Source organism: Nocardia sp. NPDC051832 (genome assembly GCF_040681285.1).
Taxonomy (GTDB): domain Bacteria; phylum Actinomycetota; class Actinomycetes; order Mycobacteriales; family Mycobacteriaceae; genus Nocardia.
This window is the reverse complement of the sequence record NZ_JBFAYL010000001.1, coordinates 1,775,359-1,832,215: the sequence shown is the minus strand read 5'-3', so window position 1 is coordinate 1,832,215 and position 56,857 is coordinate 1,775,359. Positions and strand designations below refer to the sequence as shown.

The following is a 56,857-nucleotide window of genomic DNA, read 5'->3' as shown; positions in this document are numbered from 1 at the left end:
GTTCCCCACGGAAGAGGGGAGCGCGACCGGCGGCCTTGGCCTCTTCGCAGTTGCGGAAAGCGCCTCCGGCGGAACCGGTCTGGGACAGGCCCGCCGATCCGGTCGCGGCGGAGCCGGTATCGATCGCGGAGGAACCGGTGCCCGAGGAACCGGTGGGGTTGGCCATGGCGGCGGGCGCCGCGAGGAGCGTCAGGCCCGCGACGGCGACGTTGACGGTGAGCCGGCGAACGTTCATGTATTCCTCTGTGTCTACTGCGGTTGGGGAGTGACGCGCTGCGAAATTTGCATGACGCCGCCCAACACTGTTGTGACGCACCGCGCTCTTGTCAACCGCGGGCGATGTGGACAACTGCGTGTTCAGTCCGCGGTCCACGGTCTGACAGGCGGTTTCACCCACAGTATTTTCTCTTCGGCGCAAGCTCTTCCGGCGGCCGGATGGCCCGGGTTGCGCGCCGCCCAGGCGGCTTTCTCGTCGAGCAGCCGGGCTGCCACGGTCCAGGTTTCGCCGGTACTCGGCGGGTTGGTATCGGCGGCCCGGGCGAGTTTGCGCAGCGTCGCGGCGGGCAGGTCCAGCAACTCCGCGCCGGAGATATCGCGGTCCCACAGGTAGGTGGCCAAGCGCCGCGCCTTCTCGACGCGTCGGCTGACCGACATGTCGGAGTGCGCGTAGTCATCGGCCATCGGCGCAGTCTATGCCGGAAGCCCCGGACCAAACCAGTGGTCGCGGGGCTTCCGGAGAGCTGTGTAATTGTTTGTTCAGTTGTCGATGAATCAGTACGCCGAGTTGACGTTGTCCATCGAGCCGTAGCGGTGCGCGGCGTAGTTGCAGGCCGCGACGATGTTGGCGACCGGGTCCCAGACATCGAACGGGGTGCCGGCGACGTGGTACGCCTGGAAGGTCGGGTCGATCGTCTGCAGCAGGCCCTTGGACGGGATGCCCATGGCGGCATTGGAGTCCCACAGGTTGATCGCGGCCGGGTTGCCGGCCGATTCCCGGATGATGTTCCGGTAGATGCCCTCGTAGCTGCCGGGGATGTTGTTGGCCTTCATGATGTCGAGCGCCTCGCGGATCCAGCCGTCGAGGTTGTCCGGGTAGGAGGGCGCCGGCGCCGGAGCGGCGGCAGCGGCCTTCTCCACGACCGGGGCTTCGGCCTTGGCGGCCGGGGCGGCCACAGCGGCGGCCTGCGCCGGCTTGGCCTCGGAGATCATGGCGACACGCGAGGGAACGCTATCGTCGGCCACCGACACCGCGGACGATGCGGCGACGGCCACGATGCCCGCGGCGGCCACTGCGAAGGTGACGCCTTCGCGGAGGTTCTTACGTCGGATGGAAGAAAGCTTCATTACGTAGTCGGTTCCTTGTTCGGGGACATGGTCGATCCGGCCGCGCGGCAGCGCGGATCCTTGGCGAGCTACCATCGAGGTGGTTCGCCGCAGAGCTGTGCTGTTGTGAGGTTTGGTTGTGGGGGAACCTTGTCCCCGGACACGACGGCGTCGCGCGGATCTCCTCGTCACACCGACGGGGAGGTTGACTCGGAATGGGGATCGCGAGCTGGATGCTCGTTCCGCCAACCGCAGCAGGATCAGTATCTTGTCCTAGCCGAAGCGGTTCATTTCCGAATGGTGTTTGTATAACTCCTCGGGCTTACCAACTTCAGGTCTGTTTGCGACCTCGTTACAGAGTGATCACAGATGTTGAACACAAGGTGAACGAGAGGTGAACAGAAGGTCGTGTCGATCTTGGAACGCACTGGCCAGAGGCTATGAAACCGTAGCTGCGCGGGGAGTTTGCCGAAAATAAACCCGTGCTCTGGGTCACAAAAAAAGTTGGATCGAATGCCTTGCGGAATGGGTATACGGGCGTGTCGATGTCCGAATTGGGGTGATTGAGGCGGTCCGGTAACGAACTGGTCGACCGTCCAATGTCACGATTTTGTCGCGATCGCCCGATTCGCTGTTACCCTCGGGCCTGCTCGATACCCCGGGAACGAGAAAAGCTCATGCTCGCCGTGAGCATGAGCTTGTTCTAGTGGGTGCGCCATCAGGGACTCGAACCCCGAACCCGCTGATTAAGAGTCAGCTGCTCTGCCAATTGAGCTAATGGCGCGTGCTCCTGGCCCGGTGCGCTAGGCGCTCCGTTCCGGTGCGGGACAAACATTAACAGGAGGAAGCGCCAGATGTGAAATCGCCTGGTGAGCGGCATTTTCGGTGGCCCCGAACGAGTGCGGGCAAGTTGCTGCCCAGAGGTGTTAACAACGGACGGGTTTGGACGTATCTATCCGGTGTACCTCCGACGTGTCGGGGCGGTATTCGCGTTGGATCGGGCCGGTCGGGCTGGCAGAATGACGGGCACGTGGTCTCGACCGATCCCGCCGGCGCGGTGGGTTGAGCTGTGCAGTCGGTTTGGATCCGAAGCCATCGGCGCCTTGGCGAACGGCGTCGGGACTTGAAACGGGGTTGGATTATGCGCGTTGGTCGTGGTCGGTCGGTACGGATGCTCAGTGGACCTCTGGTCTTGCTCGCGGTGGCGACGCTGGGTCTTTCGGCATGCTCGTCGTCGGAGAGCACCGGATCGTCGGTGGCGATCGACCGGAACCCGATGGCCGAGCTGATCAAGCCGAAGCTGGTCGCGCCGGTGAAGAACGGTGACGTGGGTGTGTCGCCGGCCATGCCGATGACCTTCAAGGTCGAGGACGGCAAGTTCACCAACGTGCAGCTGGTCAATGCCGAGGGGCGGCCGGTCAGCGGCAAGCTGGGCGGCGACGGCCAGACCTGGGAGACCACCGAGGTGCTCGGCTACGGCAAGACCTACAAGCTCAAAGCCGACGCGATCGGCCTCGGCGGTGCGAACTCGGCGGCGATGAGCTTCACCACCAGCTCGCCCGGCAACCAGACCAAGCCGTACCTGATGCCGGGTGAGGGCGAGGTCGTCGGCATCGGCCAGCCGGTGGCGATCCAGTTCGACGAGAACATCCCGAACCGCAAAGCCGCTCAGGATGCCATCACGATCAAGACCGAGCCGCCGGTCGAAGGCGCGTTCTACTGGGTGAACAACCGCGAGGTGCGCTGGCGGCCCGAGCACTTCTGGGCGCCGGGCACCAAGGTCACCATCGACGTCAATGTCTACGGCAAGGATCTCGGCAACCGGCTGTTCGGCCAGGACAATCTGACCTCGCACTTCATCGTGGGCGACGCGATGGTCTTCACCGCGGACGACACCACCCACATGGTCACGGTCGAGAAGAACGGTCAGGTCATCAAGGAGATGCCGACCTCGATGGGCAAGAACGCCACACCCACCGACAACGGCATCTACATCGTGGCCGACCGGCACGAGAAGATGATCATGGATTCGTCGACCTACGGTGTCGCGGTCGGTTCCCCGGACGGCTACCGGACGCCGGTCGACTACGCCACGCGAATCTCCTACAGCGGCATCTTCTTCCACTCGGCGCCGTGGTCGCTGGGTGCGCAGGGCAGCTACAACGCCAGCCACGGTTGCCTGAACTTGAGCCCGGCGAACGCGCGATGGGTGTTCGACAACGCCAAGCGCGGCGACATCACGATCGTCAAGAACACCGTGGGCGGGACGCTGTCGGGCGTGGACGGCCTCGGTGACTGGAATGTCCCGTGGCAGGAATGGAAGGCGGGCAACGCCGATATCGGCTAGCCCCCACCACGCGCCCCCTGGAGGCGGAGAAAGGCCCTCAGCGTCCGCGCTGGGGGCCTTCTTGTTGGACGCCTAATCCGCTGATTAGGGGTCAGCAGGCATCTGCTGGGGCGCTAGGGGATGTTGGGGCCAGGGGTGCCCGGGCAGGTGAGGTTGGCGTTGAAGGCGCTGCCGACGGCGGCGCAGATCAGCGGACCCCCGAACAGGAGCCGTTCCAGGGCGGCGCCGGAGCCGGATTCGCCGGAGCCGGTGGTGGTGGCCCCGCCCGAGGAGCCGCCGGACGAGCCGGTGGACGCGCTGCCGGTGCCGGCACTGGTATCGGCGACCGCAGACGCGGTCCCGGAGAGCAGTGTGGCGCCGACGAAAGCTGCGATAACCGCGGAACGCATCACGAAACTTGTGTCTCTCTGGTCGTGCGGCAGTGTCTCCGTGACACCACCTCCCCTGAAAATCGGAGTGTACGGAGCCGCGTATCCGTCCGGGCCAGAATCAGGAGAATGCATGTTTCACAAATCTTGACGTGCGGAAGCTTTTGCGGCGCAAAGTGTATGAGCCCGCAGCGCGGGGCTGAGGACGAGAAAACGGCGGACGTCAGCGGCCGTGGTGGGCAATGATGATCTCCGTGCCGTTCGTTCGTAGTCCGCTTCCTTGGCGGCGGATGCGTGCCGCTACTGGCTGGGTTCTGTACGTCGCGGCAGTCATTGGGATCACCACGTGGCTGATTACCGGACCTGACGTTGAACTGTCCAGCTGGCGCGCCGGGATCGTGGGCATGGGAATCGCGATGCTGGGGATTCCGCTGGCGGTGCGGGGCATGCGGAGCCGGCCGGGCCCTGATCAATCAGCGCATCTCGACGAGCTCACCGAAACCCTCGCCGTGGCGGTGGGGGCGCAGTGGCGAGACGAGGAGAAGTTCCGGCGCGTGCACGGGACCCTGGCATTGAAAACCCGCTGGGTCAACGGCCCCGACCGCCTCCAAGATCGATGGGAGCACATTCACGGTTCGGAGAGTCAGAACACGCCGATCGATCTGAGTGGCCAGCTCGAGCAGATCATCGACGTCTTCGAGCGCGTACCGTCCGGTCGGCTCGTCGTGCTCGGGAAGGGTGGGGCGGGCAAGACCATCCTGGCTTCGCAGTTCCTGTTGCAGTCGCTCGAACGCAGGGCTCGAGGTCTTGGTGGGCCGGTGCCGGTCCTATTCGCCTTGTCGTCGTGGGATCCTGAAACAACCTCGCTGCGCACCTGGTTGGAAGGTCAGCTGGGGGAGATCATCTCGCCGTATCTGGCGGCGGACAACGCTCAAGGGAAGTCTCCCGCTGCCCGGCTTCTCGAGAATCAGCGAATCATCCTCGTGCTCGACGGATTCGACGAGATTCTGCCCGCTTCGAGGCAGAGCGCTGTCGAACGCATCAACGAGGCGCTTCATCCGGGAGACCGGCTTCTGCTGACCAGCCGGCCCGAGGAATACGCGGCTGCCGTTGCTCAGGGAGTGCCCGAAGGCGCGGCAGTAGTCGAGATGGTCCAACTCACACCTGCGCAGATCATCACCCACCTGCCACTCAGCGTTCCCAAAAGTGCCAACGTGCCGAACAAATGGGACCCGGTCCTGAACAGCGCCCGGACGCAACCCCGGCACCGGGTGCTACTGGCCGTTCTGGCGACGCCGTTGATGCTTGGGCTGGCGCGGACGATATACAGCAAAACCGACGCCGACCCGGCGGAGTTGCTGACGATCCTCGATCAGCGGGCGGGAGAACCCGTCGACGAACTGAGACGCGCTCTGGAATTGCGGTTGCTGGACGGGTTCATTCCCGCTGTCTACTCGCGCACCTACCGTCGCCTGATGCCGAACCTGCGGCCTTATAGCGTCGAGGACGCGGCGAGGTGGTTCGGATTTCTGGCTCGCCATCTGCAGGCCAGGAATACGAAGGACCTGGCCTGGTGGCAGCTGATTTTCGCGGTGCCCAAGCTGGTGGTCGGTGTGGCCGCGGGCGCTACCATCGCGCTGACGGTATGGCTGGCGGTGGGTTTCGTCGGATGGGCCGGTGCATGGCAAGGCAGCCCTGGCCGAGCGGCCTGGCTGACCGCGACTCTGGTCGGCGGATTGATCTGCGGGATCGTCGGTGGCCTCCTGATGGGGCAGGGACGCGGCATTCGGCGCACCCCTGCGCGGGTGCGTTTGCGGGCGCAGGGGCGTGGCGGTGAGATCGTCCGGGATGTGCTCGGCCAGCTGCGGAGCTGGCGCACCAGAGTATGGGTCCTGGTCTGGACACTAGGTGGCGCGATCTTCGGTATTTTGCCGGCAGGGTCCTACGAGGTCGTGCTGATCGGCTGTGCGGCAGGCATTTTCGCGGGCTCCGGCACCTGGCTGGTCGTCGCGCTGATCCGGGCGATGGCGGTTCCGATCGATCCGAAGGAAGCGATGAGCCCGCGCAACCTGCTCCGCATCGACCGGTCGACTGCGCTACGACAAGGTCTCGGCGTCGGAGCGGGCGGCGCGTGCGCGTTCTGGTGCATGATGTGGTTCGCATTCGAACCAGCGTTCGGGCTCGGCTTCAACGATGTCCTCGGCGACGGCCGATGGGTACTCGGATGGTGGCTGACCCTCTGTGCTGGGCTGCTCAGCTGGGCTCTCTTCTTCCCGGTGTGGGGCCCGTGGTGTATCGCTCGTGTCTACCTGCCGCTGCGCCGCAAGATCCCATGGAAAACGATGACGTTCCTCGATGACGCGCACCAGTCGGGTGTCCTGCGGCGGGTGGGCGGTCTCTATGAATTCCGCCATAGTCAGTTGCGTGACCAGCTCGCCGACCCGTGAAAGCAAAGACCCCGGTCAGAATCGCTTCTGACCGGGGTCTGGCCGGGGTGGCCGACGGGACTCGAACCCGCGACAGCCAGGATCACAACCTGGTGCTCTACCAACTGAACTACGGCCACCATTGCCGGTGAATCACCGGCGCGATAGATATTAGCGTGTGTACCCCGCTAGGCCCTAATCGGCGTCCGTGGCGCCGTTGAGCTGGGCCGATTCGGTCGTGCTCGCGGCCACGCCGCTCACTTCGGCGGCGATGGCGGCGATCTCGGTGGTGGACGGGCCGGGGGGTGCGACGAACGCGGTGCGCCGGTAGTACTCCAGTTCCCGGATGGATTCCTTGATGTCGGCCAGGGCGCGATGGGCCAGGCCCTTCTCCGGCTGGCCGAAGTAGATGCGCGGGTACCAGCGGCGGCACAGTTCCTTGATCGAGCTCACGTCGATCATCCGGTAGTGCAGGTGCTTGTCCAGCGCGGGCATGTCGCGGGCCAGGAAGCCGCGGTCGGTGGCGATCGAATTGCCCGCCAGCGGAGCGGTTCCCGCCAGCGGGATGTACTCGCGGATGTAGTCCAGCACCTGCTGCTCGGCCTCTTCGAGGGTGACGGTCGAGCGGCGCACCTCGTCGGTCAGGCCGGACTTGGCGTGCATGTCGGCGACCACCGGGGGCATCGCCGCGAGCGCCGCGTCATCGGCGTGGATGACGATATCCACGCCCGCACCGAGAATGTTGAGGTCGCTGTCGGTTACGAGCGCGGCTACCTCGATCAGCTTGTCGCCGTCGAGACGCAGGCCGGTCATCTCGCAATCCATCCACACCACTAGTTTGTCGGACACCCCGGCAACACTAGTAGGAACCGCCCCGCTGGTTGCTGCCGACGCCACCGCGCTTTACCGGGTCCGAAGGTGGGCCGCGGGGATAGAGTTGCGGAAATCTGTATGCGGTCCAGCTCCATGTTTCGGTGCAAGCGTTTTCGGTAAGACAGCCAACCCGCGCTAGCGGGGGTCAGACCAGACGGAGGACGTGCGATGACCAGCCCCCAGGAGAAGGCCGCGGCGGCGCGGGCGGCCGCCGAGGAAGCCGCGCGGGTCGCGGCCGAGGCGCAAGCCGCCGCCGAGGCGGCCGAGCGCGAATTGGGCGAGCAGCAGACCGCGGCAACCACGACGGCCCGCGCGGAGGAGACGGCGGCGAAGGCGTCGGCAGTGGCCGAGCAGCAGGCTGTGACGTCGGAGGTGGCTGCCGCCGGAGCGCCGCAAGCACAGGAGATCGCCGCCGGCTACGCCTTCGAGGGGGCAGCGCTCGAGCTGGGCACGGTGGTGATCGATGGCAACGTGGATCCGACCGCGCTGGTACGGATTCCGTTACGCACGCTGAACCGGCACGGTCTGGTCGCGGGCGCCACCGGCACCGGTAAAACGAAGACGTTGCAGGGGATCGCCGAGCAGTTGTCGCGGGCTGGTGTGCCGGTGGTGATGGCCGACATCAAGGGCGACCTGTCCGGGCTGACGGTGCCGGGGGAGCCGAACGAGAAGCTGGCCTCGCGGGCTGCAGAGACCGGCGCCAAGGACTGGTCGCCGGGCGGGTTCCCGACCGAGTTCGTGTCACTGGGCACCGGCGGCGTCGGGGTGCCGATTCGGGCCACCATCACCGCATTCGGGCCGGTGCTGCTCAGTAAGGTGCTGGGGCTCAACGACACTCAGGAGTCCACGCTCGGGCTGATCTTCCACTGGGCCGATCAGCAGGGACTCGCGCTGCTGGATCTGAAGGATCTGCGCGCGGTCATCACGCACCTGACGAGTCCCGAGGGCAAGGAGGATCTGAAGGGCATCGGCGGGGTGTCGGCGCAGACGGCGGGGGTGATCCTGCGGGCGCTGGTGAACCTCGAGAGCGAGGGCGGCGACACCTTCTTCGGTGAGCCGGAGCTGGATCCGGCGGATCTGGTCCGGACCACCGGCGGTCAGGGTGTGATCACCCTGTTCGAACTTGGCGCGCAGGCGGCCCGCCCGGTGATGTTCTCCACGTTCCTGATGTGGGTGCTGGCCGACCTGTTCCAGACGATGCCCGAGGTCGGCGATGTCGACAAGCCGAAGCTCGTCTTCATCTTCGACGAGGCGCACCTGCTCTTCGCCGACGCCTCGAAAGCCTTCCTGGATCAGGTGCAGCAGACGGTGAAGCTGATCCGTTCGAAGGGCGTCGGGGTGTTCTTCTGCACCCAGTTGCCCACGGACATCCCGAATTCGGTGCTCTCGCAGCTGGGCGCGCGTATCCAGCACGCCCTGCGCGCGTTCACCCCGGACGATCAGAAAGCGCTGTCGAAGACTGTCCGCACCTATCCCAAGACCGGCGCGTACGACCTGGAGAAGGCGCTCACCTCCCTGGGCACCGGCGAGGCGATCGTGACGGTCCTGTCGGAGAAGGGCGCGCCGACGCCGGTGGCGTGGACCAGGATTCAGCCGCCGCGCTCGCTGATGGACACCATCGGCGAGGACGGCATCCGCTCCCGCGCCCTGTCCAGCTCGCTGTATGCCAAGTACGGCCAGACCATCGACCGCGAATCCGCCTCGGAGATCCTGGCCCGGAAAATGGAGGCGGCGATTCAGGACGCACCGCAGGCGCCCGCGCCGTCGGGCCGCTCGCGTCAGGCCGAGGACGACAGCGCGGCCGAGCGAATCATGAAGAATCCCGCGGTGAAGAGCTTCCTGCGCTCGGCGGCGACGGCGGCCGGTCGCGAGATCAGCCGCAGTATTTTCGGCACTCGCCGGCGCTAGCGCACACCGATCCACCTCCCGCGTGGGCGATTTGCGGCATTGATCCCGTTATGATGCTGCGCTGGGAGGTGGATCTTGTCTGCAGGTCTATGGATTGCGGTGCTCGCGCTCGCGGTCATCGGGTTCGTCGTCGCGGTGTGGCTGGCGATCCGGAGTAAGCGCCGGGGCCGGCTGGGCGTCATGTGGGGTGGGATCGCCGGTGCGCTCGTGGCGCTGCTGGTGCTGGGCGGCGGGGCGATCGGATTGGTCAACGCGCTCAACCCCACCGAGCCGGGGCCCTATATCGCCAAGCACTATCAGCGTGCGGCCCAGCTCGACGATCGGCTCGGCGGCAAGGTGTACACCACCGGCAAGACGGTGGACCAGGTGGAGCGGGCGGTCTCCAAGGCCGTGAAACCGGTTGCGACGCATCGCGGCCGGGACAACACCGTGTACCTGCGCTACGACCAGTGGCTGGTCGTGGTGAGCGCTGCCGCCGGCAGCACGAAGATCGATCTCGATTCCTACGACAACGGGTATCGGCGTCACCGCAGTGGCCTGGCGGATTCGAACTGGCCCTCATCCTCTACCGCCTCCAGTTCCAACGGCGGCAACAACTCTGGCAAGTAGCAGTACAACAGCTAGGAGAAGTACATGGTCGCCGATCTGGTCCGCGACGGCGGTGCGGCGCTGGCCTACAGTGCCATCGGAATCGCGCTGATAGCACTGGGATTCGTGCTGGTAGACGTGATCACCCCGGGTAATCTGCGGCACCAGATCTGGGTGGATCGCAATCCGAACGCGGCGTTGCTCGCCGCCTCGAATGTGCTCGGCGTGGGAATCATTGTGGCCATGGCGATCTGGACCTCCGACGGCAGCATCGGCCGCGCGCTGGCCGCCAGCGTCGTGTACGGGCTGATCGGCCTGGCCGTGATGGCGATCGCGTTCGTGCTGCTGGATCTGCTGACGCCCGGGAAGCTGGGTGAGTTGCTCGTCGACGACAGCGCGGGGCGGAATCCGGCGGTGTGGGTGTCGGCGGCGCTGCACATCGCGGTGGCGCTGGTCGTCGCCGCGGGCCTGTCCTAGATGTCGCTGACCCGGCGCGCGGCCCGGCTCGGGCTGCTGCTCACGGTATTCATCTGCGCGGCTTGTGGATTGGTCTACGAGCTGGCGCTGGTGACGCTCGGCAGTTTCCTCATCGGCGACACCGCGGTGCAGGCGTCGATCGTGCTCAGCGTGATGATCTTCGCGATGGGCGTGGGTGCGCTGATCGCGAAGCCGTTGCAGCGTTGGGCGGCACCGGCTTTCGCCGCCATCGAACTGGCTTTGGCCGCGGTGGGCGGGTTTTCGGTGATCGTGTTGTACTCGGCCTTCGCCTGGCTGAAGATCTACACCGGTGCGCTGGTGGTGGTGGCCTTCGTGATCGGGCTGCTGGTGGGGGCGGAGATTCCGCTGCTGATGGTGTTGTTGCAGCGGATTCGGCAGCAGGCCGCCGGGTCCGCGGTGGCGGATCTGTTCGCGGCCGACTACATCGGAGCGTTGCTGGGCGGCTTGGCTTTTCCGTTCCTGCTGTTGCCGGCGTTCGGTCAGGTGCGGGGGGCGCTGGTGGTCGGCGCGGTGAACGCCGTGGCCGGACTCGTCTTGGTGTTCACCCTGTTCCGGCGGGAGCTGGGGGCGCTCGCTCGCGGGTTTCTGACCGTGGCGGCGGTGCTGGTCAGCGTCGCGCTGGGCGGGAGTTATCTGTACGCCGACCGTTTCGAGGCCACCGCCGAGCAGGCGCTGTTCGCCAATCCGATTGTGTACAGCGAACAGTCGCGGTATCAGAAGATCGTGGTCACCCAGTCGGCGTCGCCGCTGCGCGAGCTGGACACCCGGTTGTTCCTCAACGGCGATCTGCAGTTCTCCTCGGTCGACGAGTACCGCTATCACGAGGCGCTGGTGCATCCGGCGCTGGCGCAACGGCGCGGGCACGTGCTCGTCCTGGGCGGCGGTGACGGGCTGGCGCTGCGCGAGATCCTCACCTATCCCGATGTCGAGCGGGTGACGCTGGTCGAGCTGGATCCGGCCGTGGTGCGGCTGGCGCGCACCTTCCCGGCGCTCACCGACCTCAACCGCGCCGCCTTCGACGATCCCCGCGTCACCGTGGTCAACGCCGATGCCTTCGGCTGGTTGCGGGACTGCGGTTGCCGTTTCGACGCGATCGTCGTGGACTTTCCAGACCCCGATCAGACCTCGATCGCCAAACTGTATTCGCGTGAGTTCTACGGATTGCTCACTCGGGCACTGGAACCCGGCGGCGCGGCGGTGATCCAATCCGGGTCGCCGTTCTACGCGCCGAACTCCTTCTGGTGTATCGAGGCCACCGTGCGCGCCGCGGGGCTTCAGACCCAGCCGTACCACCTGAACATTCCCAGCTTCGGCGACTGGGGGTTCGTGCTGGCCACCCGCGACGCTCCGCCGCGACTGCACTTGCCGCGCGAGAGTCGCACGCGGTCCCTCGACGACGCGACCCTGGCGGCCGCGACGGTCTTCCCGCCGGACCGGCGCAGCACCGGAGACGCCGTCTCCAGCCTGCTGCATCCGGTCATCTTGGACTACAACCGCCAGGAATGGTCGACCCGCTAGCCGCCGAGCTTCTTGTAGGCCGCGCCGGCGACCACCGAGGTGAGGGCGCGCGGACCGTACTGGCCCGCCAGGCTCATCCCCTTGCTGATCAGGCCGGGGACGACGCGCATCTTGTTCTTGGCGAGCGCGTCGATGGTGATCTTGGCGGTGTGTTCGGCGGTGACCCAGATGAATTCCGGAATCTTGGTGCTTACCTCGTCCTGATCCGGATTGTCGGTGCGCACCGGACCCGGCGCCAGCAGCGTGACGTGCACGCCGTGCTCCTTCATCTCCCCGCGCAGCGACTCCGCCCAGGTGTTGGTGAAGGCCTTGGACGCGGCGTAGGTCGCGTTGTTCGGGATCGGCATATTGCCCGCCGCCGACCCGGTGACCAGGATGCCGCCGCTGCGCCGCGCCACCATGTTCGGCAGCACCGCCAGCGACAGGTCCTGCACCGCCACCGCGTTCAATTCCATGATGGCGCGCTCATAGTCCAGATCCAGCTTCGCCAGCGGCCCGAACGTGGCCACTCCGGCGTTGTTGACCAGAATCGCGATATCCCGCTCGGCCAGTTCCCGCACCAGCGGTTGCCGCGCCTCCCGATCGGACAGATCCACCGCCCGCACCTCGGCGGTGATCCCATGCGCCAGCGTCAGCCGCTCGGCCAACCCGGTCAGCAGCTCACCCCGCCGCGCGACCAGGATCAGCGAATACCCGCGCGCGGCCAGTTCGGCGGCCAGCGCCATGCCGATGCCGGAGGAAGCGCCGGTGACGACGGCGCGATTCTCGGAAGTAGGAGAAGGCAAGCTCACGATGGGGAGCCTAGTGCGGTGTAGCGCGGCCGGTCCGGCCCGCCCATACGCTGGACCGGTGAGCAGCTACTTGCGGAGCTTGTTCAGGGCGGCGCGGGCCTGGCGCTCGAAGGTCGACTGCACGAAGTTGCGGTCGATCGGGGCGTTGGAGGTGAGGTGGGCTCGGAGGGTTAGGCAGACGTTGTCGTCTCGGACGTAGAGGTCGTAGTTCTCGACGTGGGGGGTTTCGAACTGGATTTCATGGATGAAAGAGGCTGCTTCGCCGAGGCCGGGGATCGGTCCCCGCTGGACCTTGGCGGAGGGCGGGGCGAGGTTGCCGGCGATGCTCTTCTCGCAGAGGGTGGTGCTGGTGGTGGTTTCGGTCGCGAAGTCGACGCGGAGTTGCAGGGACGGGCCGCCGAGGACGATCCCGGGGTTGGTGGTCGCGGCGACGTAGTCGGCGTCGCAGCGGAGGTAGCCGCCGCCCAGGTAGGTGGGTTTGTCGGACAGGGCGCGTGGTTGCTTGTCGAGCCGGGGGCTCCACGGGGCCATGGTGGTTGGGTCGAGCAGGGCGCAGGGGTCGTCGACCGCGACGAAGACGTAGGTTCCCCGCGTCGGTTCGGGCGTCGGTTCGGCCGGTGTCGCGGCGGGTGAATTCGCTTGCGGGTCATCCGATCCCGGCCGCAGCAGAATCCACGCGGCGGCGAGAACCAGGGCGAATACCAGGATGACGATCCCGGCGATGAGCAGCGGCCCGTGCTTCGACGGCGGCGGGCCGTACGGCGGCGGGTAACCGCCCTGGGGGTAGGGGGTTTGGGGGCCGTAGCCGCCGGGCGGGGGATAGGGGTTGCCCGGATGGGGCTGCTGCTGATTGCCGTACATGGTGCTCCCCCTCGATACCACGACTACCGCAGTGATCGTAATCGGATGTGCCGCATCGGGATGCGGCACATCCGACTCGGTCAGAGCTTGGCGGCCAGGCGGGTGCCCTGGTCGATGGCGCGCTTGGCGTCCAGTTCGGCGGCGAGTTCGGCGCCGCCGATGAGGTGCAGGTTGACGCCGGCGCCGCGCAGCGGTTCTTCGAGATCGCGGACGGATTCCTGGCCGGCGCAGATGATGACGTTGTCGACCGGGATCAGCTGGGGGCGTTCGCGTTTCTCGCCGAAGCTGACGTGCAGGCCGTGGTCGTCGATGCGCTCGTAGTTGACGCCGCCGACATGGTCGACGCCCTTGGCCTTGAGGGCGGCGCGGTGCACCCAGCCGGAGGTCTTGCCGAGATCCTTGCCGAAGGCGGAGGTCTTGCGTTGCAGCAGCACGACTTCGCGGGCGGCGGGGGAGGGCTTGGGCGTGGCGAGCTGGCCGGGGGCCTGCTCGTCGTCGGCGTCGACGCCCCACTCCTCCTTCCACTCGTCGAGCTTGAGCGTGGGATGGCCTTCGACAGTGAGGAATTCGCTGACGTCGTAGCCGATGCCGCCGGCGCCGATGACCGCGACGCGCTTGCCGACCGGCTTGCCGTCGCGCACCAGTTCGGCGTAGGACAGCACCATCGGGTGATCGATGCCGGGGATGTTGGGGATCCGCGGCTTCACCCCGGTGGCGAGGATGACCTCGTCGTACCGGCCGGCGATCAGTTCCTCGGCGGTGACCCGCTTGTTCAGGTGCACGGTGACGCCGTGCACTTCGAGCATCCGGGTGTAGTACCGGATGGACTCGTTGAACTCTTCCTTGCCGGGGATGCGGCGGGCGATGTCGAACTGGCCGCCGATCTTGTCGTCGGCCTCGAAAAGGTCGACGTGATGGCCTCTTTCGGCGAGCGAGACGGCCGCGGAGAGCCCGGCCGGGCCCGCGCCGACGACGGCCATCCGCTTGGCGCGGCGGGTCGGCAGCAGCTTCAGCTCGGTCTCGTGACCGGCGCGCGGGTTGAGCAGGCAGGAGACCGTCTTGTGCTGGAAGGCGTGATCGAGGCAGGCCTGGTTGCAGGCGATGCAGGTGTTGATCTCGTCGACCCGGTTCTGCTGGGCCTTGTTCACCCATTCCGGATCGGTGAGGAACGGGCGCGCGAGCGAAATCAGCTGGGCGTCACCGCGCGTCAGGATCTCCTCGGCGATCTCGGGCATGTTGATGCGGTTCGACGCGCACACCGGAATGCCGACCTGCTTGGTGATCTTCGCGGTGAACTCGACGAACGCCGCCCGCGGCACCGAGGTGACGATGGTGGGCACCCGGGCCTCGTGCCAGCCGATATCGGTGTTCAGGATGTTCGCCCCGGCGGCTTCGAGTTCCTTTGCCAGCGCGACGATCTCGTCGAAGGTCTGGCCCTTCTCCACCAGCTCGGCCATGGACAGGCGGAACACGATGATGAAGTCCGGCCCGACCGCGGCCCGGGTGCGGCGCACGATCTCCACCGCGAGCCGGCGCCGGTTCTCCGGCGAGCCGCCCCACTTGTCCTTGCGCTTGTTGGTGCGCGGCGCGAGGAACTGGTTGATGAAATAGCCTTCACCGCCCATGATTTCGCAGCCGTCGTACCCGGCGAACTGGGCCAGCTTCGCGCAGCGGGCGTAATCGTCGATGGTCTGCTCGACGCCCTTGGCCGAGAGCGCGCGCGGCCGGAACGGATTGATCGGCGCCTTGATCGAGGAGGCGGAAACACTGCCGGGCATATAGGAATAACGGCCGGCGTGCAGGATCTGGATGGCGATCTTGCCGCCCTCGTCGTGCACCGCCTTGGTGATGGCGCGGTGCCGGTAGGCCTCGGTCTTGTTGGTCAGCTTCGCGCCGAAGGGCAGCAGCCAGCCGGTGCGGTTGGGCGCGTAACCGCCGGTGATGATCAGGCCGACGCCGCCGCGCGCGCGTTCGGCGAAGTAGGCGGCCAGGCGGTTGGTGTCCCAGGCGCGGTCTTCCAGGCCGGTGTGCATCGAGCCCATCACCACGCGGTTGCGCAGTGTGGTGAAGCCGAGATCCAGCGGCTCGAACAGGTGGGGGTATGTGCTCATGGGTGAGCTCCACTTTCTCCATCGTTGGCCACGCGCGGGGCTGACGCGCGCGGACGCAGGGCTTGCAATATCTCGTCGCACCATTCGACGAACCCCGCCTCGACGCGGATGCCGCCGCGCAGGACGAGGTACTGGTGCAGGGGCGTGCCGGACAACAGCTCCGGCGCGGGGAAGTCTTTCTTCTCCAGCAGGCGGTACACCTCGAGCCGCTGCGCGTGCTGGTCGCGCTGGCGAGCGACCTCGGTGCACAGGGCCTCGATATCGCCGTGCGCGGCGGCGCGGATCTTCACGCCGAACTCGCTGCGCGGCAGATCGGTGCTGGAGGGTTCGGCGATCCAGCGCGCCAGTTCGGCACGGCCGGCCTCGTTGACGGAGTAGACCTTCTTGTCGGGCTTGCCGTCCTGGGCCACGGCCTCGCCGTCCACCCAGCCGGACTCCTCCATGCGCTTGAGCACACGGTAGATCTGCTGGTGGGTGGCGCTCCAGAAGTAGCCGATGGACTTGTCGAAGCGGCGCGCCAGCTCATATCCGGAGCCGGCGCGCTCGGTCAGCGATACCAGCAGGGCATGCTCGAGTGCCATGCCGACAGGGTAGCCGTGACACCCGGTACTATGCAACTAGGTGCATACGCGTGCCGGGGGCCGGGTTTCAACCCCCATCCGCTCGGCTCCGCCATTAAGCTCCGGCCCATGACGGAGGTGAACGCCGAGGCGCCTGACCCGTTCGAGCGACCTGGCAAGCAGTCGCCAGCGGTTGGTCAGGCCGCCGGGCGCAAGCAAGTGGTGTCGTGGGCGCTGTGGGATTGGGGGTCCTCCGCATTCCACGCCGTGATTCTGACCTTCGTCTTCTCGGTGTATCTGGTAAAAGAGGTCGGCGAGGATCTGCCGGGCAGTATTTCGCCCGGGGCCTGGCTGGGTTTCGCGCTCGGCATCTCGGGTTTCGTGGTCGCGGTGACCGCGCCGGTGGCCGGCCAGTGGTTCGACGCGTCCGCGAAACGCAAACTCTCCCTTGCCGTGCTGACCGGGATCACCGTCCTGGCCATGGTCGCGCTGTTCTTCGTCCGGGACGACCACCGCTACCTGTGGCTGGGCCTGGCGCTGCTGGCGATCGGTTCGGCCGCCTTCGAGTTGTCCAACGTGCCCTACAACGCCATGCTGCGGCAGGTCTCCACGCCGGAGACGGTCGGCCGGGTCTCCGGATTCGGCTGGGCCATGGGCTATTTCGGCGGCATCTTCCTGCTGCTGGCCTGCTATCTCGGTTTCATCTCCGGAGACGGTGAGCAACGCGGCCTGTTCGGTGTGCCGACCGCGGACGGGTTGAACATTCGCCTGGTAGCCGTGCTCGCGGCGGTCTGGTTCGCGTTGTTCGCGTTGCCGGTGCTGTTCGCCGTGCCCGAATTGCCGCGCACCGCGGCCGATCCCGGGGCCGCGCGCGCCGGATTCTTCGCGTCCTACAAGCTGCTCTGGCGCGATTTGCGCGGGCTCTGGATCGTCGACCGGCGTACGGTCGGCTTCCTCATCGCCAGCGCCATCTTCCGGGACGGCCTGGCCGGTGTCTTCACCTTCGGCGCGGTGCTCGCGGTGCAGGTCTACGGCTTCACCGACGCCCGTGTGCTGCTGTTCGGCATCGCCGCGAATGTGGTCGCGGCGCTTGGCGCGATCGTGGCGGGCAGATTCGACGACCGGCTCGGTCCGAAGCTCGTGATCGTGGTGTCGCTGGCGTCGATGCTGGTGTGGGGCACCGTGCTGCTGTTCGTCTCCGGGCCGTTGATGTTCTGGATCTTCGGGTTGCTGCTCACCATTTCGGTGGGCCCCGCCCAGGCTTCGGCCCGTTCGTTCCTGACCCGGCTGGCGCCGCCGGGACGCGAGGGTCAGTACTTCGGGCTCTATACGACCACCGGGCGGGCCGCTTCCTTCCTCGCTCCCACGCTGTTCGGTGTCTTCGTCGCGGTGTTCGGCGGGGACGGGGACGGTGCGGAACGGGTCGGGATCATCGGGCTGCTGCTGGTGCTCGGCGTAGGACTGGCCGCGTTGCTCGCGGTCCCGCCGCCGGGCCGGGAACCGGTCGACGCGATCGACCTCGGTGCCGCGATGGACGCGAATGACTCGTCCGGCTCGATCGAGTCGCACGGCTCGGCCGACTCGTCCGGCTCGATCGGATCGATCGACTGACGCGCCGAAACCCCGCCGGATCCGCGGCGGGGCAACGACTTCCGGCGGTCAGTCGGTCTTGGGAGTAGCGCGGGTTCCGACGATCACGCACGGGACGCCGTTGGCCAGCACCGAGAAGATCACCGGCATATAGCCCTCGCTGAAGGACGGGCCCGCACCCGTTCCCGCCCACACGGTGTTCCCGGTGGCGGCGTCGACGCTGACCGGAGTCAGGTCGATGCTCAGCGGCGGAGACATGCCGGCCATCGAGTCGACGAATTCGTAAAGCATGTGCGGCTTTCCGTCCTGCGCGCTGACGGTGACCACCACACCGGCGCGCTTGTAGGTGCCGGTATACGGGGCGATGTCGATCGCCGGCGGGTTCGCCGGGGGCGCGAACGGGGCGGGCATGGTCACCTCGGCCAGCTCGGCCAGCAACTCCCGGAACAGGTCGGAGTAGAGCTGCCGGGCGCCGCCGCCGTTGGTGAGCAGCACGATCGCCATCTTCGCCGACGGGATGACGCGCAGATAGCCGTACTGCCCGATGGCCGCGCCGTCGTGCCCGAAGCCGCCGACGCCGTTCCAATTGTTGAGCACCCAGCCCAGGCCCTGGCCGTCACCGCTGACGGTCCACTTGTCGGGGCAGTCGACCTCGCGCCGCTGCATCGCTGCCGTCGCATCGGCGCTCAGCACGCGGGTACCGTCCTCGGCGAGTCCACCGGCGAGGTGCATCTGCGCGAAGCGCGCCATATCGCCCGCGCTGGAGATGATCCGGGCCGCCGGCGCCACCGAGCGCGGCATCAGGTCCCACTCCGGAGCCGGATCCGGGTCAACTCCCGGTTCACCCAAATGGCTCATCGCGGTCCGGAACTTCAGGGCCTGTTCGGGGAGTGTCACCGTGCGCTCCAGGCCCAGCGGCTGGGCCAGGCGCTCGAGGACGGCTTGATCCCAGGTCAGGCCGGTGAGCACCTCGATCATGCGGCCCATCACCACGTAGCCGACGCCGCCGTAGGAGAAGGTGGTGCCCGTGGGGCAGTCCTGCGGTACTTCGCGGGCGGCTTCGACAAACTTGGCCAGGCAGTCGTCCCCGCGGCCGGAGTCGTAGTTGAAGTCGTTGGTCAATCCGGCGGTGTGCGAGAGCAATTGGCGGGTGGTGATGGTCTTGGTGGCTTCCGGATCCGGGACCGCGAACTCGGGGAGCACGTCGATCACCGGGGCGTCGAGGTCCAGCTTGCCCTCGTCGACCAGCTGCATGATCATCGTCGCGGTGTAGACCTTGGCGATCGAGCCGCAGAGGAACACCGAGTCGGTGGTGACCGCCGCGCCGGTGCCACGGTGCAGGACGCCGCTGGCGAGTTCGTGGACCTCGCCGTCGATGATTACCGCGAGGGCCGCGCCGGGAACGTGGTGCGCCGCGCGCAACTTGTCCAGCCGGTCCTGCCAGTGCGCTGAGGCGAACCGGGACAGCGGATTCGCGGACTTCTGATTCCCCCAGTCGCCCTTGACTTCCCAGTTGCCGTTCTGATCCCAGCTGACGTTCTTGCTCATGGTCTTGCCTTCCCTGGCTCCGCTGCGGTTCGCCTTTGCGAACGCTGTTCCCGTGTGATGAACACTGTACGCACATGCGAACACTGTGCGCAAGAGGGCGTCGAAAAGCGGTGAGCGTGCGCCCGCGCACGCTCACCGCTGAGGGTTGGTTACTGCTCCGGCTTCCAGACGCCCATGCCCAGGGCCACCAGGCGGATCTGCTGCATCGTGCGATCGACGATCGCCTTCTGCTCGCGGGCGGGGGCCGTGATGTAGGCGCCGATGCCGTGGGTGACGATGCCGACGATCAGGTCGGCGGCGATCTCCAGATCTCGCGGCGACCACGCGTCCAACGCGGGAATGCGGGAGAGGTCGGCGACGAGTTCGCGGACGATCAGTTGCAGCTCGGTGTTGATGGCCTGGCGCAGGGCGGCGGAGCCGCCGTGGCGTTCCCGGATGAGGAAGCCGAACAGGTCGCGTTTGGGGTCCACCTGTTCGAACACGAAGCGAACCGAGCCAGCCACACCGGCATTCGGACTGCGGCGGACCTCGCGCAGGGCCAACCGGAGCGCGGTGACGCCGCTGTCGACCAGTGTCGCGCCCAGGTCATCCAGGGAGGTGAAGTGCCGGTAGAAGGCAGTGGGAACGATGCCGGCCGAGCGGGCTATCTCGCGCAGGCTCAAGGCCGCGAAACCACGTTCGGCGGCGAGCGCGAGGGTGCCGTCCACCAGGGCCTGGCGAGTCCGTTCCTTGCGCTCGATCCGCGTCGCTGCCTGCTCATTCATCTCGGTGAGCATACATCCGTTCACCATACGCACCTTCTGGGGATGTTGTTCGGGTCACACAATCTGCCGGTTGACACCTGCATGGGGTCATCGGTCACACTAGTTGAGTGTACAGGCGTGCACTGAAATTGTGGCTCGCACGCCGTGGCCCCGAAGCAGGCTTGGAGAACCAAATGGTGGATCTCATCGATATGGTGCAGACGCTGACCACGCCGCACCCGCTCGACCGTTACCTGGAACTGATCCGGCCCACGCTGACCGCGCGCCGGTTACGGGCCGAGGTCACCCATGTGCGCCGCTCGACGCCGGGATCGGTGACGCTGACCTTGCGTCCGACCCGGCAGTGGCGGGGCCACACCGCGGGTCAATACGTCCAGATCGGCGTGGTGATCGACGGCATCCGGCATACCCGATGCTATTCGCCGGTGAACCCGGAAAACCGCCGCGGCAAGCATATTCAGCTCACCGTCAAATCCCACACGGGCGGGTTGGTCTCGGAGCATCTCTACCGGCACGCCGCGCCCGGCCTGGTGGTCGACCTCGAACCCGCCGCGGGTACCTTCGCGCTGCCCAAGGCCCGCCCGGACCGGCTGCTGCTGGTCAGCGGCGGTAGCGGCATCACCCCGGTGCTATCGATGCTGCGCACGCTGGCGGGCGAGGGCTACCGGGGCGAGCTCACCTTCCTGCACTACGCGAAATCGCCGGTGCTGGTGCCGCACCGCGCCGAACTGGACGCGATCGCCCGGGCCCACAACAACTTCCGCATCGAGCTGCGCTATCCGGGCCGGCACGCGGCCGACGACCTGGAGCCGGTCACCGTCCGCTCTTGCACGGAGATCAGCGGCGCCGGGTACTTCGACTACGACGAATTGGAGCGTGTCGCACCCTGGTTCGCGGAGGCGCAGACGTTCGTCTGCGGGCCGCAGGCCCTGATGGACGCGGTGCGCAAGGTCTATGAGGCCGAGCAGCTGGGTGACCGGCTGCACACCGAGGAGTTCACGCTCAACTTCGCGCCGGTCGATGACACGGATGTTCATGGGACGGTTAGTTTTTCGGCCAGTGGGGTAAGCGCCGCCAATAGCGGATCGACGTTGCTGGAGCAGGCCGAGGCCGCCGGGCTGAGCCCGGAGTACGGGTGCCGGATGGGTATCTGCTTCTCCTGCACCGCGGTTCGCCGCACCGGCTGTACACGCAATGTCCGCACCGGGGAAACCAACAGTGACCCGGACCAGCCCATCCAGTTGTGCATCAGTGCGCCGGTGGGCGACGTCGAGATCGACGTCTGACGAGACAACGACAGGGGAACAATCATGACGATTCTGACCGAAACCAAAGACGGACCGCTGGTCCTGACCCCGGAACAGGTCGAGGAGCTGGGCCAGGCGCTCGACGACCTGCGCGCCCGCGTGGTCGCCGACCTGGGGGACCGCGACCGCGAGTACATCTACTCGATCATCAAGGCGCAGCGCGGTTTCGAGATCGCCGGGCGCGGTCTGATGTACCTGGGCTTCCTGCCGCCGGTCTGGCTGGCCGCGGTGGGCGCGCTCAGTGTGTCCAAGATCCTGGACAACATGGAGATCGGCCACAACGTGATGCACGGCCAGTACGACTGGATGCGCGAGCCGGACCTGAATTCCCGCGAGTTCGAATGGGACAACGTCTGCCCGGGCGACCAGTGGCGGCACTCGCACAACTACATGCACCACACCTTCACCAACATCCACAACAAGGACCGCGACATCGGCTACGGCATCCTGCGGATGGACGAGGCGCAGCAGTGGAACCCGCTGCGCCTGGGGCAGCCGCTGTACGCGTTCGCGCTGATGATGCTGTTCGAGTGGGGCGTGATGGGCCACGACCTCGAGGTCGAGAACATCGTGCGCGGCCGGCGCTCCTGGTCCGACGTCAAGAAGCTGGTCAAGGGCCAGTGGCGCAAGGCGGGCAAGCAGGTCCTCAAGGACTACCTGATCTTCCCGGCACTGACCGGACCGCTGTTCGTCAGCACACTGGCCGGCAACGTGGCCGCCAACCTGGTCCGCAACGTCTGGGCCTACTCGATCATCTTCTGCGGGCACTTCCCGACCGGCGTACAGACGTTCACCGAGGAAGAGACCGCCGAGGAGACCCGCGGCGAGTGGTACGTGCGGCAGATGCTGGGTTCGGCGAACATCTCCGGCGGCAAGCTGTTCCACATCATGTCCGGGAATTTGTCGCACCAGATCGAGCACCACCTGTTCCCGGATCTGCCGGCGAACCGTTATCCGGAGATGGCGCCGGAAGTGCGCGCGCTGTGTGAGAAATACGGCCTGCCCTACAACACCGGCCCGCTGAGCAAGCAGGTCGCGTCGGTGTGGTGGAAGATTTGCAAGCTCGCACTGCCGCCTTCGCTGGTCGCGTCCGAGCCCGCGCCCGGTGTTATCGTGATGCGTCAGCGAAAGGCAAGCGAAGTCGGTGTGTGAATGATCGGGAAATTCGAAAGCAACAAAGATTTGATTCAAGAATTAACCGCTTCGGGTGCCAGGCATGTCGGCAATATCGCCTCCATCATCACCGGCACCGTGGCCGAGGTCACCAAGGAGATCGGTGACTGGATCACCGACGCCATCGAGATGAACGAGGCGGCCGCGGCGGCCCGGCGCGACGCGATGGAGCGCTCGGACCAGGGCTTCGACGATGTCGACACCTCCTACGACGAGGAGGTCGAGCCGACGGCGCCCGCGGGTAGCTCGTTCGTGACCGCCGAGGTCGTGGAACCCGAGATCATCGAGCCGGAGATCGTCGACCCCGGCGAGAAGCGCTAGGCGCTCACCAGACCGGTAGCCGGCGGCGATGCTGGACCACGTCGGTGATCAGGTCCTGGTAGCCGTCGGCGAGTTCGGCCAGCCGGGTCCACTGCAGGTGGGCATCCGAGTCCACCTGCGGTGGCCGCGTCACGCTGTTACCGTTCATGCCCAGAGCTTGTTGTGCCGCAATCCATTTCGCTGCCATGCGGTCGATGACCGCACCCAGGGTTTCGGTGTGCAGGGAGGCTCCGGTGCGGTGCGCGACGTTGGTCGCGACCCAATCGTCGATGCAGGCGATCAGTGCGTGCCGGTGCTCATCGATGTCCTCGACCAGCTGACTGCACGCCGCGACCCGGCTGGGGGAGGCGTCCGGGGCGTGCGCGGCCAGCAGGGCCCGGCTGCGCCGCTCGTGGCATTCCACCAGCTCGTGCGCGGCCGTGAGGACGCGGTGCTTGCGGTGGCTGGGGTCGGTGGGTTCGCGAAACGCGCGTAACAGCGCGGAGCGATGCGGCAACTCGTCGGTTCCGATGATCGGCTGGGAACTCGTAGACTCGGCGTATTGCATGGTGCACGCCCTTGCGGTGGGATTTCGATTCGACTGTTTGGATGCGCCAGGGCCGAGGGGGATTTCGGGGAGGGGCACCCCTCGGCCCCGGCGCAGCCCCGGGCCTCGGACGCCCCCCACACAGGTCCACCAGCACGGCAAAGAAACCGGGAAATCCGCGACGATGCGATGAGGAAGACGGCCCGAGAAAATCGGGACATATTCAGGAAAGCGCGATAGTCGGACCGGTGCAACCGTATAGCGTAAAAGACAACCAGTTGCCGGGAAATCGTTATGGGCCGTTACGGATCGGTCACGCGCGGTGGACATTTCCACCTGCTTCCGGGCGCTGATCCAGAGCGAGAGCGCATGGGTGGCAACCACCTTGGGCGAGGCGGCTGTGCACTGTGAACAGATGCACTAACCTCCATGTTCGTGCCTGCCTACGTGTCCTCGCCCGAGCTCACATTCGGCTTCATGTTCGCGCTGGAAGACCCCGAGCGAATCGCGGAGGTCGTACGCAACCTGGTCGTCCGGAAAACGGTATCGGTGTTCCGGCTCGCGCGGCTGTCCGATGACGACGGGCCGCCCGAACGCTACGTGGTGAACTGGGCGGCAATCCCGCAGATCTCGATAACTACCGAGTCGCCACACCCGGAGGATTTGCGTGCGGAGCGCATCCTGCTGGTGAATGCGTTCCTCGGTGAAGGTGGCGAGGTCAGCCTGTACTCCTCGCATGGGTCGGCGCCGAGCTGATGACCTGGCATCGAGCCTGAGGGTCCACCGTTACGGTGATTTGAAACACCCATGCCTCTAAGTTCGCTATCAGGTTGCGGTCAGTGCTTTCACAGACCACACCGGCATCGTCTCCGGTGTCGGGCACCCCACGAAGGCGCCCGGCGACTGATTCCAACAATGGAGGTTGCTTTACATGATTCCCGTGATCATCGATACCGGTTCCGCTGCCCTCAACGGCCTGCTCAACACCGGCTCCGCCGCGCTGTCGGGCATCTTCAACACCCTGTTCACCGGCTCCTTCGGCGGCTGAGACCTTAGAAACAGCTGCGGCTGATTCCGAACCGCCCCGGATGCTTCGGCATCCGGGGCGGTTCGTCGTTTCCGGAACCTCAGCGCGTCTTCGTCGGCGTCCGAGTCGGCGTCCGGGTCGCGCTCGGGCGAGTGGCGCAGGCCACACCGTCCTCCTTGCCGTCGAGCCGGTCCAGGGTGACCGAGAAGCCCTTGTCGGTCTTGCGGATCGGCGGTTTACCCAGCCGCCAGGCCTCCTCGCAGTCGCGATACGGCGTGCCGGTGGTCTGCGAGGTACCGGGCGAGGAGCTCGAGTACTTCTTCTTTTTCTTGCTCTTTCCGCAGCCGCTCATGGTCAGCACCAGCACCGTGATCAACAGGACGCCGACGACCACAACGGCCGGACGAGATTTACGCATATCGAGATTCCCCCCAGGGCAACGAGTTTCGGCAAGATCGTCCAGCAGTATGGTCGGGCGGCCCGAATGTCGCAAGCGATATTCCCGTGAACGGCCGGATCTGGAAGTCGACTATCCCGAGCACTTCAGCCGCGGGCTGGTGCTGGTGAAATGGTGGCTACTGGCGATACCGCACTATTTGGTGGTTATGGCCTTCGCCGGCGGCGGATATGCGGCCTTCTCGGACGACTACGGAATGTCCTGGATCGCGCTTGCGCCGATACTGACGCTCATCGCGGTGATCGCGCTGCTGTGCACTGCCACCTATCCGGCGCGGCTGTTCGATTTCATCATGGGCCTGCAACGCTGGTCGTTGCGTGTACAGGTGTACGCCTCGCTGTTGCGCGACGAGTATCCGCCCTTCCGGCTGGATCAGGGACCGCGGGAGCCGGGGTCCCTGGAGATCGTTCAGCGCGCGGATTCGTAGATCCGGCGGACGACGTCCTCGATCTCGGGTTCCTCGATCGAGAGGTCGCGCACCTCCGCGCGATCGGACACGGCCGCGAGAAGCTGTGCGGCCGTGGTGGTTCGAGCGTCGAAGGCGAGGCGCTGGCGGATCCCGTCACCCTCGCTGGTGAGTAGTTCCGCGTGGCAGGGCAGGTCGACCAGGTCGGGCGTCGGCTCGGCCAGGTCGACCACCAGCACGCGGCGGGCGCCCACGGTGTGGCCGAGCCCGGTGAGCGAGCCGTCGTAGACCAGGCGGCCGTGATCGACGACGAGCACCCGGTCGCACAGCCGCTCGATATCGCCCATGTCGTGCGTGGTGAGCAGCAGCGTGGTGCCGCGGTCCACCCGTTCGGCCCGCAGGAACTCGCGCAGCCGCTGTTTGGACAGCACGTCCAGGCCGATGGTGGGTTCGTCGAGGATCACCAGTTCCGGGCAATGTAGCAGGGCCGCAGCGACTTCCGCGCGCATCCGCTGGCCCAGCGAGAGCTGGCGCACCGGGGTGTCCAGGGTCTCGGCCATCTCCAGCTGCTCGACCAGCTCGTAGGTGCGTTTGCGGGTCATGTCCGGTTCCAGGCGATGGATGGCGGCCAGGATCGAGAACGACTCGCGCAGCGGCAGATCCCACCAGAGCTGGGAACGCTGCCCGAACACCACGCCGATCCGCGCGGCCAGCTGCCTGCGCTGCCGGACCGGTTCCAGTCCGCAGGTCCGCACGCTGCCCGAGGTGGGCACCAGGATGCCGGTGAGCATCTTGATGGTGGTGGATTTGCCCGCACCGTTGGCGCCGATGTACCCGACCGCGGCACCGCGTTCGATCCGGAAGGTCATCTGGTCGACCGCGGTGAGGGTGTCGCGCTGTCTGCGCCAACGTTTGCCGTTCTTGCGGTACAGCGTGAACTGTCTGGTCAAGTCCTCGATTTCAACGATCGCATCCGATAAATCGCTGTCCGCCACGCTTATCCGCCACCTCCTTGGTAGTGCCTGGTTCCGAGCCGCCACAGCCAGAACGCGACTCCCCATACCCACAGTGCGGCCAGTGGGGCCAGCCACGCCAGCCAGGCGGGCAGGATGTCCGGCCCCGGTAGCTGGAGCAGTGCGATGGTGGGCAGGTAGGCCGTGAAGGCGACCGGGATGGCGAAACCGAACAGAAGTTTCAGCGGTGTGGGGAAGACGGAGGCGGGCTGCATTGCGGCGAAGGATCCCCCGTAGGTGAAGCTGTTGGTCAGTTCGGCACCATCGATCAGGAAAAACTGCAGCCCGGCCGCGCAGACGAAAATGCCCGCGAACAGCACGACGCCGGTTAACAGGGTAGTGGCAAGCAGGGTAAACGCGCCGAGGCTCCAGTCGATGTCGTTGCGCAGCAAGCCGATTCCCAGAATGACGATCGCCACCGCGGCCCTGGCGAAGCGGCGCAGCGAGATGTCGCCGGTGATCAGTTGCAACAGCAGCGGCTGCGGTCGCAGGTGGTAGGCGTCCAGGGTGCCCTGCCGGATCAGGGTGGGTAGCTGATCGAGATGCCCGACCAGCACCTGGGCCAGCGCGAATCCGGTGTTGCTCAAACCGAACAGCAGTAGCGCCGCGTCCATGTCCAGGCCGCCGAGTACCCGCACCTGGTGGAAGATGACCCACACCTCGGCGAATTCGACGATGCCGATCAGGAAGGCGCTGAACACCTCGCTGACGAAGGACAGCCGGTAGGTCTGCTGGGCGCGGATCCGGGAGCGCAGCACCGCGGAGTAAGGGGTGAGCCAGCTGCCGTAGGGCTGGTTCTCGACCCGTAGTTCAACCACCCTGCACCTCCAGCCTGCGGCGGCCCGCCGCGAGCAGGATGCGCCCGGCCGCCCCGATCACCAGCACCCAGAACAGCTGGGTGCCCACGAGCGACACCGACTCCATCCCGGTCGCGCGGCCGGACAGGATGTCGATGGGGGCCTGCAGGATCGAGGGGAATGGGGTGGCGTGGGCGATGGTGCGCAGCCATTCGGGGAACATGTGCACTGGGACGAACAGCCCCGCCAGGAAGGTGCCGCAGATCTGGTACAGCACCCGCAGGCCCCGGGTTTCGACCACCCAGAAGCCGATCAGCCCGACGGCGAACAGGCACAGGAACGACAGGATGATGGCGCACAGCAGGCTCAGCATGCCCCAGGCGTAGGGGCCGGGCGTGCTGGGCATGGCCAGGCCGAAGGTGAGCATGCCGAAGGCCACGCTGGGGATGCCGCGCGGCAGCAGGGTGCAGGCGGCGCGGCCGAGATCGGCTGCGAGATAGCCGAGTTGAATGTCCACCGGGCGCAGGAAGTCGATGGCGATGTCTCCGTTCTTCACCCGATCGACCAATTCCAGTGGCGGGCCCATGAACTGCATGGCCCCCAGCAGCCCCTGTGACAACCACACATACGCGCCGATCGTGCCTTCGTCATAGCCGCCGAACTCGCTGCCGGCCCGCACCGCCGCCAGCATCACGGCCGCCCGGACCATGCCGAACACGCAGTTGGTGAACAGGCCGGCGAACATCGCCAGCTTGTACTGGGCCTGCCTGCGGAATCCGGCGACGGCGAGTTGGAGGTAGACCCGTTGGGCCCGCCACAATTTCGCTGCCGCAGCCAAGATTTCTGCCCCCTCCGCACTGCAGCGCACAAGGAGTCAACTGTAGTGCCGTGGTGTGGACGCGCGGTAGGGTTCCGCGCGGTTTGGGGAAAAGCGAGACAGACCTGTCGCCTCAGTGTTAGAAACACAGGCACTTCAGATTCGTTCTGACGCTCGTGGAAGGACCGCCGATGTCTGTCGTCCAGGGGACCGTTTTCGAAACCCTCGAATCGAATGTCCGCGGTTACTGCCGATCTTGGCCGACCGTGTTCGACACCGCGAGCGGCGCCTGGTTGCGCGACGAGCAGGGCAAGGACTATCTGGACTTCTTCGCGGGCGCGGGCTCGCTCAACTACGGGCACAACAATCCGGCACTGAAACGCGCGCTGCTCGACTACATCGCGGGCGACGGGATCACCCATGGGCTCGATATGTCCACGGTGGCGAAGCGGAAACTGCTGGAATCCCTGCGCGACATCCTCTTCGAACCGCGCGGACTCGAGTACAAAGTGCAATTTCCCGGACCGACCGGAGCCAATGCGGTAGAGGCCGCACTGAAATTGGCACGCAAGGTCACGGGCCGGCAGCCGATTCTGAACTTCACCAATGCGTTCCACGGCATGTCGCTCGGCGCGTTGTCGGTGACGGGCAGCGCCGCCAAGCGGGCGGGCGCCGGAGTGCCGCTGGTGCACACCGTGCCGATGCCCTACGACGGCTTCCTGGGCGACGCGGACGAACTCCGGTGGATGCGGCGCGCCCTCGACGATTCGTCCTCGGGGCTGGACAAACCCGCCGCCGTCATCGTGGAGACGGTGCAGGGCGAGGGCGGGGTGAACGTGGCCCGGGCCGCCTGGCTGCGGCAGCTGGCCGAATTGTGCTCCGCGCGCGGCATTCTGCTCATCGTCGACGACATCCAGATGGGCTGCGGGCGCACCGGCGAATTCTTCTCCTTCGAATTCGCGGGCATCACCCCTGACATCGTCACGCTGTCGAAGTCGATCGGCGGGTACGGATTGCCCATGGCGCTGGTGCTTTTCCGGCCCGAGCTGGACCAATGGGCTCCCGGAGAGCACAACGGCACCTTCCGGGGGAACAACGCGGCATTCGTCACGGCGCGGGTGGCGCTGGAGCGGTACTGGTCCGACGACGCGCTGGAGAAGTCGACGCTGGCCAAGGGCGAACGGGTGGCCGGCGCCCTGGCCGAGCTGGTCGCCGCGCATCCGGGTCTGTCGATGCGCGGCCGGGGCCTGGTGCAGGGGTTGGCCTTCGACGACGCGTCGCAGGCCGCGAAGGCCTGCCGCCTCGCCTTCGAACGGGGCCTGCTGGTGGAAACCTCCGGCTCCGAAGACGAGGTGATCAAACTGCTGCCGCCGCTGACCATCGCCGACGACGAACTCGAACACGGGCTGGCGGTGCTGTCCGGGGCGGTCTCGGCGATCTGCGGGGGCTGATCGGTTGCCCATATCCGTATATCGCCGGGGGGATCGGAGATTCGATCACGGCTCGGCCATCGATTCGATCGCGTGAGCCATACGGTCGGTGTGCTGCGCGGTAACGACGAACGGGACGCCCGGCCTGGAGGTGCCGGACGTCCCGTTCCGCAAGGCGCTTACACCTGCGGCGGCTCCAAGCCGAGCGCGCGCAGCTGCTCGCTGTAGAGCTCCACGTTGGCCAGCTTGATGTCCTCGTAGCCGCGGACCACGTCGGTCAGGCCGGCGGCCTGGACCGCGCGGTCGTAGTTCTCGGCGGTCAGATCGGCGGCCAGGGCCGACACCAGGTCGGTGTAGTGCGCGAGCAGAACCCGCTCCACCTTGCGGACGTGGGCGTAGCCGAAGGGATCGAACTTGGTGCCGCGCAGCCGCTTGCCCTTGGCCAGCACGCGCAGGGCGACGTGGCTGCTGGGACCCATGCCGATCTTCTTCTTGCGGCCCAGGGCGCGCAGCACCGGCGGGTGCAGCTTGTAGGTCAGGTTCGCGCCGTCGGGGAGCTGGGCGGCGACCTCGTCCAGGAACGCCGGATCGGTGAGGCGGCGGGCCACCTCGTACTCGTCCTTGTAGGCGGTGAACTTGTAGAGGCCGCGCGCGACCTGCTCGCTGAATTCGGTGCGGCTGGTGCGCTGCTGCTCGGCGGCCCAGACGCGCTGCACCGTGGCGACATAGGCGCGGGCCACCTTGACACCCTGGAACCCGATCAGCTCGGCCGCCCGCAACTCGACCAGGCGGCGGGTCTCGCCGGTGGCGGTCAAGCCGTCGAACAGGGCCGGCGGAATGGTGACCTCGGTCTTCGCGCGCTGCTCGCGAGTGGTCGCCGCGGCGAAGGCGTCCGGCTCGGCGATGGCGGCGCGACCCCAGCGGAAGGCGGCGATGTTCGCGGCCACCGCGACGCCGTTGATGCTGATGGCCTCCTCGATGGCGGCCGCCGGGATCCGCAGTCCGCCGGACTGGCAGGCCGCGCCGACCAGCAGGAAGTTGGCGGCGGCGGTGTTGCCGAACAGGACCTCGGCGGCGGCCAGCGCGTCGAAGGACCGCACCGACCGCGAGGCCCGTTCCAGCCGGGACAGCAGCGTGGCGGTCTCCGGGTAGCTCACCGACTTGTCGTAAACCATGTCGCCGGTGGGGGTTTGGCTGGTCGAGGCGACCGACAGGGTGGTCTGTGCCGAGCCGTAGGCGAGGTTCTTGTTGTCGGTGGCGGCGAGCAGGTCGAAGGCGATGATGCAGTCGGCCGAGCCCGGGGTGAGGCGGTTGGCGGGCTCCAGTTCGCCCGCGACGAAACGCAGGTGCGAGACCACCGGCCCGGCCTTCTGGCTCAGACCGATCTGGTCCAGGCTCGCGACGTCGTAGCCGGCGCGCAGCGCGGCGGTGGCCAGCACCTGGTTGACCGTCACGATGCCGGTGCCGCCGATACCGGCCAGGAAGACGTTCTGCGTGCTGGTCGGCGCGGTGTGCGCGAGCGCCGGCAGCGCGGGCGGCTCGGGATGCTGAGTCTTCTTGCGCTTCTTGGCCTTCGCCTCGGCCGGGTCCGGCAGCTCCACCGTGACGAACGACGGGCAGTCGCCGTCCATGCAGGTGTAGTCGGTGTTGCAGGAGGTCTGATCGATGCGGGTCTTGCGGCCGAACTCGGTGTCGACCGGCTGCACGGACAGGCAGTTGCTCTTGGCGCCGCAGTCGCCGCAGCCCTCACATACGGCCTCGTTGATGACGACGCGGGTGCGGCGGGTCGGCAGGGTGCCGCGCTTGCGCTGGCGGCGCGCGTCGGCGGCGCAGTGCTGGTCGTAGATGAGGACGGTGACGCCGGGGATCTCGCGCAGCGCGCGCTGCGCCTCGTCCAGACGATCGCGGTGCCACAGCTTGGTGCCGGGCGCCAGATCGCGCTTGCGATACTTCGACGGCTCGTCGGCGCAGACGATGATCTGTTTGACGCCCTCGACGGTCAGCTTGTGCGTCAGCTTCGGCACGGCCAGTGCGCCTTCGGCGTCCTGCGCGCCGGTCATCGCGACGACGTCGTTGTAGAGCAGCTTGTAGGTGATGTTGACCCCGGCGGCGACGCAGGCCTGCACCGCGAGCTGGCCGGAGTGGAAATAGGTGCCGTCGCCGACATTCTGGAACAGGTGCGGGACCTGGGTGAACGGCGCCTGGCCGATCCACTGCGCGCCCTCGCCGCCCATCTGGGTCAGGCCGAGCACCTTGGAGTCCTCGCGGCCGGACATGGTGACCATGGTGTGGCAGCCGATGCCGCCGCCGGCCAGCGAGCCCTCGGGGACCGCGGTGGAGCGGTTGTGCGGACAGCCGCTGCAGAAGTAGGCGGCGCGCTTGGCGGGCAGCACCGACAGCGAAAGCGGCTGCGGCAGCGGGCGCTTCTTGGTCAGGCCGAGCATATCGGGGTGCGCGTTGAGGGCGCGGCGCAGCGGCGCGATGATGCGGCCGGTGGTGAGTTCGCCGTCCTGCGGGAACAGCGGCTTGCCGTCCAGGTCGCGCTTGCCGAGGATGCGCGGGGCATCGCCGCTGCCGTAGAGGATTTCGCGGATCTGGGTTTCGAGGAACGCGGTCTTGTCCTCGACGACGATGAGATGGTCCAGGCCGTGGGCGAATTCGCGCACCCGGGGGCCGGCGATCGGGAACGGCATGCCGATGCGCAGTAGGCGCACGCCGGCGCGCATCAGGTCGGCGTCCTCGACGCCCAGGTCGAGCAGGGCCTGCCGGACGGCGTCGAAAGTGGTTCCGGTGGCCGCGATTCCGACGGTGGCGTGCGGCGGGTTCACCTCGATCACGTCGAGGTCGTTGGCGGTGCTGTAGGCGTGCACCATTTCCCAGCGCGGGCCGTAGAGGTCGGCTTCGGCGATGACGCTGTCGGTGGGCGCGGCCATCGGGCGCTGCTTGTACGCGAACGGCCGCCCCTCCCAGAGAATTTCGGGGACGGTGATGTCGATGTCGCCGACTGCGCCGTCGACCGTCCAGGCGCCGTCGGCCACGTCGGCGACGATCTTCAGCGCTACTACGCAGCCGCTGGCGCGCGAGAGCGCGACGGCGTGCAGGCCCATGGTGATGATCTCGCGGGCGTTGCGCGGGAACAGCACCGGAATGTTCATCGCCGCCAGTGAGCGCTCGCTCACCGCGGGAACGGTCGAGGACTTCGAGGCCGGGTCGTCGCCGACCAGCAACACCATGCCGCCGCGGGCGCTGGCGCCGTACATATTGGCGTGCCGCAGCGCGTCGGTCGCGCGGTCCAGGCCGGGGCCCTTGCCGTACCAGACGCCGACCACGCCGTCGTGGGTGGCGGCGTCCTCGGGCAGCTCGCCCTGACTGCCCCACACCGAGGTGGCGGCCAGTTCCTCGTTGAGGCCGGGGATGAAAGTGATGTCGTGCTCGGACAGCACGGCGGGCATGCCCGCCAGCATCTTGTCCACGCCGCCGAGCGGACTGCCCTGATAGCCGGACACGAACGTGCCGATGCGGCGTCCCGCGCGCAGGTCACGCACATGCTGCTCGACCAGTTGGCGGGCAATCGCCTGCACACCGGTCAGGACAACGGTTCCGGCGCCGACCCGGTAGCGGTCGGCGAGGTCGTAGGGGGCTGGGATCAGTTCGCGGTCCGCGAGCTCGGTCATCAGTCTCCACCCATCCGCTCAGCGCCGATCGGGCGCTTCGCATAGTTGAGCACTTGTTGGCCACAGTCTGTAGTTACGGCGCTAAATGAACAAGAGACGTGTCATAAATTGAGCAATGTGCGCAATACTGGCGAGAAGTTCTGTGCACGGGCTGCGCAGGGTGCGTGGTAAATGTGATCGCCACCACGTGACGGGGGTAACCGGCGAGGGCGTCGATTGGCTCACACCATAGGGGATGCGTGGGCGCCGGATCCGGTAGGTGGGCCCTCGCGTCGGATCCGTACCCTGAAGCGCATGCGGGACCTTTCGACACCGGGGCTGCCCGACGCGGAGCTGGCCGCGCTGATCGACCTGATCGCGGGCCGCCGCGTGGCGGTGCTCACCGGGGCCGGATTGTCCACCGACAGCGGCATTCCCGACTATCGCGGGCCCGCCTCGCCGCCCCGCAATCCGATGACCTACCAGCAGTTCGTCGGGGATCCGGTCTTCCGGCAACGGTATTGGGCGCGGAACCATATCGGCTGGCGGCGGATGGACGCGGCGCGGCCCAATCTCGGCCACCGCGCGCTGGCGCGGCTGGAACGACTCGGCGTGGTCACCGGGCTGATCACCCAGAACGTGGATCTGCTGCACACCAAAGCCGGGCATCGCCGGGTCCTGGACTTGCACGGCACGTATGCCCGCGTGCGCTGCCTCGGCTGCGAGGCGCTCATCTCCCGGATGGCGCTCGCGGATCGGCTCGAAGCCGCGAATCCCGATTTCGTCACCGCCGCCACGGCGACCGGGGTGGAGGTGGCGCCCGACGCCGACGCGGTCATCGAGGACACCGAGTCCTTCCGGATGGTCGACTGCGCGCGCTGCGGCGGCATGCTGAAACCCGACATCGTCTACTTCGGCGAGAGCGTGCCCCGGGAACGGGTCGCCGCCGCTTACGAACTGGTCGATCAGGCCGACGCGCTATTGGTCGCGGGCTCGTCCCTGACGGTCATGTCCGGCCTGCGTTTCGTCCGGCACGCCGCCAAGAACGGCCGCCCGGTGATCATCCTGAACCGCGGCCGCACCCGCGGCGACGACCTGGCGACCCTGCGCGTGGACGCCGGCTGCTCCAGCACCTTGTCCGCGCTCGCGGAGCACGGGCTCCCGGCGCACGCGACCTCCTGATTCGGTGTACTGGATCGTGCCCGGTAGCTCGTCGGCCGGGAGTGCAGGTGACCTTCGAAACGCGATACGCGAGCTCGAATCGATCGACGCGGCAACGGCTCCGGACGTCTCGAAGCCGCTGCGCCGGCTCGGCGAGAGCCGTGCCCGGCGGGCTGTCGCACGGTACTGGATCGGTAGCCTGGAATTGTGAAATCGGCTCCAGCGCAACAGGACACCGCCACCGCGCCGGGTCGCGCCACCCTGGCCGGGACGTTCGTCGCGGTGGTGGTGCTGCTGTTCGCGCACCTCGGCACGGCTCCCGGGGTCGGTGACCTCACCGGCCCCGACCAACTCCTCGGCTTGGTGGCCGGTGGACTGGTGCTGAGCATTTCGCTGTCGGTGTGGGCGATCAAAACGCTCTACCTGGTGGGCCGGGAGCGCCGTTGGTCCTGGCAGATCGCCAGCGCGCCCGCGGTCGTGTTTACCGGGCTGGTCGCCGGGCTGATCCCTTGGTGAACGCCGAAACCGCGCTGACCAGTTCGGTCAGTGCGGTGTCGGCGTAGCTCAACGGGCCGTCCGGCCGGCGCGCGGCGCCCGTCAGGCGGCGTGCAGAGCGGCGGTGATCTTGCGGGTCATCTCGGCGCCGACCGGACCCGGCCGGCCGGAACCGCTGGCGGCGTCGAGGGCGACCAGCACGCTGGCGCGGAAGTTGTCGGCCTCCGCCGGATCCTGCTGTCGCAGCAGGGCTGTCGCAGTGGTCAGGGCGGGCAGGACCTGATCGGCGAGCTCGGCGACGGACTTGCCGGACAGCGTGATGTCTTTGGATTTCGCGGCCAGCACGTGTCCGACCGCGCCGGTCGCCGACATCAGCGCCACCGAGCCCGCGGTCGCGGCCTTGTGCGGCTTGGCGGAGGCGGCGGCCAGCAGGGCGACCGCGCCGTAGGCGGCGGTGCGGACGGTGTTCTTGGCGTCGGAGGTCAGGGCGAGAGTGACGGACATGGTGTGCTCCTTTGAAATGTGTTGTGGCAGTTGGCCGGAACCTTGATCCGGCCCGTGTTGTTCGATGCGCTTACTTTGTCGGCCCCGTCTGACAGCGCCCTGACGTCGCCCTGACACCGGTACTGACACGCATGGCCGCGGCCTACGCCGTGGAAGCGATCAGCCGCTGGGGCGTGGCGCAATATGCGGCGAGCAGCCGCCGCCCTGAACGCGCTCCGGCATGTCGACATTTTTGTTATGCGTGTCGGCTATATCATTCGCGCGAAGCATAGGCAACTGCGGTTCGAACCAGGAGACCGGTCATGACCTTGCGTGCGAACTGCGTAGCCGTGCTGGCAGCGGTTACCGCTCTGCTCGCGCCCCTGCCGGCCGGCGCTCAGCCGCCGGAGCCGGCCCCGTCCGCGCCGCCCGCGGCCCCGGCCGCCGACGAGGTGTCGTTGACCCTGCCCGCGCTCGGCATGGGATCGAGCCTGGCCTTTCCGGGGCCGCAGCACGAGGTGTCGCTGACTGTGCCGGTCCTGCCGGGTCTCGCGCCCACCGCGCTGGTGGCGTCGGTGCAACTGCCGCCGTTCATCGCGCGCGGCACGCTGGAGGCGACGGTCGGCGAGCGGCTGCTGAGCCGGGTCGAGCTGCCGTTGCAGCGCGATGCGGCGGTCCGGATTCCGCTGGCGGGGGCCGAGATCGAGAACAATGCCATCGCAGTGCGGCTGCGGTCGGCGCTGGTCCCGGAAACGGGCACCTGTGTCACCGACTGGCTGGGCCGTCCGCTGACGCTGTCGAATCCGGCGGTGGTGTATTCCGGCCGGGAGGTCCAGCCGACGACGGTCGCGGATTTCCTGCCGCCGGTGCTCGATCGGCTCACCGTGTATGTGCCCGAGCGACTATCGGAGGTGGAGAGCGCCGCCGCCCTGGCCTTGAGCAGCGCCGTGGTCGCCCGCTACGGGGCACAGCCGGTGACGGTGGATCTGCGTGCGGTGGCGCCGGGCGCGCCGGTTCCGGATCACGCTCCGGGATTCCTGGAACGCCAGATCGCGATCGTGGAGTCGAACGACACCGGTCTGCGGATGAGCGGCGGTGCTTCCGCTCCGCTGCTGACGCTTTCGGGCAGCCGGGCCACGCTGCCGGATCAGATGCGGTTGCTCACCAGCGATTTGGCGCAGATCGCGATTTCGTCCGGCGCGGTCGCGGTCGCACTGCCCGCCGCGCCGCAACTCGCGCCCGAGGCCAGCACCCTGCAGGAACTCGGCGAAACCCAGCTCAGCGCAACCTCATTCGGCACGGTCAGCGTCGACATCGGCGTGGACCAGACCCGGCTCGGGCGGCCCACCCGGAACCTGCGGATTCGCCTGCTCGGCAACTACACTCCGCTGCCGCAGACGATGAACGGGCAGCTCACGGTGACCGCGGGCGGCAAGCAGATCGACAGCTGGGCGGTGGAGGCGTCCGGGCGGATCGAGCGGGTCCTCACCATTCCGGATTCGGTGCTGAGCCGCTACACGTCGCTGACCGTGGCGCTGCATCAGTCCGGCCTCACTCACGGTTGCGGTCTCGAACAACCGATCACGCTGACCATCGATCCGGCGAGCGGGATCACCGGGACCGCCGCGCGGCCACCGGTCCCGGCCGGGTTTCAATCCCTGCCGCAGGCCTTGCTGCCCAACGTCCAGATCGGCTTGCGCACACCGGGATTCGACGACACCAAGCGCGCGGTCCGGATCCTGGTCGGCTTGCAACGGCTGACCGCGGTGCCGCTGCGCCCGGAACTGGCGCCCTTCGACAAGGCCGCGCAGGGCAGGCTGCCCGCCATTCTCGTCGCCGCCGACGGTGCGGTGCCCCCGTCGATCACCCTGCCGCTGTCGGCCTCCGGCGACACTGTCACGGTGCATGCCGCGGACACGGGCGCGGAGCTCCGGATCGACCCGATGCTGCCGCACAGCTCGCTGCAGACCGCACGGATCGACGGGCGTACCGTGCTGGTCGCCGCCTCGACCGGCACACCGGAGCAGCTGGACGGCCTGCTCGATTGGCTGGAGGCCGACGGGCGACGCTGGGCCCGGCTGACCGGCACCGTCCTGTATCAGGCCGGGGATCGCGAACCGCGGTACTTCGATCCGGCGGAAGCCTTTGCCGCCGAACCGGCGCCCGAACCGGTGATTCCGATCGCTCGGGTGCTGACCATCGCCGGGGTGCTGGCGCTGGTCCTCGGCCTGCTGTTCGGCCTGCTGATCCTGGTGCGGCGTAAGCGCGAAGAGTGATATGAGCCCCCGGCACGCGCGGCGGAGCTCGGCCCCGGAGACAGTCCGGAAGGGGCTGCTGATCCTCGCCGCCGTCACGGCCGCGTACTGGACCACCTGGCTCGAGATCCGCCAGGACGTCTGGGAGGGTTCCTATCTCGGCTACTTCTATGTGCTGCTCGGGCTGGCGGCCTTCGCGGCCGCCGGGATAGCGCTGCGCCGCGGCGGAGAATTGCCCATTCACGATCGGCAGACCGACATCATCGTCGGCGCGCTGGGGCTCGGCCTGGCCGCGGCGGTCATCGGACTGCTCGTACCGCGCTACCGCTATCAGTACGAGCTGCTGCATCTGGATGTGCTGTCGGCCTGGCTGTTCCTGTTCAGCGCGTGCGTCCTGCTGTTCGGGCTGCGGCCGGTCGCCCGGTTCTGGCCGGTGTGGGTCTTCCTGCTGGTGGCCTCGCCGACGCTGTACCGGCTGCTGATGGTGACCCTCGGCGGCGACCGGACCGCGGCCGGGGTGACCATGCTGCTGTTCGCCGGGGTGGCCGCGGGAATCGGCGCGGCGCGCACCATGTTTCGCGGCTTGGTGGCGGCGCTCATCACGCTGGCGGTGGGTGGCGCGGGCGTCCTCGTCATCCGGACCTGGTTCCCGGCGGCGACCATCTACGTCTATCAGGCGGTGCCATCGGTCCTGGCGATCTTCGTGGGCTGCGGTGTCATGTACGTCGCCCAGCGCTGGGGCGCGCCGCTGAAACCCCTGGGCCGGCCGCTGAATCCGCTGACCGCCGCACAGTCCTGGAGCGCGGTCGCGACGGTGGTGGTGGCCACGGCCCTGGTGGCCGTCATTCCGATACCGGAGGACTATGACAAAACCTTTCCGGTGGTCCCGGGACTGGTCATCGCCCACCCACCGACCCTGCCACCCGGCTGGCAGCTGCTGGAGGAAGTCGAATTCCCTTGGGCACAGCGATATCTGGGCCCACAAGCGCATCTGGTGCGCCGATACATTCGCGCTGAACGGGGTAACCCGGTGTGGGACAAGGATTCCCGGCGCCGCCGCGTGGTCATCGATACGGTGCGCGCCGATGACGAGTACACCATTCACGAACTGCCGGAGTTCGTGTTGTACCGGCTGCCCCAGCCACGGATCAGTCCGCCCACCTTCATCGATCTCGGGCACGGCGTCACCGCCCGGCTCAATATCGTGCTAGACGACCGGCGGCTGCTCAGCTGGACCTGGCTGTCCTGGAACTGGGCCGGCGCGGGCGGAGCCGAACGAATCACGCTGATCGCGGCCGATAATCACCTGCCCGACGCCGAGTTCCCGGCACTGCAGCACACCATCTCGGGCAATATCGGCAACCTGCTCAATCAGTTCCTGCGTGGCAACGCCGTGGTGCTCGACACCCACTCCCATGCGGTCGAGGCCGACCTCGAGCCGAAGGATCAGGACATGCTCACCAGCCTCGCCCGCGCGATGGTGGAAATGCGGGCCTCGTGACGACGGTCGATCCCGATTCCCCGGAATTCAAGGAGCGCGCCCTGCACGCGGCCGTGCACGGGCTGCGTGAATCCGATCCGCTCGCCTCGGCTTCCGTCGCTTTCCTGCCCTGGCAGCGGAATTCGCTGCTCGCGGCGCTGACCGTCGTCGTGCTGTGTACGGTCTTCTTCCCCCGGCCGACCCTGACGGTGCTGGTCGCGCTGTGCACGCTGGGCTACCTGGCCGTCATGGCCGACCGCATCCTGATCTTCAAACGCGGTATGGCCCGCGATTCGATCATGACCGTTTCCGACGAGCGCGCGCTCGCCGCCACGGACCTGCCGCCCTACACCATTCTGGTGCCCGCCTACGGCGAGCCTGAAGTGGTCGGCGATCTGGTCGGCGCTCTGGATCGGATCGACTACCCGCGCGACCGCCTCCAGGTGCTGTTGCTGCTGGAGGAAGACGACGCGCCCACCATCGAGGCGGCGTACGCAGCCGGAATCGGCGCCAGCGCGAAGGCGCACATCGAGGTGGTGCTGGTGCCGCCCGCGGATCCGCGCACCAAACCGAAGGCTTGCAACTACGGTTTGCAGCGGGCCTCCGGCGATATCGTCACCATCTACGACGCCGAGGACATTCCCGATCCGTTGCAGTTGCGGCGTGTGGTGGCGGCCTTCCGGGAGCTGCCGGACACCGTGGTGTGCGTGCAGGCCAAGCTGGCCTTCCACAATCCCGGGCAGAATCTGCTCACGGCCTGGTTCACCATGGATTACGGGCTGTGGTTCGGCTATCTGCTGCCCGGGCTGATGCGGAGCCGGGCGCCGATTCCCTTGGGCGGCACCTCGAATCACTTCAAACGTGACGTGGTGACGGCCATCGGCGCGTGGGACCCCTACAACGTCACCGAGGACGCCGATCTCGGCGTGCGCATCGCGGCGCGCGGCTTCGCGACGGCCGTGATCGACTCCGTCACCCTGGAAGAGGCGAATCCCGATCCCATCAACTGGATTCGGCAGCGCTCGCGCTGGTACAAGGGCTACCTGCAGAGCTGGCTGGTGCACACCCGACGGCCGATCGAGCTGTGGCGCAATATCGGAACGGTCGGCTTCATCCGGTTCACCCTGTTCCTCGCGGGGACGCCGATCATCGCGTGCCTGAATCTGGTGTTCTGGTTCATCAGCCTGTCCTGGCTGCTGGGCCAGCCGTGGCAGATCGGCGTGCTGTTCCCGGCCGTCGTGTACTTCCCGGCGCTGATCGCCCTCCTCATCGGCAATGCCTCGACCATTTACATGAATCTGGTGGCCTGCCGGGAGAACGATCGCGCCGACCTGCTGTTCGCCTGTCTCACCTCACCGCTGTACTGGCTCATGATGAGCATCGCGGCGACCAAGGGCTGCTGGCAGCTGGTGCGCAATCCGTCGTACTGGGAGAAGACCTTTCACGGGCTCGGCACGACGGAGAAGCAGGCATGACCGCGCCGCGCCGGCCTGTCGTCGTGTTCGCCGCCGCCACGCTGCTGTATGTGGTGACCGGCGTCATTCTCACGGCGGGCCACGGGTATCTGATGGGTGACGCGCTCAGCCGGGTCTCGGCCACCCAGGCGGCCCTGTTCAGCCGGGACCCGCACCTGTCGGCCATCGGTTTCGTATTCACGCCGCTGACCTCCTTGGCGCAGCTGCCCATGGTGGCGCTCGCGCCGGTGTTCCCGTGGCTCACCACCTGGGGCATCTCGGGGGTGCTGATGAGCTCGCTGTTCATGGGCGGCGCGGTGACCATGATCTACGGCATCGGCACCGATCGTGGCGCACCGTACTGGCTGACCCTCTGTGTCACAGTGCTTTTCGCGGTCAATCCGATGGTCGTGTTCTATGCCGGGAACGGCATGAGCGAGGCCCTGTTCGTCTTCTTCCTGTGCTGGGCCATCCGGCGGCTGATGCGCTGGGTGCGCACCGACGACGCGCATGACCTGACCGCGGCCGGAATCGCGCTCGGGCTGGCCTATCTGACCCGCTACGACGCGGTAGCGCCCGCCGTGGCGGCCGGAGCGTTCGTCTGGGTGCTGAGTGCGCGGCGGCGCGGCGGCGCCCAGCGCTGGTGGGCGGCCGGAATGGACGCTTTCCTGGTGCTGTCGCCGATCGGTATGGCGGTGGTTGTCTGGGCGGCCACAAGCTGGTTGATCACCGGACAGGCTTTCCAGCAGTTCACCTCGCAGTACGGCAATGCCGCGATCCTGTCGCAGGAGGGCGCGGCGGGTGGTGGCGCCGAGGCCGCGGCGCTGCAATATTCGATCGCCGCCATGCTGGTGCTGGGACCCGCACTGCCACTGCTGATTCCGGTCGCGGGCGCACTCGCGGTACGTCGCCGGGATCTGCAGATCGTGGTGCCGCTGCTGCTGTGCGGCGCGGTGCTGGCCTTCCAGACCTTCAGCTACGTCAGCGGATCGACCTTCGCGTTCCTGCGGTTCTATGTGGGGGCGATACCTTTGGCGGCGATCCTGGCGCTGACCATCGCGCCCGGGCGTGGTGAACCGCCCAGTCGCCGGCCCGGAAGGGCCGCCGCCGCAGCGCAATCGCCGCGTCCGGCTCCGGTTGCCGGATTACTGCTCACGGTCGCCTTGCTGGCGGTGTCGGTGCCGCTGACCACGCTGGGCATGAACAATCAGCTGCTCGCCGTGCAGGAGTACGCGCTGGGTGCGGTGCTGCGTCCGCAGCCGGAGAACGCCTCCGAGCGCTACGCGAACCAGCGTGCCATCGCCGCGACCTTCTCCACCGGCCGGAAGCTGGCGGACCATCTGGACAGCCTGCATCTGCCCCCCGGCTCGGTACTCATGGATACCGTGTACGGATTCGCGGTGGTGGTGGCCTCGGATCGGCCGGATCAGTTCGTGGTGCCCTCGGATCGCGATTTCGTGCGGGTGCTCAACCGGCCCGCCGAACGCGGGGTGAAATACATTCTCGCCGTGCCGACCATCGGGCGCGGCGCATCGGACGCCATCAACCGCCGCTACCCGACCATGTTCGAGAACGGCGCGCAGATAGCGACTTTGGAGCTGGAGATTCCCTCGGTCGGGGCCAGCGGTGTGGGCTGGCGGTTGTACCGGGTGCTCGGGTCCAGCTGATCAGCCGAGGGTGCTGTACTCGGCCACCACCGCCCACAGCGGATCGTCGGGTCCGATGTCCAGGGTGCACTGATCCGGGCGCGGATCGGGCACGAAGGCCCAGAACAGCGCGCCCGCAGTGCCCGCATCTCGCTGTGCCGCCAGCTTGGCGGCCAGATAGTCGCGGCGTTCGGCCACCGGCAGGCAGGATCCGGCGGGAATCCCGATTTCGGCTACCAGCAGCGGTTTTCGCAGTGCCCGCGCCTGCACGATACGCGTCGCCAGGCCATTGCGCCGGCCACCTGGCAGCGCGACGTCGCCGTCGGAGTAGTCGTGATATTCCAGCACGTCGACATTCAGTGCGGCGCCGACGAACTCGAATTCCGTTGCCACGGTGCCGCATTGACCACCGCCGAGGAAGCCGGCGAAAATGAGGCGCTGCGGATCGAGGGCCCGGACCAGAGCGCCGGACTCGTCCATGAAAGCCCGCAACACCTGCGCGGCGTCACCTGGACAGGTTCGGCGGCGCTCCTCGCAAGTACTACCCGCGCAATTACTCGGCTCCGGCTCGCCGATCACCGTCCACCCCGCGACCATCGGCGAACTGCGCCACCGCTCGACAGCCGTCCGCACCCAATCGCGCGGACTCATCACCGCCCGGCCCGCAATCGGCCGATACTCCGTCCACCCCCGCACAAACCAATCCCGCTGCTTGAATACCTCGTCGTCGCAATCGCCGTTCTGCGGGATCAGCACCGGCAGCACCAGCTGCCCATGCCGCTGCGCCGCCGCGAACACCGCGTCCGCAGCCCGGAAGTCCAGCTCGCCAGTGCTCTTGTTCACCGCCAACGCCTGGAACATCGCGAACCGGGTCAGCGAGTTGCGGGGCAACTTCCCGAAGAACTCGTCGAGATCCACCTCAGCCCCGCACCCGTAGTTGATCGCATAGTTCGTGGCGATCTGCGGGGCGTTGAACCCGGACGGCCACCAGGGCGCTCCGCGCAACAGCAGCTCAGTGTCCTGGCTGCCCACCACCGCTGCCGCGGCCGGCGCACGCAGTCCGTCAACCGGCGGCGACCCGCCGTCCACGCACCCGCCCGTGCCGACCACCACGCCGAGCGCGACCATCGAGCCGAACAGCCGGACCGCCACCGATACCAAGTCGCCTCCGTACTGGTAGGAGCCTGCGTCTTCTGCCCGACGGACCCCCCGCGGCCGGCCCCCGGGCCATCGACGCGGGTTCGGAAACCCCCAGCACGGCAGGACCGCGGTGGTCGAGCTCACGGTACGGCCGGAGAATCGTTGTCTTCGGTAGCGCCGGATGGCGTGGCGTGGCGTGGAGCTCAGACCTCGGGCGTCACCGGCAGCGCGGGGGCTGGTGGCCAGGGGACGCCGAGCCGGCCGGTCGCTGGTCTGTACTCAGTTGTTGGTGGTGATGCCGGTCGCGATCTTCACCACGACCTTGTCGGTGGTGACTTCCTGCACCGTCACATTGAACCCGTCGGTCGGCTGCGTATCGCCCACCGGCACGTCCACCTGCTGCCCACCGACCTTCAATGTCACCGTGTTCCCATTCACCGCAACGAGTTCCGCATCGATCCCCAGGACCGACGCCTTCGCGTTCACCCCCCGATCGAAGGTGATCGTGCAGCCACTGATCTGGCACTCGGTCTTACTGCCCGACCCCTCGGCCGTGCATGCGGTCGCGCCGAACACAGCCAGCAGCGCGAACAGGGACAGGACGATCAGCCGTCGAACTTTCACGCCGCCCAGTCTAGGTGCCGATTCCATCAACGGGACGTATCGGACACTCCGAATATCTCAGTTCCGGCGTTCCGGAATCAGCCGCCGTTCCGTGATCTCGCGCACCCGCTGGCGAAAGGCGGTCAGAGCAAGGAGTCTCGGTAGGTGGAGAGCATGGCTACTAGGACTTCCATGGTGCGGTTGTCGGCTTCGTCGGAGGGGAAGGGGAGGCGGGCGAGGGCGTCGCCGGAGAATTGGTTGATGATGACGGCGACCAGGCCGGCACGGAGGTCTTCGGGGATGCGGCGCATGGTGGGGACGCGTTCGCTGGCGTCGAGCATGGCGCGGGCGTAGTCGGCGCTGACGGGGGCCAGGTGGCCGCGCAGTTCGGGGTCGGTGCGGGCGGCGATGAGCAGTTCGGCCCAGACGGCGTTGATGGCGGCGCGGGAGGTTTCGCGCAGCAGGGGGAGCACGACGGCGAGGTCGTCGGTGTCCGGGAGATGGGTGACGTGCTCGATGAAGGTGTCGACCTGGCGGCGGGAGACTTCGGCGGCGGCCGCGACGACGAGATCCAGGCGGGTGGCGAAGCGGCCGAAGAGCGCGCCGTGGGAAAGGCCCGCGCGCTCGCAGATGGCTTTCACCGAGGTTTGCGCGTAGCCGTGCTCGGAGAGGATCGCGATGGTCGCCTCGATGAGCTTGGCGCTGGTTTCCGCGCGGCGCTCGGCCTGGGTGCGGCGCGTGGGGGTCGGGTTCGGGTTCGGCACCGGATGATCCTCCCCTCAGGGCTGACGCGTGATTAATCATCATCCCGCACAGTGCCCAACAGGCGCGATCTCCCCCTGTGCATCGGACCAAAGATTCGGCCCGCCCGATTGTGGCCGGAGACAGACATGAGCGAAGCCGCCGCGCAGTCGCAGTGCTGTGCGGCGGCTTCGCCGGAGATGGAACGTGTTGTGCCGAACTATGTTTGGCGCGTGAGCTTGGTCACCGTACCGAGATAGCTGGTGGCGTACAGTGCGTTCGGATCCCAGCCCGGACCGGACCCGAATTCGACCGCGGTGGTGAGCGGGAGGCCGTCGGCGACGGTGCAGGAGGCGCCGGTGCTCGGGTCGAGCCGCACCACCTTGCCGCCGATACTCAATGCCAGATAGACGTTTCCGTCGGGGCCGACGGTGAGATCGTCGCCGCCGTTGAGCGGGCCGAAACCGGGCAGCGTGAACAGCGTCGGGTCGGCGCCGGGCCGATCGATGTCGTACATGGCGATGGTGGTGACCGGGTCGAAGGTGGTCGAGACGAACAGCCGTCGCCGCTCGGCGTCGTAGGAGACGCCGTTGGTGGAGGTCAGTGCGGCGAACGGTCCCGCGTAGGAACCGTTGCGCACCAGCGATACCCGCTGCTCGGGGCCCATGTCGGAGGTGAAGACGAAGTCGCCGCTCGGCAGCTGCGCGAGGCCGTTGGGCAGGCGCAGATTCGCCGCGACGGTGGAGATCGCGCCGGTGTCCAGGTCGATGGCTTTGATCGCGCCGTCGGTCTTGCCGGACAGCACCGAGGGCAGGCTGAGTCCGGAGACGTAGTAGGCGGTGTCTCCCGAAACCAGCACCGCGCCCGGGCCGTCCACCATGGTGACGGTGCTGCGCGCGCCACCGGCGTCCAGTCGCCGGATCGCGCCGCCGACGCCGCTGGCCGACTGATCGGACAGCAGCAGGCCGCCGCGTCCGTCGAAGCCCAGGCCTTCCAGCATGTTGTAGCCCGAGGCCACGACGCTTCGGCTCCAGTTGCCGCAGCTCGCGGCGGGCGCGGGGTCCGCGGTGGCTATCGGCGCACCGCCAGTCAGGGTGAGTGCCATGCCGGTCAGCGCTGTGAGCGCCGAAACGGCAACGTTGCCGCGAATTCTCATATCTGCTGCCTCATCTCGGCACGCCGGCCGCGACCGGCGTTGCTGTCGAAAGTCCTCGGAAGTGGAAGAGCTTGGGGCACAGTTAAATCCGCGTTAACTCAGCGCCGCTCCGGGTAGGGAGTCCGAACTGTGCACAAGGAGTGGCCCGCATCACCAATCGGATCACGATGTGACGCACGACATGTCAGTACGGTAGCCCTGACCTCGCGCTTGTGCAACTTAGAAAAAGAGCACTCGCAATAAAAAGTATTCGTGAGAACTTGCGGCGTCCGGAGGGTGGCTTTACGGTGAAGTCGCACAGCAAATCGACGCCGAATGTCATGACCTGACACAGCGTCCCGCGTGACCCGCCGACTCCAGGGCACTGACCGCCCGTCTCGTCGCTCGACCGCAATTGCCGTGTCACACAAGGGATCAGCTGAAATCCCTGGTATTCGCCGGCGGTGTTGCCGGATCACCTACATCGCCGCTACGACGCGCCACCACCGCTGTGTGGGTTATCGGTCGCGTGCTGCACAGCCCGAGGAGGTACTGAAAACTGTTGACGCACATGGTGTTGGAGAAAGTCAGCGAACTGGTCCGCGCGAGCCTGCAGATTCCGGACGTGGATCCCGATACCCCCCTTGCTGACTACGGCATGGACTCGGTCCGCTCGGTGAATCTCATCGTAGAGCTGGAAACCCTTTTCCACGTTGAGATTTCGGATGAGGAAGCGGCTGGTCTGCGCAGTACGCGGGAGATCGCCGAGCATCTCGCGGGCAAGGCGGCCACGGCGACCGGCGCAGGCTGATGGATACGCACGCCGCCTATGCCGCGCACGCGCGCCCTGAACTGGCGCGCCTGCTTCGCGCGCTGCACCTGGACGTCTCCTATCGAACCGCCCTCGGCGACGAATTGATCGCGGGTACAACAGTTCTCGACCTCGTCGGGGGACACGGAGCGACGCTGTTCGGTCACAATCACCCCACGCTGGTGGGCGTGGCGGAGGAGAGTCTGCGTGCCCGGGCCCCGTTCGCGGCGCAGGCCAGCATTCGGGGCGCAGCTGCCCGGCTCGCGCATCGGCTGTCGGAGTTGACGAGCGCCTCGACCGGGGCTGAATACGTGGTCACCCTCGGCAGCACCGGCGCGGACGCCGTCGAATCCGCGATCAAACACGCTGCGGCAGAACGTAATAGACGTCTCGCCGGGATCCATGCGGAACTGGAGCGAGCGCAGCGCCGTGCCCGCCGCGACGGGTTGGCCGAGGTGCGCTTCGAGGACGGTCCCGCCGCGGGACGCCGGTGCGGGGAAGTGCTGGCGGCAGCGCTGGCGACGATCGCGGCGATGCGGGCGACCGATCCTGTGTTCGTGACCCTCGGGGGCGCGTTCCACGGTCGCTCGGCCGGTGCGGCGGCGCTCACCGACAACCCAGGTACACCAGGTGATTTGGTGGTGCCGGGCCCGCGCCGGGTACGGCTGGACAGCTGGGAACCGGACCTGGTGGTCGCGGCATTGGATGAAGAGCAGCGCGAGTATTGTGCCGTCACCTTCGACAGCAGCGGTGTTCCCCGGGCCGAACTATGCCGAATATCTACTGTGGCAGCATGTTTCGCCGAGCCTATTCAGGGCGAGGGTGGCGTACGCGAGGTGCCCGCGACAACCTTGGCGGCACTGCGCGAGCTGGCCGATCGGCATGACGCCGCACTGGTCTTCGACGAAATCCAGTGCGGCATGGGGCGAACGGGAACCTTCCTGGCCAGCGCACCATCCGGCGTGTCCGCCGATTACTACCTGCTCTCGAAGTCCCTGGGCGGCGGCCTGGCCAAGATCTCGGCGCTGCTCGTCGATTCCCGGCGCTACCTGCTCGATTTCGGCCGGCACCACACCTCGACCTTCGGCGAGGACGACTTCTCCGCGGTCGTCGCCTCCGGCGCGCTCGATCTCCTCGGCGCGGATCAGCAGCGCATCGTCGACCTCGGCGCCCGGCTGCGCTCCCGGCTGGACGCGCTGGTCGCGCGCTGGCCGGACGTATTCGCCGAGGCCCGCGGTCGCGGCCTGCTGCTCGGCATCGAATTGCGCCCGCCCCGGCCCGCTTCCGGGCTGCTGCGCGCGATCGTGGATCAGCATCTGTGGGGATATCTGATCTCCGGTGTCTTCCTGCACGAGCACGCGATCCGGATCATGCCGACCCTGTCCGCGCCCGACACGCTGCGACTACAACCCTCGGCCTACCTGAGTGCGGCCGAGGTGGATCGTGTGATCGCGGCGTTCGACGCGACGGCGGCGCTGATCCGTGCGGGCGACTACGCGCGATTGCTCGCCCACTTGGCCAGACCCGCGCGTGCCGACTGGATCGCACCACAGCATGTTCCACGACCGCGCCGCGATCGCGAACGGGTTCCGGCCGATGCGCGACGCGTCGCTTTCCTCGCGAATCTGGATACTCCGGGCACCCTGCGCACGCTCGCTCCTGAACTGGCGAGCTGGTCGGAGGCGCAGTGCGCCGCATTGTTCGATCGCGTGCGCGGGGTGCTGGAACCGTTCGAAATCACTGGTAGAAAGGTGGTTTCGCCGACCGGCGCGCAGATCGATGTGCGCATGATCGCCGTCCCGGTTTCGGCGGAGCAGATCGTGGCCGGCCAGCGCACCGGCCAGATCCAGTGGGCCCGGCGCTTGGTGCTGGATGCCGTGGATCTCGCGGTGGATCAGGGCGCGTCGGTCATCGGTCTTGGCGGCTACACCTCGATCGTTACCGACGGTTCCCGCGAGGTGGTCGAGGACGAGGCACGCGTCACCTCCGGAAACTCACTCACCGCCGCCAGCGCATACGAACTCGTGCTTGCCGAACTGGCGAACCTTCCCGCCGGTGCGCGCCGTGTCGGGATTGTCGGGGCGCTCGGAAATATCGGCGCGGTCATGGCGGAGTTGCTGGCTCCACACGTGGATGCCCTGGTGCTGGTCGGCCGTCCCGGCTCCGGCAGGCGGTTGCGCCGCGTCGCGGACCAGCTCCTCGAATCGCCCAGCTCGGTCCCGGGCGTTCGGAGGGCGGGCGGGCAGGCGGGCGCCGAAGTTCTCGTGCGCGAGGATATGGCGGCGCTGCGGGGCTGCCGTGTGATCGTGACCGCGAGTAACGCGGCGAAACCGCTGATCGAACCGGCGCACTTGGCGTCCGATGAATCCGTACTGGTCTGCGATCTCGCTGTCCCTGGCGATGTCGCGCCCGAGGTGGACGCGCTTCCGAACGTCACCGTGTTGTCCGGCGGCCGAATGCGGTTGCCGCTCGACCAGACGCCCGATTTCCCGGGCACCGGCATGCCGCCCGGCGTGCTCTACGCCTGCATGGCCGAGACCATCCTGCTCGGCTTCGAACCGGGGACCGCAAGTCCCTCCTACGGCGCGCTCACCGTCGAAGGCGTCCGCGCGGCGCGAGAACTGGCCGCGCGCCACGGCCTCGAGCCGCTTCGGCTCCCCAGGCAAGGAACGATTTCCATGGCTGAACCGCGTCCCGCGCCCGCGCTGCTCGGCGCCGGTGATTTTCCGGTCGAGCACGCGGGCGGCAAGGCCGCGACCCTGCACGAGTTGTCCGTGGCCGGATTCCCGGTGCCGCCGGGCTTCGTGGTCACGACCGATGTCGATCTGGCCGATCTCACCGATGGCGACCTGCGTGCGCTGATCGATCAGGTGGGCGGCTTCCCGGTCGCGGTTCGCTCCAGTGGTGTGCTGGAGGATCTCGACGACGCCAGTTTCGCCGGTCTCTACCAGACCTACCTCGACGTCGAGGACCTCGACACGCTGCGCCGCCGCGTCGTCGACTGCCGCCATTCCGCCGAAAGTGACCGCGTCCAAAGCTATCTCGCGCGGGCGGGTCTGGACCCCGCCGCCGCGCGGGTGGCGGTGCTGGTACAGCGCCTGGTCCCCGCGCGCACCGCCGGCGTGGCGTTCACCATCGATCCGCTCTCCGGCATCGAGGACAACGGCATGATCGAATGCTGCCGCGGCCTCGGCGAACGCCTGGTCTCCGGGCACGTCACACCCACCAACCTGCGCGTGCGCCTGCGGGACGGGCAGGTGCTGGAGCGCACCGAGGGCAGCGAGACCGTCGAGTGCGGCGCGGCCGAAATCGGCGCGCTGGCCGAGCTGATGCTGAAGGTGCAGGCGCACAAGCATCGACCGCAGGACCTGGAATGGGCCATCGACGAGGACGGCACCCTGTGGCTGCTGCAATCGCGGGCCATCACCGCGGTGCACTGGCGCACCGATATCGAGCTGTTCAGCGATGCCGACTTCCGCGACGGCGGCGTGTCTTCGGCGGTGTGCACGCCGCTGATGGCCTCGTTGTACGACAACGCTTTCCACCACTCGATGCAGGTCTTCTGGTCCGGATTGAAACTGCTCGATCCGCGGCGCGAGCCGGACTGGCTGGCCACTTACTACGGCCGGCCCTATTGGAACGCCGCCGCCGTAAAACACTGCTACGCAAGAATTCCCGGATACCACGAGCAGCACTTCGATCTCGATCTCGGGGTGCGCAAAGACTACGGTTCTGCCGGTCCCGCCCGGACACCGATCACACCGATCACCGTGGCCCGAGCGTTGCCGGTGGTGCGCGCGCTGTATTCCGGTTACCGCGAGCAGCTTTCGGTGGTCGACCGCTTCGCCGCGGCCTGGCCGCGCACCTATGCCGGATGGCGGGACAAGGTGGAAGCACTGCCGGGCACCGGTGACGCCGAGTTCTATCGCGACCTCCGCGCCTGCTTGCTGGAATTCCACGCCGCCACCGAGCGGGCCTACTTCACCACGATCTACTACAACACCAGTGTCCAAACCGATTTCAAGAGCCTGCTGGCGAAGATCGACGCGCGCACCGGCGGCACAACGGCCACCATCGACCTGATGGGCGGGCTCGGCGACATCGGGCACATGGCCATGCAGCGCGGGATCGTCTCGCTCTACCGGGCTGCGTCCGCACACGGATTCGACAGTCCAGCTTGGGATTCCGCGCTGACCGAGTTCCTGGCCGAGCACGGCTTCCACGCCGACTCCGAGCTGGAGCTGACCTGCCCGCGCTGGTCGGAGCAGCCGGAGCGGATGCGCTCCATGATCGAGTCGATGCTCGACTCGGGTACGCCGCCCGCCGACCCGGACCTAGGGCTCGCCGAGCAGCGCAGGCGATTCGACGCCACCCTGGCCGCAGTGCGCGACCGGGTGCGCGCGGATCTGCCGGCGCGCATCCGATTCGGCGCGGGTCTCGAGAAGCAGGTGCGGCGTTCGCGCGAGTATCTGGTGGCCCGGGAACGAATGCGGGAGTTCTCGGCGCGCTGCTATGCGATCGTGCGCGCCTACGTGGTGGAAGGCGGCCGCCGCTTGGCCGCCGACGGGGTGCTCGGCACTCCGGACGACGTCTTCATGCTGACCGTGCACGAACTCGCCGACCTGGCCGAGAACCGCAGCAGCCCGGCCGGGCACGTCGAACCACACCCCCGCCCGGCCGAAGCACACACCAGCGCTGCCGAACTCGGCGAGCTGATCACATATCGCCGGGCCATGTACGACGGCTACCGCGACCTGGTACCGCCGCACGAACTCGGCGCCGGTATCGCGCCGGTCGCGATCGAGGCAGGCGACGGTTCGGGGCTGAAGGGCCTGGGATGCAGTCCCGGCGTCGTGGAAGGCCCAGTCCGCGTGCTCACCTCGCTGCGCGATATCGGCCGGCTGCGCACCGGCGACATCCTGGTCACCCAGTTCACCGACCCCGGGTGGACACCGGCGCTCGGCCTGGTCGCCGGCGTCGTCACCGAGGTCGGCGGCATGCTGTCGCACGCCGCGGTGATCGGCCGCGAATACGGCATTCCGGCGGTCCTCAATGTGCCGGACGCTACCCGGACCCTGCGGTCCGGACAGCGCGTCCGCGTCGACGGCGGCGCGGGCACGGTCGAAATCCTGGACCCGGAGCCCGCCGACGTCCCCGAGCCGGGCGCGATCGACGCCACGCCCGGTTCGTCCCTCTCAGCCGAATTCGGCTCTCTTTCCCTCGATCTCACAGGAGCTCTCATGTCCGCCGATGCCTCCGCCCGCTACGAACCCCTGACCTCGCGCAAGCGGTTGATCTGTATCGCCGGTGGCGACGGTTCGGGCAAGACCACGCAGGTCGCCCGCCTCGCCGCCGCCTTCGAGGCGAACGGCCAATCCGTTGCGGCGGTGACGATCTGGGACGCCTTCCTGGATCCGAAGGTGGCCTCCAAGCTGCCCTTCGACAAGCCGGCCGACATCTACAAGTACTTGCAGCTGCTGAATCCGCTGGCGCGCACGCACTTCCTGTTCCACGCCATGCAACTGGCGCTGGACCTGGCGGCCTCGCGTGGCCCGGATGTGCTGCTGGTCAACGCCTATTGGTACAAGTACTACGCCACCGAGGTCGCCTACGGCGGCGACCCGGCCGTGCTACGGGCCCTGGCCTCCGGCTTCCCGGAGCCCGATCGCACCTTCCACCTGGCCATCTCGCCGCAGGATGCGTTGTCGCGCAAGCAGAATCGCAGCGACTACGAGAGCGGTTACGGCGACGAGCAGGAGTTCCTGGACTTCCAGTCCCGGGCGCACCAGGCCATCAAGGCCCTCTCCGCGGAGTTCGGCTGGACCGAATTGGACGGCACCGCCCCGGCTTCCGACATCACCGCGGCCATCCTGGCCGGATTGGAGGGCGAGGACCAGTGAGCGCACCCCAGACCCGGCGGATCGCCGTGGTGGGTATCGACGGCGCCGGTAAGACCTCGGTGCTGACCCGCCTGCGCGAGCTGGCGCCCGCGACCGCGGCGTTCGAGTCGTTCACCTGCCCGGATTTCCACGACACCCCGAACGCTCCGCTGAGCGCGCTGTCCCGGCAGCTCAAAGCGATGAGCGACGGCGCGGACACCATCGGCAACCTCCAGGTGAAGGCGGTCGCGCTGTACTTGCAGATGACGCTGTACGGCCCGGTGGAGAAGTTCCATACCGATACCTACCGGCCCTCGGTGCTGGTGTTCGAACGGCACCCGCTGATCGAGACCCAGGTCTACGGCCCCTTCTACCTGCTGCTCGCGGGCATCGAGGGTGATCTCACCGCCGCGTACGAGGAGTTGGACGCGGTGCTCGAGCCCGGTGCGCTGGATCGCATCCGCGGCTGGCACGACCGCGAAATGCGCAGGCTCGGGCTGGAACTCGAGCTGACGGATCTGCTCGGTGACATCGCCGGGCTGGTGGGCCGCGATCCCGCCGATTCCGTGGCGGGCTTCGCCGCCCGCTTCCGCACCACCCTGCCCGATGACGTGCTGTGGCTCGACGTGCCGCCGGAGCAGGCCGCCGCCCGTTGCGCGCAGCGCGGCGCGGGCGCGAGCAAGGAAGCGCACGAGACCCCGGAGTACCTCGCGGCCCTGCGCGACGGGTACCTGCGCGCCCGCGACCTGTTCGCGGAAGCGTTCCCGCGGTTGCGATTCCACACCATCGACACCGGCGACGGCGTCGACCTGGACAAGTCCGTATACACCTGCATCACCGAAGGGCGGCTGTTCGATGAGTGACACCACCTCCCCATTCGACGTGGCTCCCCATGATTCCGCCGCCATCGCGGAGAAAGTGCGCACTGTGGTCGCCGAGGTGTTGTGGCTGTCGGCCACCGATATCGACGGCGCGGCGCCGCTGATCGACTACGGGCTGGATTCGCCGACCTCGATCGATCTCACCGTGCAGTTGGAGCGCGTCTTCGACGTCTCCATTCCGGAGGACGTGGCGATCGGGCTGGAGACCGTCGACCAGATCGTGGCCTACGTGCGGGAGCAGCGGGCGTGACAGTGATTCCCCGGCACGACAGCATCCTGCACGCGCTGCTCGGCTACGCCGACCCGGACGCACCGCCCGCGCGCCTGGTCTTCGCCGCCGAGGCGGCGGAACAGCGCGAAATGTCCTACGCCCAGCTCGGTGCGGCCGCCCGCCGGTCCGCCGCTGCCCTGGCGGAAGCCGGTGTGCGACAAGGCGATCGGGTGCTGCTGTGCCTGCCGACCTCGCCCGGCTTCCTGACCGCGTTCTTCGGCCTGCAAATGCTCGGCGCGGTGCCCACGGCGGTGGCGACTCCCGGCGGCTTCGGCGGCCTCGAGATCTTCGCGGCGAAGTTCGCCCGGCTCGTGGGGTACCTGAAGCCGGCCATGATCGTCACCGTTCCGGCTGTCGCCGAGGCGCTGTCGGCGGTCGCGGGCGAGACCGCCGTGCTCGACGGTGACACGCTGCACGCCACCGCGATGGACCCCGGCGCGCCCGCGGTGACCCCGGTGCTGCCCGGCCCGGACGACCTGGCGTTCATCCAGTGCACCTCGGGATCGACCGGCACACCGAAGGGCGTGCAGATCACCCATGGGAATCTGGCCGCGAACTGCGAGCAGATCACCCGGGTCTGCGGCGCGGGCCCGGGGGAGACCTGGGTGGGCTGGCTGCCGCTACACCATGACATGGGATTGATCGGCGGCTCGCTGACGCCGGTGTTCTCCGGTTGCGACGCCGTGCTGCTCCCGCCGAGCCGCTTCCTGCGCGCGCCCGCCGACTGGCTGCGGGCCGTCGGTCGCTATCGCGGAACCATCACCGCCGCACCGAATTTCGCCTACGGCTACGCGGCCGCCCGGATCCGGGACGCGGAAATCGAGGGCGTCGACCTGTCTTCGTGGCGCTTCCTGTTCTGCGGCGCGGAACCCATCGTGCCCGACACCGTGCGGCGCTTCGTCGACCGGTTCGCCGCCTGGGGACTGCCCACCGACGCGCTGGTGCCCTGCTACGGCATGGCCGAGGCGGCCCTGGCGATCACGGTGTCCGCGCCCAGCCCACAGCTGGCCTATGACGCGGTCAGCCGCACCGCGCTGGCGCAGGACAGTCAGGTCGTCGACATCGCCGCCGACGACCCGGACGCGCTGCGCATCGTGGACTGCGGTCCGGCGGTGCCCGGCACCGAACTGCGCATCGCCGACGAGCACGGCCACGCGCTGGGCGAGAACCAACTCGGGCAGGTCCAGTTCCGCGGGCCTTCGCGCACCCCGGGCTATTTCGCCCTGCCCGAGGCGACCGCCGCCTCCTGTGACGCCGAAGGCTGGTGGACCACAGGCGATCTCGGCTACCTGCGGCAGGGCCGCCTGCGCGTCACCGGACGGCACAAGGATCTGATCATCATCCGCGGCGCCAACTACTTCCCGACCGACTTCGAGCACGCCGCGGAATCCGTCGCGGGCGTGCGCCCCGGCGGTGTGGTCGCGGTGGGTCATCGGGGGCCGGACGAGGATTCCGAGGCATTGCACCTGATCGTCGAGACCGAACTCGACAGCGGTGCACACCTGCGGCTGCGGCAGGCGCTGCGCGCCACTGTCAGCGCCCGCACCGGTGTGCTGGCCGCGGGCATCCATCTGGTGCCCAAACGCAGCATCCCCAAGACGACCAGCGGCAAAGTGCAACGCGCGGAGGCCGCTCGGCGGTTCCTCCCCGACGAAGCGCCGGCCGCGGCTGGGAGCATTCGATGACCCGGACCAGGCAGCTCGCGGGGCCGGCCCGCCGGAACCCGCTCGGCGCCTACCTCGACTACCGGCGTGATCCGCTGACCCTGTTCTACGACCAGGCGGTCGCGCACCAGGGCAGTGTCCGGTTGCGGCTGGTGCACGAGCAATTGCATCTGCTCGTGGAACCGGAGCACATCCGGCAGGTCATGGTGACCAATGTCGACGGCTACACCAAGGGCATCAGCTACCGCAGCCTCGACCACCTGCTCGGTCCCGGCCTGCTGACCAGCGACGGCCCGCTCTGGAAACGCCAGCGCGCCCTGATCAAGCCGGCTTTCGGCCGCAAGCACGTCACCGCCGAGGTGCCGCTGATGGTGGCGTGCGCGGAACGGATGCGGACCCGGCTCGCGGCGCACGCGGACAGCGGTGCGGTGTTCGACCTGGTGCCCGAGGTCATGGGCTTCGCCGCCGACACGGTGTGCCGGGCCGTGATGGGCGCCGACGTGGCCGGCGTGCTGCCGCGCATCGAAGCCGATGTCCGCGACGGCGTGGACTGGGTGATGCGGCACATGGCCTCGCCGATCCAGGTGCCGCCGAGCGTGCCGACCCCGGCCAACCGGCGCTTCCGGAAGGTCCTGACCCGGCTGCACAGTGTGGTCGACGACGTGATCGCCGCGCACCGAACCGATTCGGGCAGTGCGGATCTGCTGAGCCGGCTGCTGGCCGCCCGGGACGACGACGGGCACGCCATGGACCAGGCCCAGTTGCGGCACGAGGTGCTGACCTTCCTGCTCGCCGGGCACGAGACCACCGGCGGCGCGTTGGCGTGGACGATCTATCAGCTGTGCCGCAACCCCGCGGTACTGGGTGAGGTGGTCGACGAGATCGACGGGCAGCTCGGCGGCGGTGCGCTGGACGCGGCCGCGCTGGGCAAGCTCGAGCTGACCGGGCGGGTGATCGACGAGAGCATGCGACTGCATCCGCCCGCCTGGGCGTTCAGCCGGACGGCGGTGGCCGCCGATTCCTTCGATCGGTTCGATCTCGAGCGCGGCGCGATGATCGCGATCAGCCCGTTCGTGAATCACCGGCTGCCCGAATTCTGGTCCTCGCCTTTGCGTTTCAATCCGGAGCGGTTCACCATGGAGGCGGTGCGGGCGCGTCCGGCGTTCCACTATTTCCCGTTCGGGTGGGGTGCGCATCTGTGCGTCGGTCAGCACATGGCACTGACCGAGGTGCGGGTCGGGTTGGCGATGGTGCTGTCGCAGTTCGACTTCGAGCTGGTGAACGGTATGCGGGTGAAAGAGCACCCGGAGATTTCGAACATGCCGGGGCCGGTGCTGGTGCGCATCAAACGGCGGCGCGCCGGCGGCAACGGTGCGGTGGCGGCCAGGAAGGTCGAGCCGGATGCGGTGGCGGCCGCGAGTTGCCCGGTGCCGCACGGTGGGGCGGAGGCGGGACGATGACCGATACCGTGCATACCGTCACGGCCTCGGTGCTCGATGAGCGGGCGGTCGTCGAGTCGAGTGCGGCGCAGGTCGGGAACAAGGCGGCGAACCTGGCGTGGCTGACTGGTCACGGCTATCGCGTCCCCGGGTTCTGTGTGCTCACTGTCCAGGCCTGCACCCGCATCCTGCGACCCGCCGCCGCCGAGATCGACCGGGCTCTAGCGGCTTTGGACGCGGCGGACCGCACCTCGCTGCGAGCTACTGCCGCAGCCATCGGCGAGCTGATCGGCGACCTCGCGATTCCGGACGATATTC

General features: G+C 67.6%; 48 protein-coding genes and 2 tRNA genes (2 of these 50 running past the window's edge). 26 read left to right on the top strand and 24 right to left on the bottom strand.

Annotated elements, in window-relative coordinates:
* From AB0M14_RS08200 to AB0M14_RS08185, 4 genes are all read right to left on the bottom strand, one after another.
* Nucleotides 1–235, bottom strand: the 5' portion of a protein-coding gene (locus AB0M14_RS08200; RefSeq protein WP_364990364.1) for an excalibur calcium-binding domain-containing protein. The gene continues 59 nt to the left of window position 1, outside the view; 235 of the gene's 294 nt are visible here — the first part of the coding sequence; its start codon is at nucleotides 233–235; its stop codon lies beyond the left edge, outside the window.
* A 122-nt stretch (nucleotides 236–357) separates the two neighbouring features.
* Nucleotides 358–681: a hypothetical protein gene (locus AB0M14_RS08195; RefSeq protein ID WP_364990361.1), complete on the bottom strand. Its 324-nt coding sequence runs from the start codon at nucleotides 679–681 to the stop codon at nucleotides 358–360.
* 90 nt (nucleotides 682–771) lie between these two features.
* Entirely contained in the window at nucleotides 772–1,344 is a 573-nt protein-coding gene (locus tag AB0M14_RS08190; RefSeq protein WP_364990357.1) for a transglycosylase SLT domain-containing protein, read from the bottom strand.
* A gap of 690 nt (nucleotides 1,345–2,034) precedes the next feature.
* Nucleotides 2,035–2,107 (bottom strand) — tRNA-Lys (locus tag AB0M14_RS08185).
* Between the two features lie 357 nt (nucleotides 2,108–2,464).
* On the opposite strand from AB0M14_RS08185, the gene AB0M14_RS08180 reads away from it, so the two are divergent.
* Nucleotides 2,465–3,670, top strand: coding sequence for an Ig-like domain-containing protein (locus AB0M14_RS08180; protein ID WP_364990354.1), 1,206 nt, complete (start codon nucleotides 2,465–2,467; stop codon nucleotides 3,668–3,670).
* Between the two features lie 113 nt (nucleotides 3,671–3,783).
* Here AB0M14_RS08180 and AB0M14_RS08175 read toward each other — a convergent pair whose 3' ends face one another.
* Nucleotides 3,784–4,059 (bottom strand): hypothetical protein, encoded by a 276-nt coding sequence (locus AB0M14_RS08175; protein ID WP_364990351.1) that lies wholly within the window; start codon nucleotides 4,057–4,059, stop codon nucleotides 3,784–3,786.
* 221 nt (nucleotides 4,060–4,280) lie between these two features.
* Here AB0M14_RS08175 and AB0M14_RS08170 point away from each other — a divergent pair, with 221 nt between their 5' ends.
* Nucleotides 4,281–6,485 carry an NACHT domain-containing protein gene (locus AB0M14_RS08170; protein WP_364990348.1) on the top strand — a complete coding sequence of 735 codons (2,205 nt, stop codon included), beginning with the start codon at nucleotides 4,281–4,283 and terminating at the stop codon, nucleotides 6,483–6,485.
* A 46-nt stretch (nucleotides 6,486–6,531) separates the two neighbouring features.
* Here the strand turns inward: AB0M14_RS08170 and AB0M14_RS08165 are convergent.
* Both AB0M14_RS08165 and orn read right to left on the bottom strand, forming a co-directional pair.
* Nucleotides 6,532–6,604: transfer RNA gene (locus AB0M14_RS08165), tRNA-His, on the bottom strand.
* Nucleotides 6,605–6,659: 55 nt separating this feature from the next.
* Entirely contained in the window at nucleotides 6,660–7,313 is a 654-nt protein-coding gene (gene orn / locus AB0M14_RS08160) for an oligoribonuclease (protein WP_364990345.1), read from the bottom strand.
* Between the two features lie 192 nt (nucleotides 7,314–7,505).
* On the opposite strand from orn, the gene AB0M14_RS08155 reads away from it, so the two are divergent.
* The 4 genes from AB0M14_RS08155 (at nucleotide 7,506) to AB0M14_RS08140 (ending at nucleotide 11,849) form a co-directional block, all read left to right on the top strand.
* Nucleotides 7,506–9,245 carry a helicase HerA-like domain-containing protein gene (locus tag AB0M14_RS08155; RefSeq protein ID WP_364990342.1) on the top strand — a complete coding sequence of 580 codons (1,740 nt, stop codon included), beginning with the start codon at nucleotides 7,506–7,508 and terminating at the stop codon, nucleotides 9,243–9,245.
* Nucleotides 9,246–9,320: 75 nt separating this feature from the next.
* Complete coding sequence (locus tag AB0M14_RS08150) at nucleotides 9,321–9,854, top strand: DUF4247 domain-containing protein (protein WP_364990339.1); 534 nt, start codon at nucleotides 9,321–9,323, stop codon at nucleotides 9,852–9,854.
* A 24-nt stretch (nucleotides 9,855–9,878) separates the two neighbouring features.
* Nucleotides 9,879–10,310, top strand: coding sequence for a DUF350 domain-containing protein (locus tag AB0M14_RS08145; protein ID WP_364990336.1), 432 nt, complete (start codon nucleotides 9,879–9,881; stop codon nucleotides 10,308–10,310).
* The gene (locus AB0M14_RS08140) at nucleotides 10,311–11,849 is read left to right on the top strand and encodes a polyamine aminopropyltransferase (RefSeq protein WP_364990333.1); all 1,539 of its coding nucleotides are present in this window, start codon (nucleotides 10,311–10,313) and stop codon (nucleotides 11,847–11,849) included.
* Here AB0M14_RS08140 and cmrA read toward each other — a convergent pair.
* The 4 genes from cmrA to AB0M14_RS08120 form a co-directional block, all read right to left on the bottom strand.
* Nucleotides 11,846–12,640, bottom strand: coding sequence for a mycolate reductase (gene cmrA, locus AB0M14_RS08135; protein ID WP_364990330.1), 795 nt, complete (start codon nucleotides 12,638–12,640; stop codon nucleotides 11,846–11,848). The two genes, AB0M14_RS08140 and cmrA, sit on opposite strands and share 4 nt — an antisense overlap.
* Before the next feature lie 66 nt (nucleotides 12,641–12,706).
* Nucleotides 12,707–13,501, bottom strand: coding sequence for a hypothetical protein (locus tag AB0M14_RS08130; RefSeq protein WP_364990328.1), 795 nt, complete (start codon nucleotides 13,499–13,501; stop codon nucleotides 12,707–12,709).
* Between the two features lie 80 nt (nucleotides 13,502–13,581).
* The gene (locus AB0M14_RS08125; protein ID WP_364990325.1) at nucleotides 13,582–15,612 is read right to left on the bottom strand and encodes an NADPH-dependent 2,4-dienoyl-CoA reductase; all 2,031 of its coding nucleotides are present in this window, start codon (nucleotides 15,610–15,612) and stop codon (nucleotides 13,582–13,584) included.
* The gene (locus tag AB0M14_RS08120) at nucleotides 15,609–16,193 is read right to left on the bottom strand and encodes a PadR family transcriptional regulator (protein ID WP_364990322.1); all 585 of its coding nucleotides are present in this window, start codon (nucleotides 16,191–16,193) and stop codon (nucleotides 15,609–15,611) included. The genes AB0M14_RS08125 and AB0M14_RS08120 overlap by 4 nt, the downstream gene beginning before the upstream one ends.
* Nucleotides 16,194–16,301: 108 nt before the next feature.
* Here AB0M14_RS08120 and AB0M14_RS08115 point away from each other — a divergent pair, with 108 nt between their 5' ends.
* Nucleotides 16,302–17,783: an MFS transporter gene (locus AB0M14_RS08115; RefSeq protein WP_364990319.1), complete on the top strand. Its 1,482-nt coding sequence runs from the start codon at nucleotides 16,302–16,304 to the stop codon at nucleotides 17,781–17,783.
* A 48-nt stretch (nucleotides 17,784–17,831) separates the two neighbouring features.
* On the opposite strand, the gene AB0M14_RS08110 is transcribed toward AB0M14_RS08115, so the two are convergent.
* Together AB0M14_RS08110 and AB0M14_RS08105 are read right to left on the bottom strand one after the other, a co-directional pair.
* Complete coding sequence (locus tag AB0M14_RS08110) at nucleotides 17,832–19,310, bottom strand: serine hydrolase domain-containing protein (protein ID WP_364990316.1); 1,479 nt, start codon at nucleotides 19,308–19,310, stop codon at nucleotides 17,832–17,834.
* Between the two features lie 149 nt (nucleotides 19,311–19,459).
* The gene (locus AB0M14_RS08105) at nucleotides 19,460–20,074 is read right to left on the bottom strand and encodes a TetR family transcriptional regulator (RefSeq protein WP_364990313.1); all 615 of its coding nucleotides are present in this window, start codon (nucleotides 20,072–20,074) and stop codon (nucleotides 19,460–19,462) included.
* Between the two features lie 173 nt (nucleotides 20,075–20,247).
* Here AB0M14_RS08105 and AB0M14_RS08100 point away from each other — a divergent pair, with 173 nt between their 5' ends.
* Genes AB0M14_RS08100 through AB0M14_RS08090 form a run of 3 tightly spaced genes read left to right on the top strand, consistent with a single transcriptional unit; the run spans nucleotide 20,248 to nucleotide 22,875 of the window.
* Nucleotides 20,248–21,360 (top strand): ferredoxin reductase, encoded by a 1,113-nt coding sequence (locus AB0M14_RS08100; protein WP_364990310.1) that lies wholly within the window; start codon nucleotides 20,248–20,250, stop codon nucleotides 21,358–21,360.
* A 24-nt stretch (nucleotides 21,361–21,384) separates the two neighbouring features.
* On the top strand, nucleotides 21,385–22,533 hold the full coding sequence (locus tag AB0M14_RS08095; protein WP_364990307.1) for an acyl-CoA desaturase: 1,149 nt from the start codon (nucleotides 21,385–21,387) through the stop codon (nucleotides 22,531–22,533).
* A 30-nt stretch (nucleotides 22,534–22,563) separates the two neighbouring features.
* Nucleotides 22,564–22,875 (top strand): hypothetical protein, encoded by a 312-nt coding sequence (locus AB0M14_RS08090; RefSeq protein WP_364990303.1) that lies wholly within the window; start codon nucleotides 22,564–22,566, stop codon nucleotides 22,873–22,875.
* Nucleotides 22,876–22,879: 4 nt separating this feature from the next.
* Here AB0M14_RS08090 and AB0M14_RS08085 read toward each other — a convergent pair whose 3' ends face one another.
* On the bottom strand, nucleotides 22,880–23,422 hold the full coding sequence (locus AB0M14_RS08085; protein WP_364990300.1) for a DUF4254 domain-containing protein: 543 nt from the start codon (nucleotides 23,420–23,422) through the stop codon (nucleotides 22,880–22,882).
* A gap of 408 nt (nucleotides 23,423–23,830) precedes the next feature.
* On the opposite strand from AB0M14_RS08085, the gene AB0M14_RS08080 reads away from it, so the two are divergent.
* Complete coding sequence (locus tag AB0M14_RS08080; protein WP_364990297.1) at nucleotides 23,831–24,157, top strand: hypothetical protein; 327 nt, start codon at nucleotides 23,831–23,833, stop codon at nucleotides 24,155–24,157.
* Between the two features lie 371 nt (nucleotides 24,158–24,528).
* Here the strand turns inward: AB0M14_RS08080 and AB0M14_RS08075 are convergent, their stop codons facing one another.
* Nucleotides 24,529–24,846 (bottom strand): excalibur calcium-binding domain-containing protein, encoded by a 318-nt coding sequence (locus AB0M14_RS08075; protein WP_364990294.1) that lies wholly within the window; start codon nucleotides 24,844–24,846, stop codon nucleotides 24,529–24,531.
* A gap of 49 nt (nucleotides 24,847–24,895) precedes the next feature.
* On the opposite strand from AB0M14_RS08075, the gene AB0M14_RS08070 reads away from it, so the two are divergent.
* The gene (locus AB0M14_RS08070; RefSeq protein WP_364990291.1) at nucleotides 24,896–25,312 is read left to right on the top strand and encodes a DUF4389 domain-containing protein; all 417 of its coding nucleotides are present in this window, start codon (nucleotides 24,896–24,898) and stop codon (nucleotides 25,310–25,312) included.
* Here the strand turns inward: AB0M14_RS08070 and AB0M14_RS08065 are convergent.
* From AB0M14_RS08065 to AB0M14_RS08055, 3 genes are read right to left on the bottom strand one after another with little or no spacing between them, the layout of a single operon-like run.
* Complete coding sequence (locus AB0M14_RS08065; RefSeq protein ID WP_364990287.1) at nucleotides 25,294–26,241, bottom strand: ATP-binding cassette domain-containing protein; 948 nt, start codon at nucleotides 26,239–26,241, stop codon at nucleotides 25,294–25,296. The genes AB0M14_RS08070 and AB0M14_RS08065 overlap by 19 nt on opposite strands.
* 47 nt (nucleotides 26,242–26,288) lie before the next feature.
* On the bottom strand, nucleotides 26,289–27,122 hold the full coding sequence (locus tag AB0M14_RS08060) for an ABC-2 family transporter protein (protein WP_364990282.1): 834 nt from the start codon (nucleotides 27,120–27,122) through the stop codon (nucleotides 26,289–26,291).
* Entirely contained in the window at nucleotides 27,115–27,939 is an 825-nt protein-coding gene (locus AB0M14_RS08055; RefSeq protein WP_364990279.1) for an ABC-2 family transporter protein, read from the bottom strand. Before AB0M14_RS08055 ends, AB0M14_RS08060 begins: the two co-directional genes overlap by 8 nt.
* Before the next feature lie 170 nt (nucleotides 27,940–28,109).
* On the opposite strand from AB0M14_RS08055, the gene ectB reads away from it, so the two are divergent.
* Complete coding sequence (ectB, locus tag AB0M14_RS08050) at nucleotides 28,110–29,369, top strand: diaminobutyrate--2-oxoglutarate transaminase (RefSeq protein WP_364990276.1); 1,260 nt, start codon at nucleotides 28,110–28,112, stop codon at nucleotides 29,367–29,369.
* 158 nt (nucleotides 29,370–29,527) lie between these two features.
* Here ectB and AB0M14_RS08045 read toward each other — a convergent pair whose 3' ends face one another.
* Nucleotides 29,528–33,022, bottom strand: a complete 3,495-nt coding sequence (locus tag AB0M14_RS08045) for an indolepyruvate ferredoxin oxidoreductase family protein (RefSeq protein WP_364990272.1) — start codon at nucleotides 33,020–33,022, stop codon at nucleotides 29,528–29,530.
* Nucleotides 33,023–33,316: 294 nt separating this feature from the next.
* On the opposite strand from AB0M14_RS08045, the gene AB0M14_RS08040 reads away from it, so the two are divergent.
* Both AB0M14_RS08040 and AB0M14_RS08035 read left to right on the top strand, forming a co-directional pair.
* Nucleotides 33,317–34,183 carry an NAD-dependent protein deacetylase gene (locus AB0M14_RS08040; RefSeq protein ID WP_364990269.1) on the top strand — a complete coding sequence of 289 codons (867 nt, stop codon included), beginning with the start codon at nucleotides 33,317–33,319 and terminating at the stop codon, nucleotides 34,181–34,183.
* 186 nt (nucleotides 34,184–34,369) lie between these two features.
* Nucleotides 34,370–34,678, top strand: a complete 309-nt coding sequence (locus tag AB0M14_RS08035; RefSeq protein ID WP_364990266.1) for a hypothetical protein — start codon at nucleotides 34,370–34,372, stop codon at nucleotides 34,676–34,678.
* Nucleotides 34,679–34,759: 81 nt separating this feature from the next.
* Here the strand turns inward: AB0M14_RS08035 and AB0M14_RS08030 are convergent, their stop codons facing one another.
* Nucleotides 34,760–35,161 (bottom strand): hypothetical protein, encoded by a 402-nt coding sequence (locus AB0M14_RS08030; protein ID WP_364990263.1) that lies wholly within the window; start codon nucleotides 35,159–35,161, stop codon nucleotides 34,760–34,762.
* A 302-nt stretch (nucleotides 35,162–35,463) separates the two neighbouring features.
* On the opposite strand from AB0M14_RS08030, the gene AB0M14_RS08025 reads away from it, so the two are divergent.
* Genes AB0M14_RS08025 through AB0M14_RS08010 form a run of 4 tightly spaced genes read left to right on the top strand, consistent with a single transcriptional unit; the run spans nucleotide 35,464 to nucleotide 41,996 of the window.
* On the top strand, nucleotides 35,464–37,416 hold the full coding sequence (locus tag AB0M14_RS08025) for a hypothetical protein (protein ID WP_364990261.1): 1,953 nt from the start codon (nucleotides 35,464–35,466) through the stop codon (nucleotides 37,414–37,416).
* A 1-nt stretch (nucleotide 37,417) separates the two neighbouring features.
* Nucleotides 37,418–38,896 (top strand): hypothetical protein, encoded by a 1,479-nt coding sequence (locus AB0M14_RS08020; protein ID WP_364990258.1) that lies wholly within the window; start codon nucleotides 37,418–37,420, stop codon nucleotides 38,894–38,896.
* The gene (locus AB0M14_RS08015) at nucleotides 38,893–40,350 is read left to right on the top strand and encodes a glycosyltransferase (RefSeq protein WP_364990255.1); all 1,458 of its coding nucleotides are present in this window, start codon (nucleotides 38,893–38,895) and stop codon (nucleotides 40,348–40,350) included. Before AB0M14_RS08020 ends, AB0M14_RS08015 begins: the two co-directional genes overlap by 4 nt.
* Nucleotides 40,347–41,996: a glycosyltransferase family 39 protein gene (locus AB0M14_RS08010; RefSeq protein ID WP_364990252.1), complete on the top strand. Its 1,650-nt coding sequence runs from the start codon at nucleotides 40,347–40,349 to the stop codon at nucleotides 41,994–41,996. The genes AB0M14_RS08015 and AB0M14_RS08010 overlap by 4 nt, the downstream gene beginning before the upstream one ends.
* Here AB0M14_RS08010 and AB0M14_RS08005 read toward each other — a convergent pair whose 3' ends face one another.
* The 4 genes from AB0M14_RS08005 to AB0M14_RS07990 all read right to left on the bottom strand — a co-directional run bounded on the left by AB0M14_RS08005 (nucleotide 41,997) and on the right by AB0M14_RS07990 (nucleotide 45,615).
* Nucleotides 41,997–43,127, bottom strand: coding sequence for a beta-mannosidase (locus AB0M14_RS08005; protein WP_364991406.1), 1,131 nt, complete (start codon nucleotides 43,125–43,127; stop codon nucleotides 41,997–41,999).
* Between the two features lie 267 nt (nucleotides 43,128–43,394).
* Nucleotides 43,395–43,739 carry a hypothetical protein gene (locus tag AB0M14_RS08000; RefSeq protein ID WP_364990249.1) on the bottom strand — a complete coding sequence of 115 codons (345 nt, stop codon included), beginning with the start codon at nucleotides 43,737–43,739 and terminating at the stop codon, nucleotides 43,395–43,397.
* 122 nt (nucleotides 43,740–43,861) lie between these two features.
* A complete protein-coding gene (locus AB0M14_RS07995) occupies nucleotides 43,862–44,482 on the bottom strand; it encodes a TetR/AcrR family transcriptional regulator (protein ID WP_364990246.1) in 621 nt (206 codons plus the stop codon).
* Between the two features lie 197 nt (nucleotides 44,483–44,679).
* Entirely contained in the window at nucleotides 44,680–45,615 is a 936-nt protein-coding gene (locus AB0M14_RS07990) for a hypothetical protein (RefSeq protein ID WP_364990243.1), read from the bottom strand.
* A gap of 550 nt (nucleotides 45,616–46,165) precedes the next feature.
* Here AB0M14_RS07990 and AB0M14_RS07985 point away from each other — a divergent pair.
* The 7 genes in view from AB0M14_RS07985 to AB0M14_RS07955 are tightly spaced (each overlapping or abutting the next) and all read left to right on the top strand, a layout consistent with a single transcriptional unit that may run on beyond the window.
* Complete coding sequence (locus AB0M14_RS07985) at nucleotides 46,166–46,405, top strand: acyl carrier protein (protein ID WP_364990240.1); 240 nt, start codon at nucleotides 46,166–46,168, stop codon at nucleotides 46,403–46,405.
* A complete protein-coding gene (locus AB0M14_RS07980) occupies nucleotides 46,405–52,305 on the top strand; it encodes an aminotransferase class III-fold pyridoxal phosphate-dependent enzyme (RefSeq protein WP_364990238.1) in 5,901 nt (1,966 codons plus the stop codon). The genes AB0M14_RS07985 and AB0M14_RS07980 overlap by 1 nt, the downstream gene beginning before the upstream one ends.
* The gene (locus tag AB0M14_RS07975; protein WP_364990235.1) at nucleotides 52,302–53,147 is read left to right on the top strand and encodes a hypothetical protein; all 846 of its coding nucleotides are present in this window, start codon (nucleotides 52,302–52,304) and stop codon (nucleotides 53,145–53,147) included. The genes AB0M14_RS07980 and AB0M14_RS07975 overlap by 4 nt, the downstream gene beginning before the upstream one ends.
* Nucleotides 53,140–53,415, top strand: a complete 276-nt coding sequence (locus tag AB0M14_RS07970) for an acyl carrier protein (protein ID WP_364990232.1) — start codon at nucleotides 53,140–53,142, stop codon at nucleotides 53,413–53,415. The genes AB0M14_RS07975 and AB0M14_RS07970 overlap by 8 nt, the downstream gene beginning before the upstream one ends.
* The gene (locus AB0M14_RS07965) at nucleotides 53,412–55,121 is read left to right on the top strand and encodes a fatty acyl-AMP ligase (protein WP_364990229.1); all 1,710 of its coding nucleotides are present in this window, start codon (nucleotides 53,412–53,414) and stop codon (nucleotides 55,119–55,121) included. The genes AB0M14_RS07970 and AB0M14_RS07965 overlap by 4 nt, the downstream gene beginning before the upstream one ends.
* A complete protein-coding gene (locus AB0M14_RS07960; RefSeq protein ID WP_364990227.1) occupies nucleotides 55,118–56,560 on the top strand; it encodes a cytochrome P450 in 1,443 nt (480 codons plus the stop codon). The genes AB0M14_RS07965 and AB0M14_RS07960 overlap by 4 nt, the downstream gene beginning before the upstream one ends.
* On the top strand, nucleotides 56,557–56,857 hold the start of the coding sequence (locus tag AB0M14_RS07955; protein ID WP_364990224.1) for a PEP/pyruvate-binding domain-containing protein. The gene runs 2,408 nt beyond the window's last position; the window shows 301 of its 2,709 coding nt (coding positions 1–301); its start codon is at nucleotides 56,557–56,559; the stop codon falls past the right edge of the window. Before AB0M14_RS07960 ends, AB0M14_RS07955 begins: the two co-directional genes overlap by 4 nt.

What these genes read in the sequence shown, in the direction of transcription:
- AB0M14_RS08195 (WP_364990361.1), bottom strand. Translation starts at nt 681, where the DNA reads ATGGCCGATGACTACGCGCACTCCGACATGTCGGTCAGCCGACGCGTC.
- AB0M14_RS08190 (WP_364990357.1), bottom strand. Translation starts at nt 1,344, where the DNA reads ATGAAGCTTTCTTCCATCCGACGTAAGAACCTCCGCGAAGGCGTCACC.
- AB0M14_RS08180 (WP_364990354.1), top strand. Translation starts at nt 2,465, where the DNA reads ATGCGCGTTGGTCGTGGTCGGTCGGTACGGATGCTCAGTGGACCTCTG.
- AB0M14_RS08175 (WP_364990351.1), bottom strand. Translation starts at nt 4,059, where the DNA reads ATGCGTTCCGCGGTTATCGCAGCTTTCGTCGGCGCCACACTGCTCTCC.
- AB0M14_RS08170 (WP_364990348.1), top strand. Translation starts at nt 4,281, where the DNA reads ATGATGATCTCCGTGCCGTTCGTTCGTAGTCCGCTTCCTTGGCGGCGG.
- AB0M14_RS08155 (WP_364990342.1), top strand. Translation starts at nt 7,506, where the DNA reads ATGACCAGCCCCCAGGAGAAGGCCGCGGCGGCGCGGGCGGCCGCCGAG.
- AB0M14_RS08145 (WP_364990336.1), top strand. Translation starts at nt 9,879, where the DNA reads ATGGTCGCCGATCTGGTCCGCGACGGCGGTGCGGCGCTGGCCTACAGT.
- AB0M14_RS08140 (WP_364990333.1), top strand. Translation starts at nt 10,311, where the DNA reads ATGTCGCTGACCCGGCGCGCGGCCCGGCTCGGGCTGCTGCTCACGGTA.
- AB0M14_RS08130 (WP_364990328.1), bottom strand. Translation starts at nt 13,501, where the DNA reads ATGTACGGCAATCAGCAGCAGCCCCATCCGGGCAACCCCTATCCCCCG.
- AB0M14_RS08125 (WP_364990325.1), bottom strand. Translation starts at nt 15,612, where the DNA reads ATGAGCACATACCCCCACCTGTTCGAGCCGCTGGATCTCGGCTTCACC.
- AB0M14_RS08120 (WP_364990322.1), bottom strand. Translation starts at nt 16,193, where the DNA reads ATGGCACTCGAGCATGCCCTGCTGGTATCGCTGACCGAGCGCGCCGGC.
- AB0M14_RS08115 (WP_364990319.1), top strand. Translation starts at nt 16,302, where the DNA reads ATGACGGAGGTGAACGCCGAGGCGCCTGACCCGTTCGAGCGACCTGGC.
- AB0M14_RS08110 (WP_364990316.1), bottom strand. Translation starts at nt 19,310, where the DNA reads ATGAGCAAGAACGTCAGCTGGGATCAGAACGGCAACTGGGAAGTCAAG.
- AB0M14_RS08105 (WP_364990313.1), bottom strand. Translation starts at nt 20,074, where the DNA reads ATGAATGAGCAGGCAGCGACGCGGATCGAGCGCAAGGAACGGACTCGC.
- AB0M14_RS08100 (WP_364990310.1), top strand. Translation starts at nt 20,248, where the DNA reads ATGGTGGATCTCATCGATATGGTGCAGACGCTGACCACGCCGCACCCG.
- AB0M14_RS08095 (WP_364990307.1), top strand. Translation starts at nt 21,385, where the DNA reads ATGACGATTCTGACCGAAACCAAAGACGGACCGCTGGTCCTGACCCCG.
- AB0M14_RS08085 (WP_364990300.1), bottom strand. Translation starts at nt 23,422, where the DNA reads ATGCAATACGCCGAGTCTACGAGTTCCCAGCCGATCATCGGAACCGAC.
- AB0M14_RS08080 (WP_364990297.1), top strand. Translation starts at nt 23,831, where the DNA reads ATGTTCGTGCCTGCCTACGTGTCCTCGCCCGAGCTCACATTCGGCTTC.
- AB0M14_RS08075 (WP_364990294.1), bottom strand. Translation starts at nt 24,846, where the DNA reads ATGCGTAAATCTCGTCCGGCCGTTGTGGTCGTCGGCGTCCTGTTGATC.
- AB0M14_RS08070 (WP_364990291.1), top strand. Translation starts at nt 24,896, where the DNA reads ATGGTCGGGCGGCCCGAATGTCGCAAGCGATATTCCCGTGAACGGCCG.
- ectB (WP_364990276.1), top strand. Translation starts at nt 28,110, where the DNA reads ATGTCTGTCGTCCAGGGGACCGTTTTCGAAACCCTCGAATCGAATGTC.
- AB0M14_RS08045 (WP_364990272.1), bottom strand. Translation starts at nt 33,022, where the DNA reads ATGACCGAGCTCGCGGACCGCGAACTGATCCCAGCCCCCTACGACCTC.
- AB0M14_RS08040 (WP_364990269.1), top strand. Translation starts at nt 33,317, where the DNA reads ATGCGGGACCTTTCGACACCGGGGCTGCCCGACGCGGAGCTGGCCGCG.
- AB0M14_RS08030 (WP_364990263.1), bottom strand. Translation starts at nt 35,161, where the DNA reads ATGTCCGTCACTCTCGCCCTGACCTCCGACGCCAAGAACACCGTCCGC.
- AB0M14_RS08025 (WP_364990261.1), top strand. Translation starts at nt 35,464, where the DNA reads ATGACCTTGCGTGCGAACTGCGTAGCCGTGCTGGCAGCGGTTACCGCT.
- AB0M14_RS08020 (WP_364990258.1), top strand. Translation starts at nt 37,418, where the DNA reads ATGAGCCCCCGGCACGCGCGGCGGAGCTCGGCCCCGGAGACAGTCCGG.
- AB0M14_RS08010 (WP_364990252.1), top strand. Translation starts at nt 40,347, where the DNA reads ATGACCGCGCCGCGCCGGCCTGTCGTCGTGTTCGCCGCCGCCACGCTG.
- AB0M14_RS07990 (WP_364990243.1), bottom strand. Translation starts at nt 45,615, where the DNA reads ATGAGAATTCGCGGCAACGTTGCCGTTTCGGCGCTCACAGCGCTGACC.
- AB0M14_RS07985 (WP_364990240.1), top strand. Translation starts at nt 46,166, where the DNA reads ATGGTGTTGGAGAAAGTCAGCGAACTGGTCCGCGCGAGCCTGCAGATT.
- AB0M14_RS07980 (WP_364990238.1), top strand. Translation starts at nt 46,405, where the DNA reads ATGGATACGCACGCCGCCTATGCCGCGCACGCGCGCCCTGAACTGGCG.
- AB0M14_RS07970 (WP_364990232.1), top strand. Translation starts at nt 53,140, where the DNA reads ATGAGTGACACCACCTCCCCATTCGACGTGGCTCCCCATGATTCCGCC.
- AB0M14_RS07960 (WP_364990227.1), top strand. Translation starts at nt 55,118, where the DNA reads ATGACCCGGACCAGGCAGCTCGCGGGGCCGGCCCGCCGGAACCCGCTC.